This window comes from Massilia solisilvae, from assembly GCF_024753215.1.
GTDB classification, from domain to species: domain Bacteria; phylum Pseudomonadota; class Gammaproteobacteria; order Burkholderiales; family Burkholderiaceae_D; genus Telluria; species Telluria solisilvae.
This window is the reverse complement of record NZ_JANUGV010000008.1, coordinates 57672-113482: the sequence shown is the minus strand read 5'-3', so window position 1 is coordinate 113482 and position 55811 is coordinate 57672. Positions and strand designations below refer to the sequence as shown.

Below are 55811 nucleotides of genomic sequence, written 5' to 3'. Positions count from 1 at the left end.
AATCGCCCACAGGAAGTACTTCTCCAGCGCGTACAGCCGGCGCAGCGGCTGCAGGCGCGCGCTGGTGGTGGCCGGCCGCTCGGTACGGCGCCAGGTGACGGCGCGCGCCGAGGTGTAATGCGGCGGATACAGGTCGGCATTATGGAAAATCGCATCCGGATCGTCGCGTACCTGCGCCTTGAACCAGGCGAGATAGTCCCCAGTCGCCATCTTTCGATTGCTGCGTTCCACGCGCACGTTCTCGACCAGCTCGAGTTCGACCTCCGAGATGATGCCGATCGCGCCGTAGCCCCCGATGGCCGCGTAAAACAGCTGCTGGTTCTCGCTGGGGCTGGCGTGCTTCGCCGTCCCGTCCGCCAGCACCAGCAGGATCGTCCGCACCGACAGCACGACCGGCCCAAGCCCCATGTAGCGCCCGTGCGCGTTCACCGACAATGCGCCGCCGACCGTGAAGTTGGCGTAGGTCTGCATGATCTTCACCGCCAGGCCGTGCGGATCGACCAGCCGCTGGATGTCGCACCACCGGATGCCCGCCTGCACGCGGATCTTGCGAAGATGCGGATCGAAAGCCAGCACGGCATTCATCTGGCGCAGGTCCAGGTGCAAGCTGCCGGGTGACGCGGTATGGCCGCCCATGCTGAAGTGGCCGCCGCCGATCGAAATGGGCAGGCTCGTATTCCTCAACACATCCTGCAATTCGCAGGTCGAGCGCGGCGTGGCAATAGCCAGCACGTCGATGCGGTTGAGCTGTGTGACATCGTTGACGGTTGCCATGGCCGTTACCTCGCGATATCCACCTGGAGGTAATCCTCGCGCACCGCCGGGTTGTCCCCGTATGCGTTGGTGCCAGCCTCGCCCCGGCGCAGGAGCTGCCATGCAAGCCAGGCCGGACCGATCACCGGAAAGAGCAGCGCCAGCAGCCACCAGCCAGACACGCCACAGTCATGCAGGCGCTGGACCGAGACAGCCGCCGCGCACCAGACGAACACGAAGGCGACCAGCGCGGCGCCGGCGCTTGCGAACGCCCATTCGGCAAGCATGCCGAACGCGGTGCAGAACAGCGTCAACGCGAGCAAGCGCGCGAGCCACGTTGCGCGCGAAATCCGGCCGAAGCGAACGGTATAGGCAGTAAGTAGTTGCATAAGTATCAACAGGTTGGCGCGATACTAGCACCTGTTAATACTCAGAAATACCTATCAGTTTTGGTAGTGTCCGGGACCGTCGCTGGCCGCCCCTTGCCGGCACCTGGGCGGGCCGGGCGGCCCGCCATGTCAGTTACCGGCGCGGTCGATCGCCCTGCGGTCGCGCTTGGTCGGGCGGCCCTTGATCGAGCTGCCCGGCTCCGGGAACAGGCGCCGCGCTTCCTTGTCGCGCTCGCGCCGCACGATGCTCTCCTCCGTTTCGCTGTACAGGGCGCGGGCCACCGTGGCCGAGCCGCGCACGCCGGAAACGCGCAGCACCACCACCTCCCATCGGTCCGAGCCGTTGTCCACGAAAATCTTGTCGTTCACCTTGACGGCGCGCGCCGGCTTGACCGGCTCGCCGCCGATCTTGACCCGGCCGCGGTCCACGGCATCGGCCGCCAGCGAGCGGGTCTTGAAAAAACGGGCCGCCCACAGCCATTTGTCGATACGTACGTTGTCTTCCATTTCCTGTTACCTGATCCTTACGCGTAGCCGACCGAGAACAGCCGCATCGCGAGCTTGTACAAGCGGTACGCCAGGCCGTAGCTGGTGCGGCGCAGCCAGCCGAGCTGGCGCATGTCTTCCAGCGCGACCGGCACGCCATCCAGTATGCCGCGCTCCACGTGGCGGCGCACGGTGGCCGCGAACACCGGGTCGCGCACCACCACGTTGGCCTCCTGGTTCACGAACAGCGACAGGCCGTCGCAGTTGCTCGACCCCACCGTGGCCCAGTCCTCGTCCACCACCGCCACCTTGCCGTGCAGCTGCGTCTTGCGATACTCGTAGATCTTCACGCCGGCGGCAAGCAGCTTCGGGTAGTACGAGTGCGCGACCATGTCCTGCAGGCGGAATTCGCCCACGCCGATCAACAGCCGCACGTCCACCCCGCGTCCGGCCGCCTGGGCCAGCGCCTCGCGCAGCTTGCGCCCCGGCGCAAAGTAGGGATTGGCGACCAGCGCGCTGCGCCGCGCACGGCCCAGCGCCTGCAGGTAGGCGCGCTGGATCGTGCGCCGGTTGCGCAGGTTGTCGCGCACCACGAATGCGGCCTGCATCGGCTGATCGCCCAGCCCCGGCGGCTGCCTGCGCATCTCGCGGAACAGTCCCAGCCGGCGCACGATGTTCATGTGGCCAACGCGCGCCCACTGGCCTTGCGCTTCGCGGTGGATCTGCGCCACCAGCGGCCCCCTCACCTCGACCGCGAAATCCCAGCGCGGTGCCGGCAGCGCCTTGTGCGGGTCGTAGTCGCAGACCCAGTCGTCGTTGACGTTGATGCCGCCCACGAATGCCACTTCGCGGTCGACCACCACGATCTTGCGGTGGCTGCGCGTGATCCCGCGGCGGAACCACGGGTTGAAGATCCGGTAGTGCACGCCGCCTTCGTGCAAGGCTTCGCCCAGGCGGTTGGCCACGCGATGCCCGGTGCCAAACCAGTCCACGACCACGCGCACCTTCACGCCGCGTTGGGCGGCCCGGATCAGCGCGGCCTTGACCTCGTCGCCCATCTTGTCCTCGGCCCAGATGTAGGTTTCGAACAGGATGTCGTAGCGCGCCGCGTCCACTGCGGCAAGCAGCGCAGGGAAGAAAGCGGTGCCGCTTTCCAGGAGGGTGACGTCGTTCGCGGCTACATACGTCAGCGAGCGCATGCGCTTACGCCAACTCGAGGTTGGCCAGGATCGGTGCGTGGTCCGACAGGCGCGCCCACAGCGTCCCGTGCATCACTTCGGCGTTCTCCACCTTGAAGCCGCGCACGTAGATGCGGTCGAGGCGGAACCACGGCAGCGCGGCCGGAAAGGTGCGCGCCGGCCGGAGCGGCGCCTGCCGCCCCGCCAGGTTGCGCACCAGGTCGCCCAGCGCGGTGCGCGGGCCGAGCTCGTCGAACACCTCGGTCACGCCAAGCGCGTGGCGCAGCCGGTCCGACAGTGTGTTGCGCCAGTCGTTGAAGTCGCCCGCGATGATCACCGGCTGGCCGTGAGGCGCCGATTCGTTGACCGCATCGATCAGCGCCTCGCTCTGGCGCCCGCGGCTGCCCTCGAACAGGCCCAGGTGCACCACATAGCAATGGACCGTGCCGGACGGGGTGTCCAGGCGGCAGTGCAGGATGCCGCGCTGCTCGTAGGCGTGGTCGGAGATGTCGGTATTGACGCTGTTTTCGATCCGGAACTTGCTCAGCAGCGCGTTGCCGTGGTGACCGTGGTCGTACACGGCGTTCATGCCGTAGGCCGAGTGGTGCGACTCGCCGGCAAAAAATTCGTGCTGCGCGGCCTCGGGCCAGGCGTGGTGGTGGTCCAGGTCTTCACTGCCGTAGCGGGCCTGGTAGCGGTCGTGGCGGCCCTGTACTTCCTGCAGGAAAACGATGTCGGCGTGAAATTGGGCGATCGCCTTCTTCAGCGCCAGCACCCGCGGCCGGCTGCGCAGCGCCGATACGCCCTTGTGGATGTTATAAGTCGCGACACGAATTTTCATGCGAACATTCTAACCCCATCAGTCAGTGTCGGACGGGAACATCGGGCAATCGTGCGTGACTGCGGGGAGTGTCCGCTGAAAGAACCCGCAACCTAAAGACCGTCATCCCGGCGCAGGCGGGGATGACGGTTTTCCGTGTAACGAGATGGTTGGCCGCCCCTCAGCGCGTGGGGTAGTGCCGGGGCAGTTGCAAGATGGCTTCGGCGTTGGACGACGAAAAGCAGCGATCGGCCGCCTCGAGGTACGGCAGCCAGGCGTACTGGAGGTGTTCGCGCGGGCTCAGGATAACGGGGATGTCGCGCGGCACGCATACGGAGAACACGTGCTCAGTGTTGTGGGTGACGCCAGGCGCATAGCGGTGGCGCCAGGTCTGGTAGATCTCGTACACGTTCGACAGGTGCCAGTCGTGCAGCCGGATCGTGTCGCCATCGGCCACGATGCCGGTTTCCTCGAACAGCTCGCGCGTGGCGGTCTCAAGGAGCGGCTCGTCGAGACGGTCCAGAGAGCCGGTCACCGACTGCCAGAAACCGGGCTTGTCGGCACGCTCGATCAGCAGCACTTCGAGGTCCGAAGTGTGGATCACAACGAGGACGGATTCCGGAATCTTGTGCAAGGCTATTTTGCCGCGATGGGCGGCGAAGTGCGATCACCGTGACCGAGCAGCAGGTGTTCGACGCTGATATCCTCGTCGAGCCCGTCCCAGTGCAGGCCGGTACCACCGCCACTGATCACGTGACGGCAGCGCTGCTCTGGCGTGGCAGCGAGCAGGCGCGGGAAGTAGGCAAGAGGAATGCCCAAGGTGCGCCCATCAACCAGGTGGACCCACATCGTGTCCTCATCAAATGTCAATTTCCGGGCAAGCGGCTTACTCATGAAAATGATCCTTCCATGCCTTGGCAAACGCATCCTTGTTGTCGCGTGCGACCCGCACCAACTCGCGCAACTCCTTTGCAGACATCCCAAACGAGTCGGCCACCATCACATCCGGCTCAAGCCAGATCTTTGCGGTGGCCGTGCCCTTGCGAACATGGATATGCAATGGCTCGCGCGGGACACCTTCATTCGAAAAGAAGAAGAACGTGTACCCGCGCTAGCGTAGCACTACCGGCATATCCGGCAGGACTGGTTACGCGACCTTCGGCTCGGCGTTGCGCAGGCGGATGTGCAGCTCGCGCAGCTGCTTCTCGTCCACTTCCGACGGCGCGTTGGTCAGCAGGCACTGGGCGCGCTGGGTTTTCGGGAACGCGATCACGTCGCGGATCGACTCGGAGCCGGTCATCAGCGTGATCAGGCGGTCCAGGCCGAACGCCAGGCCACCGTGCGGCGGCGCGCCGTACTGCAGCGCGTCGAGCAGGAAGCCGAACTTGGCCTGCGCTTCTTCGGCGCCGATCTTCAGCGCGCGGAACACCTTGCTCTGCACTTCCTCGCGGTGGATACGGATCGAGCCGCCACCCAGTTCCCAGCCGTTCAGGACCATGTCGTAGGCCTTGGCGATGCAGGCGCCCGGGTTGGTCTCGAGCATGTCCTCGTGGCCGTCCTTCGGCGCGGTGAACGGGTGGTGGGTCGCGGTCCAGCGATTGTCTTCCTCGTCGTACTCGAACATCGGGAAGTCGATCACCCACAGCGGCGCCCAGATGTCGTCGAACAGGCCGGCCTTCTTGCCGAACTCGGAGTGGCCGATCTTCACGCGCAGCGCGCCGATCGCGTCGTTGACCACCTTGGCCTTGTCCGCGCCGAAGAAGATCAGGTCGCCGTCTGCGGCGCCCGTCAGCTCCAGCACCTTGGCCAGCGCTTCATCGGACAGGTTCTTCACGATCGGCGATTGCAGGCCGTCGCGGCCCTTGGCCTTCTCGTTGACCTTGATATAAGCCAGGCCCTTGGCGCCGTAGATGGCGACGAACTGGGTGTAGGCGTCGATCTCCGAACGCGGCATCGAGCCGCCCTGCGGCACGCGCAGGCCGACCACGCGTCCGCCGGCCATGTTGGCGGCGCTGTTGAAGACCTTGAACTCGACGGTCTTCATCACGTCGGTCAGTTCCGTGAATTCCAGCTTGACGCGCATGTCCGGCTTGTCCGAGCCGTACTTGCCCATCGCGGTGGCGTAGTCCATCACCGGGAACGGGTTCGGCAGGTCGATGCCGCGGGTGGTCTTGAAGACGTGGCGCATCATGTCTTCGAACAGGTCGCGGATCTCCTGCTCGGTCAGGAACGAGGTCTCGCAGTCGATCTGGGTGAATTCCGGCTGGCGGTCGGCGCGCAGGTCTTCGTCGCGGAAGCACTTGGTGATCTGGTAGTAGCGGTCGAAGCCCGACACCATCAGCATCTGCTTGAACAGCTGCGGCGACTGCGGCAGCGCGAAGAAGTGGCCGGCGTTCACGCGCGACGGCACCAGGTAGTCGCGCGCGCCTTCCGGGGTCGACTTGGTCAGCATCGGCGTTTCGATGTCCACGAAACCGAGCGCGTCCAGGTAGTTACGCACGGCCATCGACACCTTGTAGCGCAGGCGCAGGTTGTCCTGCATCTGCTGGCGTCGCAGGTCGAGCACGCGATGGGTCAGGCGGGTGGTCTCGGACAGGTTGTCGTCGTCCAGCTGGAACGGCACCGGCACCGATGCGTTGAGCACTTCCAGCCCGGTTGCCACGACTTCGATCTTGCCCGACTTGAGGTTCGGGTTGACGGTGCCCTCCAGGCGCGGGTTGACGGTACCGGTCACGCGCAGGCAGTACTCGTTGCGGACATGCTCGGCAACCTTGAACACCTCGGCGTTGTCCGGGTGGCAGACCACCTGCACAATGCCTTCACGGTCGCGCAGGTCGATGAAGATCACCCCGCCGTGGTCGCGGCGGCGGTGCACCCAGCCGCACAGGCTGACGGTTTGGCCCAGCAGTTCTTCGGTGACGAGGCCGCAGTAGTTGGTACGCATGGAGGACATATTTTTCTCTATTCCAGGTTGGTATTTCGGTTGCTTATTCGGGGGCCACGACGCCCATGGAGACGATGTACTTGAGCGCCGCGTCCACCGTCATGTCCAGTTCCACGACCTTGCTGCGCTCCATCATCAGGAAGAAGCCCGAGGTCGGGTTGGGGGTGGTCGGCACGTACACGCTGACGTAGTCGCCCTGCAGGTGGTTCTTCACGTCGCCGCCGGGCGCCCCGGTCAGGAACGCGATCGTATGCGAATCGGCGTGCGGGTACGGCACCAGCACCGCCTTGCGGAACGCATTGCCGTTCGACGAGAACAGCGTGTCGGACACCTGCTTGACGCTGCCATACAACGAGCTGATGACCGGGATGCGGCCCAGCAGCCGTTCCCACTGGCGCACCACGAAGTTGCCGACCAGGTTGTTGGTGAACAGGCCGATCAGGAACACGATCGCGATGGTCAGCACCGCGCCCACGCCGGGCAGGTCGAAGCCGATCAGGTGGCGCGGCTGCCAGGCCTCCGGCACGAGCAGCAGCGACTGGTCCAGCGTGCCGATGACGAGGTTGAGCACCCAGGCGGTGATGGCCAGGGGAACCACGACCAACAGGCCCGTGATGAAGTATTTACGCATCGTGTTCTCGTTGTTATCCCGCGGCCTTGCCCGGGAAGGGCGCGGCCAGCGGTGTTAGTTGCTGCCGGTGGACGTCGCGGCTGGCGCGGACTGCTCGGACGAGCCGGAGCTGCCGCCTGACGACGAGGAGCTGCCGCCGCGGAAGTCGGTCACGTACCAACCGGTGCCCTTGAGCTGGAAGCCGGCGGCGGTCACCTGCTTTTGGAACGCAGGCTTGCCGCAGGACAGGCAGGTGGTCAAAGGCGCGTCTGAAATTTTTTGCAGCACATCTTTGGAAAAACCGCATTCGGCGCAGCGGTAGGCGTAAATCGGCATAGCTGTACTCCGCAAAAATCTTCAAAACCCCACATTATAAAGCGTTTATGGGCGCTTTTGCCGATATGGGGGTGATGGGCAGGGTTCTCCAGACCCGCCTGTTTGCCGGCCGGCTGTTGTTTTTCGGTCCCCCGGCCCCGGTTTCGTTTGCCCAGCAATAACTTGCGTGCTTAAATAACACGCTTGTTAGCGGCGAGCAACGGAACCGCCGCCCGGAAGGTTCAAGAAACAGAAGCTATGCGCGATGGCGACATCGCCGCATTTCCGCAAAAAAACGACCGTATTGGGGGCCCGCGCACAGCGGGCTTTTTTTCGTCCTGCTGATCCGGGCTCACCCAGCATCACCGTCGTTCGGCGAAGGCCGGAACCCATGCTGAGCCTTCGGGAACGCGACCCTGGCGAGTCCCGATGCTCAGCATGGCTCCCGGCTTGCGCCGGGACGACGAGCTCAGGTCAACACTTAACGGTCATCTCAGGCCGGCAGGCGGCGCCAGACCATCCAGCGTTCCTTGTTCTGGAAGATGGGGATCGAGTCGGTCACCGCTTCGTCCGCGATGCACTCGAAATACGGCGTCAACAGCTCGTCGAGCTTCGCGCGGCTGGTACCGAACGGCGGCCCCTTGGGCGCGTCATCGAAGTAGAAATACCCGGCCAGCATGCCGCCGGCCGGCAGCAATTGCGCCCAACGCTCCGCCAGCCTGGGCAACATCTCGCGCGGCATCGAGCAAAAGAACGCGCGCTCGTAGATCAGGTCCAGCGGCCGTGGCGGCACGTAGGTGAAGAAGTCGGCCTGCACCACCCGCTCGGCCCATTTGCCGGCCACCGTCATCGCGCTGGCCACGGCCGCCGCCGAAAAGTCGATCGCGATGGCGTCCCAGCCGGCCTCGCTCAGGTACGCCAGCTCGTAAGCGCTGCCACAGCCGGGAATCAGGGTCGCGAGCGGCCTGGGCGACGCGGCCACGAAACGGCGCAGCGCCTCCGGCACCCCGGCCCGGTCCCACGGCGTAAAGCCGCGCGCGAAGCGCTCGTCCCAGAACGCGGCACTCTTTGGGTCGCGCGTATCGAAGGACGGCGTGCTCACGAACGCATCCACCAGTGGCCGTACAGGTAGGTGATCGCCACCGCCGAGAACAGCAGCCCGAGCAAGCCGGCCACCAGCATCAGCACGCGGTTGGTGCGCCGCTGGTGGTGCATCAGCTCGCGCAGCAGGGCCGAGTCGTTCACTTCCAGGTCGGTGGTCTTCTCCAGCGCCTGGTAGATCAGGCGCGGCAGCTGCGGGAAGATGTGGGCGTAGCGTGGCGCCTCGGCTTTCAGGCGATCCACCATGCCGCGCCAGCCGACCTGCTCGTTCATCCAGCGCTCCAGATACGGCTTGGCGGTCTTCCACAGGTCCAGGTCGGGGTCCAGCTGGCGGCCCAGGCCTTCGATGTTGAGCATGGTCTTTTGCAGCAGCACCAGCTGCGGCTGCACCTCGACGTTGAAGCGGCGCGAGGTCTGGAACAGTCGCAGCAGCACCTGGCCGAACGAGATGTCTTTCAGCGGCCGGTCAAAGATCGGCTCGCAGCAGGCGCGCACCGCCGACTCCAGCTCGTCCACGCGGGTGTCGCGCGGGGCCCAGCCTGATTCGATGTGCGCCTCGGCCACGCGCTTGTAGTCGCGGCGGAAGAAGGCGATGAAGTTCTGCGCCAGGTAGTCCTTGTCGAAATCGTTGAGCGTGCCGACGATGCCGAAGTCCAGCGCAATGTAGCGGCCGAAGGTGGCCGGATCGACCGAGACCAGGATGTTGCCAGGGTGCATATCGGCGTGGAAGAAGCCATCACGGAACACCTGGGTGAAGAAGATTTCGACGCCGTCACTGGACAGCTTCTTCAGGTCCACGCCCGCCGCTTCCAGCCGGTCGATCTGCGACACCGGGATGCCGTGCATGCGCTCCATCACGATCACGCTGCTGGAGCAATAGTCCCAGAACATTTCCGGCACCAGCAGCAGCTGCGAGCTGGCAAAGTTGCGGCGCAGCTGGCTGGCGTTGGCGGCCTCGCGCATCAGGTCCAGCTCGTCGTGCAGGTATTTATCGAACTCGGCCACCACCTCGCGCGGCTTCAGGCGCCGGCTGTCGGTCCACAGTTTTTCGACCAGCCCGGCGGCCAGGTGCATCAGCGCCACGTCCTCGTCGATCGACTTCTTCATGCCCGGCCGCAGCACCTTGACCGCGACCTCCCTGCCGTTCTTGAGCGTGGCAAAGTGCACCTGGGCGATCGAGGCCGACGCCACCGGGGTGCGCTCGAAGCTGGCGAACAGCTGGTCCGGGTGGGCGCCCAGCGAGCGCGTGATCTGGGCGATCGCGAGGTCGGAGTCGAACGGCGGCACGCGGTCCTGCAGCAGTGCCAGCTCGTCGGCAATATCGGGCGGCACCAGGTCGCGGCGGGTGGACAGCACCTGGCCAAACTTGACGAAAATCGGGCCCAGTTCCTCCAGCGCCATGCGCAGGCGCACCCCGCGCGGGGCGCTGATCTTGCGCCAGAAAAAAATCTTGTCGAGCAGCTTGGCGGTCCGCGGGACCGGCAATTCGGAGACGATGATCTCGTCGAGCCCGTAACGGGTGGCGACCGAGAGGATTTTCAGCAGGCGCAGGAATTTCAATAGCATCAGCGGTCCGTGGTGGTGTTCCCGCCGGCGGCGGTGATGGCAGTGGCCGCGCTGCGCTGCGCGAGCTTTTGCTCCAGCCGGGCGATGCGTTTGTCCAGGCGCTCGACGTCGTCGCGCGTGCGGACCACGTCCTCGGCGAACTCGGCCACCACGGTGGGCCTGACCAGCACCGGGTTTTCTTCCAGCAGGTACTCGGCCACGTTCTCGGCCAGGCGGCGGCCGGTGGCGCCGGCGCCGGCGATGACGCTCTTCGCGCCGCCCACCAGCCGGGTCGCGCCGATCGGCCCGAACAGGCGCTCCAGGTCATGCTCGGCGTCCCAGCGCAGGCCTTTGGACAGCTGCGAGATCGTGTTGGCGAACTCGGCGTCGCCCTCGATCTTCACGTACGAGAATGCGCGGTCGCGGTTCTGGGCGATCAGCGGCAGGTCGGACAGCTTGACGTGGATGGTGACGTTGGCCGGGTCTTCACTGTTGCTGCCCTCGACCATGCCGTCGCGCGTCACGCGCAGCCGCAGCCGCAGGTGGCCGGTGTCGATGCAGGCTTCCTTGCCGGCATGCAGCGCCAGCGCATCGCGCGCCCACGCTTCCTGGGCCAGCAGGTGGTTAATTGCAGCAATCGCGGGGGCCATCAGCGCGCGCTGGGGCGACAGGAGTGAAGGATTCGGGACCATGGTAAATAACTCACTGGATCCCCGTGTTCGCGGGGACAGGCAAACAAAAACCGCCCGGTTCAAGCGGGCGGTTTTGATCTTACCAGTTTGCTGGACGCAATTCCGTCCGCACGGGTTGTTTAGTTAAAAATATTACTGAACCTGCTGGATACCCGCCAGCACCCATCCGCTCGCGCCGGACAGCGGCTTGGCCAGGTTCCACACCTCGACGAAGGGCTCCGGCGCGGCGCCCGGCGCGGTGCGGATCATGCCGTTGAACTGCACGCTGGCCAGGTAGTCGCGGTCGGACTTCTCGATGCCCAGCAGCTGGGCGTCGATCGAGACCACGTCGGTGAAGTCGTTGGCGTTGCGCTCGAGGATCTGGGTCTTGAGCTCGGCAAACACTTCCGGCGCAGTGAACTCGCGCAGGTCCTGCACGTCGCCCTTGTCCCAGGCCGCCTGCATGCGGATGAACATGGACTTCGCTTCGCGCAGGAACGACGGGGTATCGAAGTCGGTCGGCACACCCCACGGCACGTGGGCGGCAGGCTTGTCCAGCGCGACGCCCTGGTTCAGGCCGGAGCCAATTTCCGGGGTGCTGCTGTAGGAGCTGGGCTGCCACGGCTGCTGGTTCATGCCGGAGCCGATTTCCGGGGTCGCCGACGCCGGCATCGGGTCGCGGTTGAAGCCCTGGAACGGCGTCGGGTTGGCCGGGGTGTCCTTGCGGCGGAACATGCGCACGATGAAGATCACGGCAAAGGCCAGGAGCGCCAGCATCAGCAGCGACGAAATCATGCTGGCGGCGGCGCCGCCAATGCCGAAGTGGCTGAACAGCGCACCCAGGCCCAGGCCGAGCAGCGCGCCGCCCAGCACGCCCTTCCACATGCTCGGGCGCTGCTGCGGCATCGGCTGCGGCATCGGCGCCGGGCGGGCCTGGTTGCCGTACTGCGGCTGCTGCGCCGGCGACGGTGCGGGCGCGGGCGCGGGCCGCTGCATCTGGCGCACCGGCTGCGACTGGCGTCCGAACGAGCGGCCGCCGCCCATCGGGCGCGCGGTGGCTTCCGCGATCATCGACAGCGCGGTGATTGCCAGCATCATGGTGACCAAGAATTTTTTCATGCTCTACGCATCCTAAAATTTGATGCCGGTGTGCAGCGCAGCCACACCAGCAGTCAGGTTAAAGTACTGCACGCGTTCCAGTCCCGCGGCCTCCATCATGCCCTTCAGCGTTTCCTGGTCGGGGTGCATGCGGATCGACTCGGCCAGATAGCGATAGCTTTCGGAATCGTTGGCGATCTGCTGGCCCAGCCACGGCAGCACCGAGAACGAATACACGTCATACGGCTTTTGCAGCGGCGCGGCCACCTTCGAAAACTCCAGCACCAGCAACTTGCCGCCCGGCTTGAGCACGCGGCGCATTTCCGCCAGTGCCTGGTCCTTGTGCGTCATGTTGCGCAGGCCGAAGGCCACGCTGACCCGGTCGAAATAATTGTCCGGGAACGGCAATTTTTCCGCGTCACACAGCAATGTTGGGGTGACAAGCCCTTTGTTCAAGAGGCGATCACGGCCGACGCGCAGCATCGACTCGTTGATGTCGGTGAGCCACACTTCCCCGCTCGGCCCGGCCTGCTTGGCAAAGGCCTTGGCCAGGTCGCCGGTGCCGCCTGCAATGTCGAGCACCTTGAAGCCCGGGCGAATGCCGGCCTGGGCGATGGTGAACGCTTTCCAGATGCGGTGCAGGCCGCCGGACATCAGGTCGTTCATGATGTCGTACTTCGCGGCGACGGAGTGGAAAACCTTGGCGACCTCGTGGACCTTCTCGTCTTCGGAGACGGTCTTGTAGCCGAAATGGGTGGTGTTGGTCATGATGGCAAGACGGATTGATCTTGCCGCATTATACAAGGGGGCACACGGTCCGGCGCCCGCACCAGCGCTGCCGTTGCCCGAACCCTCCGTTGATGCCCCGTAAATGGGGCCGGCCGTGGCTGGCTAACCTGATCTTGGCAAGCTCATCGGCGGCCAGCGCCGAGATGGAGGACAGATCATGGCAACCATTTACGTCGATCCCAGCGCCGCCGCTCCGGGCAACGGCACGCTGTCCAGCCCGTTTCGCTCCTGGACCAGCGTCACCTGGGCGCCCGGCAACACATACCTGCAAAAACGCGGCACCACCTACACCGGCGTCTTCAGGTTGTCGGCCAGCGGCACCAGCCTGCAGCGCATCACGGTCGCCGCCTACGCGCGTGCCGATGGCACCGATGACCCGACCCGGCCAAAGCCGGTCATCATCCTCCCGGGCGCGCCCACCACGCCCGCCAACGGCGCCTCGATTGCCGTGCACAACCAGGAGCGCGACTTCGTCACCTACCGCAACCTGGACATCCGCAACACCGCCCTGCCCGAAGGCAGCGATGTCGCGATCATCTGGCTGGGCAACAACTGCGTGTTCGAAAACATCAACCTGGCGTCGAATTGCGCCGGCGTCTATGCGTTCGGCAAGAATCACGTGACGGTCTCGGCCTGCGTGCTGGACGTGGTCAGCAACGCCGCGGCCTTTGCCAACCACGGCATCCTGGTGGCCGGCGCCGCTTCCATCGACGACATCCGCATCCTCAACAATACGATCCGCCACCACGGCGGCGGCACGCCGTCGTCGCACGGCATTCGCTGCGAGACCTACACGAGCACGGCCTTCTTCACCAACCTGGCCATTCGCGGGAACCGGATCTCGCCCCCGCCGGGCGTGCCGTACAGCCGCAACCGCGGCGCGATCGGCATCTACCTGGTCAACGGCAATGCGGCCCAACTGGAGCGCAACACGGTGAACGGCATGCTGACCGGGATCTTCATCAACGGCGGCAGCCGCGATTATCTGGGCAGCAACAACTGCAGCAACAACATGAACTTTGGCATCCACATCACCGGGCTCGCCACCTCCTTCCTCATCGAATCGAACACCTGCAACGCCAATGGCGGCCCCTTGACCGCCACGTACTATGGGCGCGGCATCGAGCTGTCGTCCAAGGCCGGCGCCGGCGCCGTTTCGGGGCACACCATCCGGCGCAACACCTGCAGGTTCAATTTCAACTTCGGCGGGCCGCTGGATAACGGGTCGGAAGGCGTGGGCATCGGCCTGGACGACGGGACGACCCGGTGCTCGGTCTATGGCAACAATATTTCGAACAACGAGGGGAACGGGATCCAGCTCTACGGCGGTGGCGACCTCGTGAAGTATCCGGATACTGGCGGCAACATGATCATGGCCAACCGGATGGATTCGAACTGCACCTATTCCGTGCTGGGCCGGCGCAGCGGCGGGACCACGCCCAGCCCGTTCTATGCGCACATTGCGCTGGCGTGGATCTATGGCAGCCGGACGACCATCACAAACAATGTGTTCAGCGGCACGACGCGCGGCGGGATTTCCGAGGAAGTCCACTGCTCGAACATCCTTGCAGTGAACAACATCTACATTGGCGTGCCCTACCCGGCCAAGGCCAGCCCGCCTGCGGAACAGGCGTGAGTTGGACGCGTGGGCGGAAAACCGCCCACTCTACGTTTCGTCGGCGTCCTTGCGCGCGCCATCGGGCGGCTGCTGCGAGCGCATCCAGCGGCGCACCCAGGCCATGGCGATGACCGGCACCACGGCGGTGACGACCACGATGACGATGGCGGTCGTATCCATGGGATTCAGTGGTGGTGGCCGCAGCCGTGCTGCACCGGTGCGCCCGGCACCACCGTTCCCGGTTCGCGGCCGCTGTCGCCCGCAAAGCCGGCGTCGTGCAGGCGACCCAGGTAGGCCTGCCACAGCTGCTGCTGTTCGCTGCCCAGCTTGTACAGGTAGTCCCAGGTGTAGATGCCAGTGTTGTGGCCGTCGGTGAACAGCGGGCGCACCGCGTAGTTGCCGACCGGCTCGATGCCGTCGATGCGCACGTCGCGCTTGCCGACCTGCAGCACTTCCTGGCCCGGGCCGTGACCCTTCACTTCCGCCGACGGCGAGTACACGCGCATCAGCTCGAACGGGATCGAAAAAGCGGCGCCGTCGTCGAAGGCAATGTCGAGCAGGCCCGATTTCTGGTGGACGGTGAGGGAGGTGGGGTTAGGCATCTTGTTCTACCCTTCTGCCAGGGCCGCGTGGCCGGTTGGCTCAGCATGGGTCCCGGCCTGCGCCGGGACGTCGGTTCAAACGGTGGCGGTGCGAGCGGGTTTAGCGTTTGTTCAGGCGGTCCTTGATCGCGGCGGCCAGCCGGGGCAGCAGCGCGCGGCGCGCGGCGAGCAGCTTTTCGTCCGGCTTGCGCACTGCATTCGCCCACACCGGGTTCGGGAAGTGCGCGTCGTCCACGTAGCGCGGGATCACGTGCCAGTGCAGGTGCGGCACCACGTTGCCCAGGCTGGCCACGTTGATCTTGTCCGGGTCCATCACCTCGCGCACCGCGGTCTCGACGTGCCAGACGACGTCGTTGATCAGGATGCGGTCGGCGGGCGGCAGGTCGCTCATTTCCTTCACGTGCTCGTTCCAGATGACCCGGCAAAAGCCCGGGTAGTTCGGATCGTCCACCGGGATCACCGACAGCTTTTCATCCCGGTACAGCGGAGGCACCACCAGCTGGCACAACTCGCAACCTGCTACTTTCGTCATACAAGAACCCTCTCGATACCGCCATTGTTGGCGCGCGCAACGTAGTCGGGCATCCAGTCCTCGCCCAGCAAATGCCGCGCGATCTCCACCACGATGTAGTCGGCGTCGGTGCCCGCGTCGTCATTATAGCGGTGCAGGCCCTGCAGGCAGGACGGGCAGCTGGTCAGGATCTTGACGTCGCCCTTGAAGCCGTCGGCGCGCAGCTTGTCCGCGCCCTTGACCATCTCGTCGGCCTTGCGGAACTTGACCTGGGTGGCGATATCCGGGCGCGACACGGCGAAGGTGCCCGACTCGCCGCAGCAGCGGTCGTTCTTCTCGATCTTCACGTTGTCCACGGTGGACACCAGCGCGTTGACGGTCTTGACCGAATCCTGCAGCTTCATCGGGTTGTGGCACGGCTCGTGGTACATGTAGCGGGTGCCGGTCACGCCTTCGAGCTTCACGCCCTTCTCCAGCAGGTACTCGTGGATGTCCATGATGCGGCAGCCCGGGAAGATCTTCTCGAACTCGTAGGTGGCCAGCTGATCGTAGCAAGTGCCGCACGAGACCAGCACGGTCTTGATGTCGAGGTAGTTCAGCGTGTTGGCCATGCGGTGGAACAGCACGCGGTTATCCGTCATCATCTTGTCGGCCTTGTCGTACTGGCCGGCGCCGCGCTGCGGATAGCCGCAGCACAGGTAGCCCGGCGGCAGCACGGTCTGCACGCCCACTTCCCACAGCATCGCCTGCGTGGCCAGTCCCACTTGCGAGAACAGGCGCTCCGAGCCGCAGCCCGGGAAGTAGAACACGGCCTCGGTGTCGGCGGTCGTGGTCTTGGGGTTGCGGATGATCGGGATGATCTTGTCGTCCTCGATGTCCAGCAGCGCGCGCGCCGTCTTCTTGGGCAGGTTGCCCGGCATCTTGCGGTTGACGAAGTGGATCACCTGCTCGCGCACGGGCGCCTTGCCGGTGGTCGGCGGCGGCGCCTTCTTGCTCGGCGCGGCCAGCTTCTTGAGCACGCTCGCGCCCAGGCGCTGGGCCTTGAAGCCCCAGTCGATCATCGCCTTGCGGGTGGCGTTGATGGTGGTCGGGTCGGTCGCGTTCAGGAAGAACATCGAGGCCCGGTTCATCGGCTTGAAGCTGCGCTTGTCCATCTTGCGCAGCAGGTTACGCATGTTCATCGACACGTCGCCGAAGTCGATGTTGACCGGGCACGGCGTGACGCACTTGTGGCACACGGTGCAGTGGTCCGAGACGTCTTCGAACTCTTCCCAGTGGCGGATCGACACGCCGCGGCGGGTCTGCTCTTCGTACAGGAAGGCTTCGATCAGTGCCGAGGTGGCCAGGATCTTGTCGCGCGGCGAGTACAGCAGGTTCGCGCGCGGCACGTGCGTGGTGCACACCGGCTTGCACTTGCCGCAGCGCAGGCAGTCCTTGACGCTGTTGGCGATGGCGCCGATGTCGCTCTGCTGCATGATGAGCGATTCGTGCCCCATCAGCCCGAACGACGGCGTGTAGGCGTTGCGCAGGTCGGCGTAGGCGGTTTCGGAGTTGAGCAGCTTGCCCTTGTTGAAGCGCCCTTCCGGGTCGATGCGGCGTTTGTAGTCGCGGAAGTCGCGGATCTCGTCGTCCGTCAGGAATTCGAGCTTGGTGATGCCGATGCCGTGCTCGCCCGAGATCACGCCGTCGAGCGAACGCGCCAGCTTCATGATGCGCTCGACCGCGCGGTGCGCGTCCTGCAGCATCTCGTAGTCGTCCGAGTTCACCGGGATGTTGGTGTGCACGTTGCCGTCGCCCGCGTGCATGTGCAGCGCGACGAACACGCGCGAGCGCAGCACCGTCTTGTGGATTTCGGTGCAGTCGTCCAGGATCGGCTTGAAGGCCGCGCCGTAGAACAGCTGGCGCAGCGGTGCGCGCAGCTCCTGCTTCCACGACACGCGCACCGTGTGGTCCTGCACCACGTCGAACAAGCGGGCATGCGGCTGCTGCGCCAGGCGCGCCGCAAACACCGGGTCCAGCTGCTCCAGGCCGAATTCGGCCAGCCGTGCGCGGGCCTCGGTGAGCGGCAGGTCCAGGCTGTCGCGGATCCAGCGCCAGCGCGCCGCCACGCGCGCCAGCAGGTCGTCGGCCTGCTGCGGGCGGTCGCCCAGGATCTCGTTCGCGTCCACGCCCTCGCCGGTGGCGTCGTCGCTCTTCTCGATCGGCAGGCCGCCGGCGGTGAAGTAGGCGTGCAGCTCTTCGACCAGCGCCAGCTTGTTCTTGATCGACAGCTCGATGTTGATGCGCTCGATGCCGTCGGTGTACTCGCCCATGCGGGTCAAAGGAATGACCACGTCCTCGTTGATCTTGAAGGCGTTGGTATGCTTGGCGATGGCGGCGGTACGGGCGCGGTCGAGCCAGAACTTCTTGCGCGCCTCGGCCGAGACGGCGATGAAGCCCTCGCCCACGCGCGTGTTCGCAAGGCGCACCACTTCGGACGCGGCCTGCGCCACGGCGTTCTCGTCGTCGCCCACGATGTCGCCGAACAGCGCCATCTTGGGCAGCGTGCCGCGCTTGGACTTGGTGGCGTAGCCGACCGCACGCAGGTAGCGCTCGTCCAGGTGCTCCAGGCCCGCCAGGCGCACGCTCGCGAACTCGGGTTTGCCGGTCCTGGGCAGGTTGTCGAGGTAGTCCTTGATCTCGACGATCGAAGGGATCGCGTCGCGCGCCTGGCCAAAGAACTCCAGCGCCACGGTGCGGGTGTGCTTGGGCATCTTGTGCAGGATCCAGCGCGCGGACGTGATCAGGCCGTCCGTGCCCTCTTTCTGGATGCCCGGCAGGCCGGCCAGGAACTTGTCGGTCACGTCCTTGCCCAGGCCCTCCTTGCGGAAGCGCCGGCCTTCGATGGTCAAGGTCTCGGTGCGGAACGGTGCGTCCTTCGCTTCGCCCTTCGCGCTCGGGTGGGTCCATTCGAGCTTGAAGACGGCGGTTGGCGCGTCGTGGATCTTGGACAGGTTGTGGCCGACGCGGGTCACTTCGAGCCAGTCGCCGTTCGGATCCACCATGCGCCACGAGGCCAGGTTGTCGAGCGCGGTGCCCCACAACACGGCCTTCTTGCCGCCGGCGTTCATGGCGATATTCCCGCCGATGCAGGACGCGTGGGCCGAGGTCGGGTCCACCGCGAACACGAAGCCGGCTTTTTCCGCGGCCTGCGACACGCGCTGCGTTACCACGCCGGCGCCGGTGTAGATGGTCGCGTAATCGCGGTCCACGCCCGGCAGGCGCGACATCTCCACGTCGCCCAGGTCGATCAGCTTTTCGGTGTTGATCACGGCCGACATCGGCGTGAGCGGGATCGCGCCGCCGGTGTAGCCGGTGCCGCCGCCGCGCGGGATGATGGTCAGTCCCAGCTCGATGCAGCCCTTGACCAGGCCCGCCATCTCTTCCTCGGTGTCCGGCAGCAGGACCAGGAACGGGTACTCGACGCGCCAGTCGGTGGCGTCGGTCACGTGCGAGACGCGGTGCATGCCGTCGAAGTGGATGTTGCGCTTGTCGGTGTAACGGCCCAGCACCTTCACGGCGCGCTTACGCAGGTCGTACATCTGCTGGAACTCGCGCGCGAAGTCGTCGACCGCCTTGCGGGCGGCGGCCAGCAGCTGCGCGACCGCGGTGCTGCGCGCACTCGCCGCTTCCACGTCGGCCTCGCCGGCATCGACCATCACGCGGCGCTTGTCCACTTCGGCCAGGCGGTGATGCAGCGCATCGATCAGGCCCTGGCGGCGCTTGGGGTTGTCCAGCATGTCGTCCTGCAGGTACGGATTGCGCCGCACCACCCAGATGTCGCCGAGCACCTCGTACAGCATGCGGGCGGAGCGGCCGGTCTGGCGCGCGCCGCGCAGCTCGTCCAGCAGGCGCCAGGCCGGTTCGCCGAGCAGGCGGATCACGATCTCGCGGTCGGAGAACGAGGTGTAGTTGTAGGGAATCTCACGCAGGCGCGCCGGGTTGGCGGTGTCTTCGAGCAGGGCTTGGATGTTTGCTGGGGCGTTCATGAATGGAATCGACTTTCGGACTGGCCCGTTTTCAGACCAGCCATTCTAGCTTATTGCGCTGCACCACGCTGGAGCAGCCCTGATCTGCCGAGGGCCTTTCCGCAACAAAATTGCAAAAATCAGGGCTTTGTGCAAACGGTATTCGCCCCACGAAGGCGAGTTGCATTTTTTATATTGCACAAAACGTGGGCAGGCAAACACCGTAAGGCAAGCATTTCCGCCGCTACGATCAACGTCGTCCAGGCGAAGGCGGGGACCCATAGAACGTTTCCATTGTCGTGCCAGCCGCGTGACCGCAAGCTCAGCATGGGTCCCCGCCTCCGCGGGGACGACGTGCTGGCTGGGCGGTCTAGCCCGTAATTTGGATCAGCAACTCCCCCAACCGGTGCCAGATCCCGTCCGGCACATATAGCAGGGCCGCAGTCATCGTGACATAGCGCGCGAACTTGCCTATTGCCATATAGATAATGCTCGGCCAGAACGGCAGGTGCAGCCAGCCCGCCAAGGTGCACAGCGGGTCGCCAATGCCCGGCAGCCACGACAGCAGCATGGTCTTGGGACCGTAATGCTCCAGCCACTTGAACCAGCGCGTCTTGCGCTCCTTGGCAAAGGTGGTCTTGGCCCGGTGCCCCAGCACGTAGTCGAGCGCCCCGCCGAGCGTGTTGCCGAGCGTGCCGACCAGAATCGCCGGCCAGAACATGGCCGGGTTGGCCTTGACCACCGCAAACACGGCCGGCTCCGAGCCCAGCGGAAGCAGGGTCGCGGAAACGAAGCTGACGAGGAATACGGAAGTAAGGCCAACGGCGGGCGCGGCGAGGACTTTGAGCAGCCAGACAATGGCAGTTTCGATCATGAGAAGCTGAGGCGGGCAGGTACGACGAGCGTCCATTATAATGACGAAACCCATCGGCCTCGACACGGTACCTCCGCGCTGCAACCCGGCCCTGTACCGAACTGCACACGACTCGGCCACCAGCCAAGCAGGACAGTCTCCGTCGTCACCGCACTCCTGGACTGCTGTCCAGCATACCTTGCTTGCAGACTATGACTACCGACTACCTCAAAAAAATCCTGACTGCCCGCGTCTACGACGTGGCGCAGGAAACCCCGCTCGAACTGGCCCCCACGCTGTCCCAACGGATGAACAACCGCATCTACTTCAAGCGCGAGGACATGCAAAGCGTCTTCAGCTTCAAGCTGCGCGGCGCCTACAACAAGATGGCGAACCTGACGCCCGAACAGCTGCAGCGCGGCGTCATTTGCGCCTCGGCCGGCAACCACGCTCAGGGCGTTGCCCTCTCGGCCAGCCGCCTGGGCTGCCGCGCGCTGATCGTGATGCCGACCACCACGCCGCAGGTGAAGATCGATGCGGTCAAGGCGCGCGGGGGCGCGAGCGTGGAGGTGGTACTGCATGGCGAGTCGTACACCGACGCCTACAACCACGCGCTCACGCTCGAAAGGGAGCAGCGCCTGACCTTCGTGCACCCGTTCGACGACCCGGACGTGATCGCCGGCCAGGGCACCATCGCGATGGAGATCCTGCACCAGCATTCCGGCCCGATCCACGCGATTTTTGTCGCGATCGGCGGCGGCGGGCTGGTGGCGGGCATCGGCGCCTACGTCAAGGCGGTGCGGCCGGACATCAAGGTGATCGGCGTGCAGACTGTCGATTCGGACGCGATGGCCAAGAGCCTGAAGGCGGGCCATCGCATCACCCTGCCGGACGTGGGCCTGTTCTCGGACGGCACCGCGGTCAAGCTGGTGGGCGAAGAGACCTTCCGCCTGGCCAAGGAAGTGGTCGATGAAATCGTGATCGTGGACACGGACGCGATCTGCGCCGCGATCCAGGACGTGTTCCAGGATACCCGCAGCATCCTCGAGCCGGCCGGCGCGCTGGCGGTGGCGGGCGCGAAGGCCTATGTCGAGCGCTCGCAGATGACGCGCAGCCCGGTCAAGGACGAGACGCTGGTGGCGGTGGCCTGCGGCGCCAACATGAACTTCGACCGCCTGCGCTTCGTGGCCGAGCGCGCCGAGGTGGGCGAATCGCGCGAGGCCGTGTTCGCGGTGACGATCCCCGAGCAGCGCGGCAGCTTCAAGCGCTTCTGCGCGCTGGTCGGCCCGCGCAACGTGACCGAGTTTAACTACCGCGTCAGCGACGAACAGCAGGCCCACGTGTTCGTGGGCATACAGGTTGGCAACCGCGAAGAGCCGGCCCGGCTGGTGCGCGCGTTCGCCGAGAACGGCTTTGCCACCCTCGACCTGACCCACGACGAGCTGGCCAAGCTGCACATCCGCCACCTGGTCGGCGGCAAAAGCTCGCTGGCGCACGACGAATTGCTGTACCGTTTCGAGTTCCCCGAGCGTCCGGGCGCGCTGATGCGCTTTTTGGACAGCATGGCGCCAAACTGGAATATCTCACTGTTCCACTACCGCAACCAGGGCGGCGACGTGGGCCGCATCCTGGTGGGCCTGCAGGTGCCGCGCGAGGAAATGGACGAGTTCCGCAGCTTCCTCGACGGCCTGGGCTACCGCCACTGGGACGAGAGCGCGAACCCGGTGTACAAACTGTTTTTGGGGTAGAGTTCGGGCAGCGGTTTAGCGGTCAAGGACCAGTAACCTCGATACGTCGTCCCCGGATCCGGGGACGACGTTTTGGTGCCGCCGATTTTATTGACGACAACTATGACCAACACGCCTGATCAATCGCCCCTCGGCAAAACCTCCGCCTACCAGACCGAATACGCGCCCGAGCTGCTGTTCCCGATCCCGCGCCAGCAAAAACGCGACGAGCTCGGCATCTCCGGCACGCTGCCATTCTTCGGCGTGGACATCTGGAATGCCTACGAGATCTCGTGGCTGAACATGCGCGGCAAGCCGCAGGTGGCGATCGCGACGATCACCGTGCCGGCCGATTCGCCCAACATCATCGAGTCGAAATCGTTCAAGCTGTACCTGAACTCGTTCAACCAGACCCGCCTGGCCAACACCGACGCCCTGCTCACGCTGCTGCGCGCCGACCTGTCGGCTGCCGTGGGTTCGCCGGTGCACATTGCGCTGTCCACGCCCGAGGCATTCTCCAGCGTAAAAATGGGAGAACTCGATGGTGTGTTGCTGGACCGCCTCGATATCGAGATCGACCAGTACACGCCCGCCCCGGCGCTACTGAGCGCCAACTTCGCCGAGGCCATGGTCGAGGAAACCCTGACCTCGCACCTGCTCAAGTCGAATTGCCTGGTGACCGGGCAACCCGACTGGGCCAGCGTGCAGATCCATTACGTGGGCCCGCAAATCGACCAGGAGGGCCTGCTGCGCTACCTGATCGGCTTTCGGGAGCACAACGAATTCCACGAGCAGTGCGTCGAGCGCATCTTCATCGACATCATGCGCCAGTGCAAGCCGACCAAGCTCGCAGTCTATGCCCGCTACACCCGCCGCGGCGGCCTGGACATCAACCCGTGGCGGACCAACTTCAGCACTGCACGCCCGCTGAACCTGCGCACAGCCCGGCAGTAGGCGCATTGACGACGAGCAACCTTTGCTGCGATGACGCTTGACCGTATTTCCGCACGGGAATACTGTGGGCGCGGCGACAGAAAGGTGTGCGTTTTCAGCGACATGGCGCCAAGGCCGGTGCGGACATGAAAACAACACGGCGCGGCTACTGCCACTGTGATTAAAATTTATGCAGGCCGGCCCGAAAACGTGGAAAAAGCCTGCGCCTGACGGGCTTTCGTGCGCCACTTCGGCATTTTCATCGAGGAAATTGCGCACTCGGCAGTGGAGGGAAATGATGAACGCGAAAGACAGTTTCGCCCGCCGCGCACGGCACTTTTACCAGCGCCCGTGGACGGCCACGAAATCGTATTACACGGCCGAAAAACCAGCCTATAATTCTGGCTCGCAAGCACCATTGTGCACCGCACCATAACGTGTTATGACTAACCTAAGCAAAATCCTGCCGCTCGAGAACATCCTGCTGGACATCGAAGTGTCGAGCAAGAAGCGCGCCTTTGAACAGGCCGGGCTGCTGTTCGAGAACAACTACGGCATCGCGCGTTCGACCGTGTCGGACAATCTGTTCGCGCGCGAGCGTCTCGGTTCGACGGGCCTGGGCAAGGGCGTGGCGCTGCCGCACGGCCGCATCAAGGGCAACAAGAACCTGAAGGCGCCGCTGGCCGCCTTCATGCGCCTGAAGGACCCGATCCCGTTCGAGTCGCCGGACGGCCAGCCGGTCAGCCTGCTGCTGTTCCTGCTCATTCCCGACCACGTGACCCAGCAACACCTGGAGATCCTGTCCGAGATCGCGGAACTGTTCTCGGACGAAGCGATCCGCCAGGCGCTGGCCACCGATCCCGACCCGGCCTCGGTCCACGAGCGCATCATCAACTGGCAACCCAGCCTGCAAGCCTTGGGTTAAACTTGTTGCACCCGCCGGCTTTGCGGCGCCCTCTTTCAGAAGACGTCCATGCTGCAAACCCCGCTCACCATCCAACGCCTGTTCGACGACAACCGCGAAAGCCTGCAACTGGGCTGGTTTGCGGGCTTTCCGGGCGGTGAGCGCCTGATCTCGGGCGACGCCGTCTCGGCCGCCGACCAGGTGGGTCACCTGAACCTGATCCACCCGGGCCGCATCCAGGTGTTCGGACACCAGGAGCTGAACTACTACCACCGCCTCAAATCCAGCTCGCGCAGCCACATGGTCGCCGAGCTGATCGCGGGCGGGCCGCCGGCGCTGATCATCGCACAGGGGCTGGAAACGCCGCCGGACATCCTGGCCATCTGCGACGAGCAGAACATTCCGCTGTTTTCGACCCCGCTGCCGGCCGCGCAGGTGATCGACTTCCTGCGCGTGTACCTGTCCAAGAAGCTGGCGCAGCGCGTCATCATGCATGGCGTGTTCATGGACGTGCTGGGGGTCGGCGTGCTCATCACCGGCGACTCGGGCCTGGGCAAGAGCGAGCTGGGCCTGGAACTGATCTCGCGCTCGCACGGCCTGGTCGCCGACGACGCGGTCGAGTTCTCGCGCATCGCGCCCAACATGGTCGAGGGCCGCTGCCCGCCGCTGCTGCAAAATCTGCTGGAAGTGCGCGGCCTGGGCCTCCTGGACATCAAGGCGATCTTCGGCGAGACCGCCGTGCGCCGCAAGATGCGCCTGAAACTCATCGTGCACCTGGTGCGCCGCGGCGCACTGGAAGAGGAAGTGGAGCGCCTGCCGTTCCACGTGCCGACCCAGGAAGTGCTGGGCCTGCCGATCCGCAAGGTCGTCATCCCCGTCGCCGCCGGCCGCAACATCGCGGTGCTGCTGGAAGCGGCGGTGCGCAACACCATCCTCCAGTTGCGCGGCATCGATACCTTGCAGGAGTTCACGGAGCGTCAGCGCCAGGCAATGAGTGGCGACTGACCGTAGGGTGGGCAGATTCTGCCCACGCGTCCAGCTACACGGTGCCACACCTGCTGCGGCCGCTCGCACTCCGCGTATCACCGCGTGGGCAGGAAACCTGCCCACCCTACGGCGACAAAACGCTTGTTGTTGCGGTATCATCGCCGCATGCACATCGTTCTGATCACAGGCATCTCCGGCTCTGGCAAATCCGTGGCGCTCAACGTGCTGGAAGACGCCGGCTACTATTGCGTCGACAATCTGCCGCCGCCGCTGTTGCCGGCGCTGGTCGAAACGGTGAACCACGAAAGCAAGCTGGCCGTGGCCGTCGATGCGCGCAGCGCGGAGTCGCTGGTGGAACTGCCGGCCAATGTGCGCAAGCTGAAGGACGACGGGCACGATGTGCGGGTGATGTTCCTGACCGCGAGCACCCATTCGCTGGTCGCGCGCTTCTCGGAGACGCGCCGCAGCCACCCGCTGTCGCACGAATTGCGGCCCGGTGAAAATCCCGCCTCGCGCCGCACCCTGATCGAATGCATCGCCGAGGAGCGCGAACGCCTGTCCGCCATCGAGCAGCTCGGGCATGTGATCGACACCTCCGAGCTGTCGGCCAACAAGCTGCGCATCTGGGTGCGCGAGCTGGCGCAGATCGAGCGCGCCCCGCTGACGCTATTTTTCGAGTCTTTCGCGTTCAAGGTGGGCGTGCCGCTGGATGCGGACTTCGTGTTCGACGTGCGCGCCATCCCGAACCCCTACTACGACCTGACCCTGCGTCCGCTCACCGGCAAGGACGCGCCGGTGATCGCCTTCCTCGAAGCACAGCCAAGCGCCAACGAAATGCTGGAGGACATCCGCAAGTTCATCGAGAAGTGGCTGCCGTCGTTCAAGACCGACAACCGCAGTTACCTGACCGTGGCGGTCGGCTGCACCGGCGGGCAGCACCGTTCGGTGTACATGGCCGAACGGCTCGGCGCCTACTTCAGCGCGACCGAGCGGGTCGTGGTGCGGCACCGCGAGCAGTCGTAAGACCTTGACCACTGGCCCAAAACGTCGTTCCCGCCTGCGCGCGAACGACGGCTTGGGGCTGACGGGTTAAAGATGCCGCAGCGGGTGCGCGTAGTCCGGCCACACCGGCTCGAAGAACTTCGCCACCATCGCCTCCGTCACCTCCGAAAGCGTCGCCGGGTTCCACTTCGGCTGGTTATCCTTGTCGATCACGAGCGCGCGCACACCCTCGATCACCTCGCCATTTTCGAAGTTGCGGCGCACTACCGAACGCTCCATGCGCAGGCAATCGGCCACGCCCATCTGCGCCCCGCGTTCGAGCAGCTCGTTGGTCACGCACATCATCAACGGCGAGCGCTGGCGCATCGCGGCCAGCGCCTTTTCGCAGAACGCGCCTTTGGCGCCAGCGAGCGACTGCATGGTCGCCGCCACCGACGACGGGCCGAAGTGCCAGTCGATGTTTGACCGCTCGGCCGCCAGCTCGCTCGCACCGGCCTCGCTTGCGAATGGCTCGGCAAACCGACGGATCGCCGCCGGCAGCTCGGCGCCCGGCACCGACTCGATCATCTGCGCCAGTTCGCCCAGCCTGGCCGACGGCACGAACACGTCCGCCAGCCCCACGTACAGGGCGTCGGCCGCGCCGATCGTCAGGCCGGTGAGGCCCAGATAGCGCCCCAGCCGCCCCGGAGCATGCGACAGGAAGTAGCTGCCGCCCACATCCGGGAACAGGCCGATGTTCACCTCGGGCATGGCCATCCTGGTGCGCTCGGTGACCACGCGCAGGCCGCAGTCCGGGCCGCCCTGCGCAATGCCCATGCCGCCCCCCATCACCACGCCGTCCATCAGCGCGATATAGGGCTTCGGATAGAAGTGGATCAGGTGATTGAGCGCATATTCCTCGGTGAAGAAGTCCTCCAGCAGCGCGCTGCCGCCCATGGGCGTGGCGCGGCCCACGTCATAGAAGAAGCGGATGTCGCCGCCGGCGCACAGCGCCTTTTCGCTGGTGCTCTTGATGACCACGGCGTCCACGTTGGCGTCCGTGCGCCATGCCAGCAGCGCCTGGGTGAGCGCGCGCACCATGTCCAGCGACAGGGAATTGAGGGCTTTCGGGCGGTCGAGAGTGATGATGCCGGTACGGTTGGCAACCCGGGTCTGGACGTATTCGCTCATGGTGATCGATGTGGTTGAAAAGACATCCATTTTACCGCGCTCGGGAAAGCAAAAGGGCGCCGCAGCGCCCCAGAATGGTCAGGCCTTGAAGGCCTTTTATGCGGTGGCTTCCGCGCCGCCTTCCGGCATGCGCTTGGGCGCCTCGTGAGCGTGATTCTGAAGAATCGTTTTGTGCTTCACAACCTGGCGATCCAGACGGTCCATCAGCAGGTCGATGGCCGCGTACAGGTCTTGCGCAACGCTTTCCACGTGAACCGTCTTGCCCGACAGGCGCATGTTGATCTCAGCCTTTTGGCGCTTTTCTTTTTCGGTGAGATTGTCGATGGCGAGGATGACGTGGGTGTCGATCACTTGATCGAAATGGCGGGTAATGCGCTCGAGTTTGTTCTGTACGTAGTCACGGATGGCGGGAGTCACATCGAGATGGTGTCCACTGATTGTGAGATTCATACACACTCCTTTGATCAATTGCGAGCCGTTCGCACGCAGCGCGGAGGGGAACGGTGCTGTTACAAGGATTTGCGGAGGCTTACGGGCGGGATTTTCAGTGCTTCGCGGTATTTGGCTACCGTACGTCGCGCAACAACCATCCCTTGTTCCCCTAGCATTTCCGCGATCTTGCTGTCGGATAATGGATTCTTAGGGTCTTCTGCTCCTGTCAGTTGCGCTATCAGTGCCCTGATCGCCGTCGACGAGGCCTCACCTCCCGCTTCCGTCGCGACGTGGCTACCGAAAAAGTACTTCAGCTCGAACATGCCGTGCGGGGTCAGCATGAACTTCTGCGTTGTGACACGAGAAATTGTGCTCTCGTGTAGTCCTAGTGTATCAGCAATCTCGCGCAAAACAAGGGGCCGCATGGCAACAGCGCCATGTGAAAAAAAATTGCGCTGGCGTTCCACAATTGCCTGCGATACGCGCAGGATCGTGTCGAAGCGCTGGCGCATGTTTTTGATCAGCCATTTCGCTTCCTGCAGCTGGCTGGCCATGCCGGCCTCGCCCTTCGATTGCTTGAGCATGGAAGCGTATAAACTGTTTACACGAAGTCGCGGCATGACCTCCTGATTCAGGCTCACGGTCCAGCCGTTCTTGGAGCGGCGCACGATCACGTCGGGCACCACGTAGTCCGATGCCGGGGACGCGAACGCGGCGCCCGGATGCGGGTTGCAGCGGCGGATCACGGCCTGCGCCTCGCGCAGGTCCTCGTCGTCGCAGTCGAGCGCTTTCTTGAGCTTGTTGAATTCGCGCTGCGCGAACCATGCCAGGTGGTGCTCGACGATGGTCAGCGCCAGGCGACGCGCCACCAGCGGCACGCGCGGCAGGCGCCGGATCTGCAGCGCCAGGCATTCGGACGCGTTGCGCGCGCCCACGCCGGCCGGATCCAGGCTCTGCACCAGCGCCAGCGCGCAGCGCAGTTCGTCCGGGTCCACTTCCAGTTCTTCCGGCAGGCGCGCCGCTATGTCTTCCAGCGGCTCCTCCAGGTAGCCGTTGTCGTCGAGCGCATCGATCACCAGCTCGGCCAGCGCGCGGTCGCGCTCGGACAAAGCGGTCAGGTGCACCTGCTCGCTCAGGTGCTCGCGCAGCGTGGGGCCGCCGGCTTCCAGCTGCGGGCGGCCATCCTCGCCTTCGTCGGATGTGCGCGCCGGGCCGCCTTCGCCCCAGTCGGAATCGGCCTCCACTGCCGAGGGTTCCTCTCCGCCCGCCTCGAACGCTTCGGCCTCGCCGCCCTCGCCCGGCGCGGCCGGCGCTTCCTGCTGCGCGGGCGCGTTGTTGATGGCGCCGTCGGCGAGCAGGCGCACCGAGTGGTCAAGCGGATCGTCCAGGCGTTCCAGCAGCGGGTTGTCGGACAGGATCTGCTCGAGCTCCTGGTGCAGCTCGAGCGTGGACAGCTGCAGCAAGCGGATGGACTGCTGGAGCTGCGGCGTGAGCGCGAGGTGCTGCGAGGTCCTCAGTTGCAGTGATTGCTTCATGGGCCGCTACATGCGGAAGTGTTCACCCAGGTACACGCGCCGCACCGATTCGTTGGCGATGATGTCGTCGGGCCGGCCGGACGCAAGCACCGCGCCCTGGTTGATGATGTAGGCGCGGTCGCAGATGCCGAGCGTCTCGCGCACGTTGTGGTCGGTGATCAAGACGCCGATGCCGCGCTCCTTGAGGAAGCGCACGATGCGCTGGATCTCGATCACGGCGATCGGGTCCACGCCGGCGAACGGCTCGTCCAGCAGCACGAAGCGCGGGTTGGTGGCCAGCGCGCGCGCGATCTCCACGCGCCGCCGCTCGCCGCCGGACAGCGACAGCGCCGGGTTCTCGCGCAGCTTCTCGATCTGCAGCTCGGCCAGCAGCGTGTCCAGGCGCTGGTTGATTTCGTCCTTGGACAGCGGCTTGCCCTTGGCGTCGTGCTGCAGCTCTAGCACGGCGCGGATGTTCTCTTCCACCGTCAGCTTGCGAAACACCGACGCTTCCTGCGGCAGGTAGGACAGGCCCAGCACCGCGCGCCGGTGGATCGGCAGGCTCGAAATATCCACGCCGTCGATGTCGATCTCGCCGGCGTCGGACGGCACCAGGCCCACGATCATGTAGAACGAGGTGGTCTTGCCGGCGCCGTTGGGGCCGAGCAGGCCGACCACCTCGCCGCAGTCCACCTGCAGCGACACGTCGCGCACCACCAGGCGCTTGCCGTAGCTTTTCTGCAGGCCCTTGACGATCAGGGTGCTGCCGTTCGTGCATGCATCCATCGTCATTTCCCTGCCGCCGGTGCCGGCGCGGCCGGCGCGCCCTGCGCATTGCGGCGCGGCGCCAGGATCAGCGTGCCGCGGCCCTTGCCAGGCTTGGTCTCGCCGCTCACGTCGTTGCGCACGGCGACGATCTCCTTGCGGTTGTCGTAGGAGATGAAGGGGCCGTCCACCTCGTTGGTCAGCTTGCTGTTTTCCAGCTGCTTGACCACCGCGTTCGAGAACAGCTTGACCAGTTCGGTGCGCTCGTCGTACTCGATGCGCTCGGCCTGGCCCTCGACCCACAGGTCGGGCCCGCCGTCGCGCTTCTGGCGGAAGGTGGCCACATGGCCGGGCGCGGAGGTCAGGGTCAGGCTCATGTAGCCCTCCGGCGACTCCTTCAGCACCGCCTTGTCCGACTTGAGCACCAGCGTGCCGCGCGTGAGCACCACGTTCCCGGTCAGGATGCGCGTGCCGTTGACCTCGTCCACGTCGAGCGAGTCGTAATTGATCACCGCCTGCTTGAGCGAGTCCGCGCGCTCGGCCGAGGCGCACAGCGTCACCAGCGAAAGCATGGCGGCAGCGATAAGTTTGTTCATGGGAGCTCGTCCTGTCATGGGTTAGCGGTTGGCGCGCGGCGGGTAAATGATCTGGCCCTGTTTGGCCAGGTGCACCTGCTGGGTCGCGTTATTGGCCAGCATGCCGGTGCCGCGCACGATCGCGCCGCCCAGCTTCATCTCGACCGGCTTGTCGGTCTTGAGCAGTTCCTCGTCCGGCAGCACGGTCATCTGCTCGGTCTTGATCGACAGCGGCTGCGAGGTCGCGTTGCCGGGCCGCTCGACGTCCACGTTGCCGATCAAATCGACCTGGTTCTGGCCGTGCAGGATGCGCGCGCGGTCGGCGGTCATGGTCATGCGTGGATGCTCGACCGTCATGCCCTGCACCACCGGCTTGTCCACGAACGACACGTCGTCCACCGGGCGGTGCGTCAGGCGATTGCCCGACACCACGTAGCGCGGCTTGCCATTGGGCCCCATGCGCACGAAGCTGAAGTTGTCGACGATGTAGTCCGGTTCGTTGCCGCGCGCGCCCAGCTGGGCGCCCTGGTTCGATTGCGTGACCAGCTGCAGCAGCCAGAAGCTGCCGAAGGCGCAGAACACCCCCAGCAGCATCACCGCCAGCAGGCGCCAGCGGTGTGCGGTGCGCTTGTTCACGTAGGTGGCCATCGTATCAGGCAAAGTAAGGCGCAAGCGCCTGTTCGTAGGTGCCCTGCGCGCGCATCACGAGGTCGCACACCTCGCGCACCGCGCCGCGCCCGCCCGGGGCCTTCGTCACGTAATGGGCGCGGTGCTGCACCTCGGGGTGGCCGCTGGGCACGGTCACGGCAAAGCCCACCCGCATGAGCAGCGGCAGGTCGATCACGTCGTCACCGATGTAGCCGCACTGCTCCACCGTCGCGCCGGTCGCCTCCAGCAGCTTGGAAAATGCCACGCGCTTGTCGTGGATGCCCTGGTACACGTGATTGATGCCCAGGTCGCGCGCGCGCGTGACCACGATCGGCGACTGGCGCGCGCTGATGATCGCGGTCTGCACGCCGGTGCGCTGCAGCAGCTGGATGCCCAGGCCATCGAGCACGTAGAAGGTCTTGGTGGCCTCGCCGTCGGCGTTGTAAGTCAGGCTGCCGTCGGTCAGCACGCCGTCGACGTCGAAGATCATCACTTTGACGCGCGCGGCGCGCTGCATGTGTTCCAGTGGCGTCATCAAATCACCTTTGCGCGAGTCAGGTCGTGGATATGCAGGGCGCCAACGAGCTTGCCGTCTTCGTCCACCACCAGCATCTGGTTGATGCGGAATTCTTCCATCACCGCGACAGCGTCCACCGCCAGCTGGTCGGGATGCACGCTGCGCGGGTTGGGATGCATCACGTCGCGGATGGTCAGTTTGGAAAAGTCCTGCACGCGCTCGATCAGGCGGCGCAGGTCGCCGTCGGTGAACACGCCGATCGGGCGCCGCTGTTCGTCCACCACGGCGGTCATCGCCATGCCCTTCCTCGACACCTCCACCAGCGCCTGCGCCAGCGGCACGTCGGGCGCCACGGCGGGAATCGCGTCCCCGGTGCGCATCACGTCGCGCACATGGGTCAACAGACGCCGGCCGAGCGCGCCGCCGGGGTGCGAACGCGCGAAGTCCTCTTCCTTGAAGCCGCGCGCATCCAGCAGCGCCACCGCCAGCGCGTCGCCCAGCGCCAGCGTCACCGTGGTGCTGGCGGTGGGCGCCAGGTTCAGCGGGCAGGCCTCCTTGGCCACCGAAATATCGAGATGCACGTCGGCCAGCTGGGCCAGGCGCGATTGCGGGCGGCCGGTCATGGCGATCAGCGGCGTGCCCATGCGCTTGACCACCGGCAGGATTTCCATCAGCTCGGACGACTCGCCCGAGTTCGAAATTGCAATGAACACGTCTTGCGCGGTCACCATGCCCAGGTCGCCGTGCGCGGCCTCGCCCGGGTGGACGAACATGGCCGGCGTGCCGGTGGACGCCAGGGTGGCGGCGATCTTGCGGCCGATGTGGCCGGACTTGCCCATGCCCGACACCACCACGCGGCCCGTGCAGGCGAACAGGACGGCGACGGCGCGCGCGACGCTGTCGTCGTGTTCGAGCCGGGCATGCAGGGCGCGGATCGCGTCCGCCTCGATCTCGAGGGTTTCGCGGGCCAGTTGCATGACGCGCCGAGCCTGGATGTTGTCGAAAACTTTCAGCATTGTTTTTTCATGGGTTACACTCATGCCGAAAGTATAGCCGAATTGCGAAAGCAAGAAACTTGCCAGACATAAGAAACCAACTCTTCCCTATGAGGTGACCTCCCCGCATGGAATCAGGACTCCAGCTGACCCTCCTTCTCCTTGGAAGTGCCGTGCTGGGCGTGGTTGCCTTCCGCATGCTGCACCTGCCGCCCATGCTGGGCTACCTCGCCGTCGGCGTGCTGATCGGCCCGCACGCGCTTGGCCTGGCCGAAAACAGCCCCACGACCCACGGGCTGGCCGAATTCGGCGTAGTGTTCCTGATGTTCTCGATCGGGCTGGAGTTTTCCCTGGCCCAGCTCAAGGCCATGCGCCGGCTGGTGTTCGGGCTGGGGCTGGCGCAGGTGGTGCTGACCATCGTGGCCACCGTGCTGGCCGGCTTCGTCGCCGCGCGCTTTGCGCCGCACCTGCGTATCGGCTGGCAGGCCGCGTTCGCCCTCGGCGGCGCGCTGGCGATGTCGTCCACCGCCATTGTCGTCAAGCTGCTCACCGAGCGGCTGGAGCTGGAAAGTCCGCACGGGCGCCTGATCATCGGCATCCTGCTGTTCCAGGACCTGGCGGTGGTGCCGCTGCTGATCCTGATTCCCTCGCTCGCCAATCCCGAACACCTGGCCGCCAACCTGGCCTGGGCCGGCGTGAAGGCCGCCGCGGTGCTCGCGCTGCTGCTGTTCTTCGGCCAGAAATGGATGCGCAAGTGGTTCACCGTCGTGGTCAAGCGCCGCTCGCAGGAGCTGTTCATGCTCAACCTGCTGCTGGTGACGCTGGGCGCGGCCTGGATCACCGAGCGCGCCGGGCTGTCGATGGCGCTGGGCGCGTTCGTGGCCGGCATGCTGATCTCCGAGACCCAGTACAAGCACCAGGTGGAAGAAGACATCAAGCCGTTCCGCGACGTGTTGCTGGGCCTGTTCTTCATCACCATCGGCATGCTGCTCAACGTGCAGCTGGTGCTGCAGAACTGGTGGCTGGTGCTGATCCTGCTGGCGGTGCCGGTGCTGCTCAAGTTCGCGCTGATCGCCTTGCTCGCCAAGGCGTTCGGCTCCTCCGACGGGGTGGCGATGCGCACCGGCCTGGCGCTGGCGCAGGCCGGCGAATTCGGTTTCGTGCTGCTGAACCTGGCCTCCGGCTCGAACCTGATCGACCCGTTCCTGATCCAGCTGGTGCTGGCCTCGATGGTGCTGTCGATGCTGGTGGCGCCGTTCGTGATCGCCAAGTCGGACCAGCTGGTGATGAAGATCGCTTCCAACGAATGGATGCTGCAGTCGCTGCAGCTGACCCAGCTGGCCAGCCGCACCATGGCCGCGCAAAAGCACGTGATCGTGGCCGGATTCGGCCGCAGCGGCCAGAGCCTGGCCACGCTGCTGACCGAGGAAAAGCTGCCGTGGTACGCGCTCGACCTGGACCCGGAGCGGGTGCAGGAAGCGCAGGCCGCGGGCTCGAACGTGTCGTACGGCGACGCCGGGCGGCGCGAAGCGCTGATCGCGGCCGGCATCAAGCGCGCCAGCGCGCTGGTGATCACCTTTGCCGACACGCGCGCGGCGCTGCGGGTGCTCGACCTGGTGCACGAGCTGGCCCCAAGCGTGCCGGTGATCGTGCGCAGCCACGACGACAGCGACCTGGACGCGCTCAAGAAAGCCGGCGCGGCCGAGGTGGTGCCGGAAGCGCTGGAGAGCAGCCTGATGCTCGCTTCGCACGCGCTGGTGGTGATGGGCGTGCCGCTGCGGCGCGTGGTGCACCGGGTGCAGACCGCGCGCGACGAGCGCTACGCGGCGCTGCGCGGCTACTTCCATGGCGCCAGCGACGTGGTGGACGATCCGGAACACAACTACGTGCGCCTGCACTCGGTGCTGCTGCCCGACAATGCGGCCGCGGCCGGGCGCGCGCTGGGCGAACTGGCGCTGGACGAGGTCAAGGCCGAAGTCACGATCGTCCGGCGCGGGCGCGACCGGCTCGAGGCCAGAGCGGACACGGTCCTGCAGGCGGGCGACGTGGTGGTGCTGCGCGGCTCGGCCGATGCGGTGGAGCGCGCCGAGGCGAGGCTGTTGTAGGGTGGGCGGGTTTCCCGCCGACGCGTTCAAGCAGAGCTTGCTTTGGCTGAACGCATGGGCAGGAAGACCTGCCCACCCTACCGATCAAGGGCAGGCGATGACGCGGTTCCTGCCCGCCTGCTTGGCGCGGTACAGCGCCGCATCGGCCTGCGCCAGCAGCTGCTGCGCGACCGTCTCCAGCGGCAGGCTGCGCTCGTCCGGGCCCAGGGTCGCCACGCCGATCGATACCGTTACCGGCACGGCCTGCCCGCCTGCCAGCTCCACCGGGGTATCAGCCACGCCGGCGCGGATCCGGCCCGCCACCACCGCCGCGCTGGGACCGTCGGCATCGACCAGCAGCACCACGAATTCCTCGCCGCCGAAGCGCGCCAGCGCGTCCGAAATGCGCAGCTCGGCCTTGATGCGGCTGGCCACCTCGCGCAGCACGTCGTCGCCGCCCTGGTGCCCGACGCTGTCGTTGATCTGCTTGAAGTGGTCGATGTCGATGTACATCACCGACAGCCGGCTTTCGTTGCGCCGCGCCCGCGAGATCTCCTCCAGCAGCCGCCGGTCCACGTAGCGCCGGTTGTACACGCCCGTCAGCGCATCGGTCAGCCCGATGTACTTGAGCATCTCGTTACTGATCACGTTCTCCAGGCAGATCGCGATGATCGACGCCATGTGTTCGATGAAGTCGGTGCCCATCTCCGGCGCAAAGCGGGTGGCATCCAGGCTGCCCAGGTTCAGGCAGCCGATCAGCCGCTTGTTGCGCAAGAGCGGCACCAGCGCCACGCTGCGCGGCTCGCCGCACGCGGCCGGGAACATCGGCGCATGGCGCTGCCGGTCGAACGGCCCCAGCTGCGGGCGCGGTGGCTCGCCGGTCGAGAAATCGAAACCGAGCTCGTCGCCCGCTTCGCTGAACATGAGGTTGGGGAACTCTTCGAAGTCCACCCCGAGCTTGAGCATGACGGTGTAGATGTCCGCGTCCGGGTCAATCAGCGTGAGCGTGACCACGTCGAGCTCGGAAATGTCAGGCAGCGTGCGAAAGATCGTACCCACCAGTTGCGGAAAGCTGGACGCGCCGACGATCTCCAGATCGAAGGCCTGGTGCCGGCACATGATTTCATGGTTGCGCTCGGCTTGCCGGATCAGGTCCGCCATGCGCGCACGCAGGGCTTCGTTCTCGGCAATCAGTTCGCGCGACGCGGCGCCATCGTGCATATCCAAGGTTCCGTTTAAGCAATGGGCATTACATTACGCCATGTTTCCCGGCTTGCATACGGAGAAGAAGGGGGTAACTTTTAGTTAATTCGTTAAGTTGCCTGCTCTATTTTTAACGCACTAAGCGCTGAACACCCGCTCGAATTCGTCCATTGCCAGCGGCTGGCCGAACAGGAAGCCCTGGAAGCGGTCGCAGCCGCCGGCCTCCAGGAACTGGCGCTGCTCCTCCTGCTCCACGCCTTCGGCCGTCACTTTCAGGCCCAGCTTGCGCGCCAGCGTGATGATGACTTCGACGATGGCGGCCGCGTCCGGGTCGGTGTGGATGTCGTGGACGAACGAACGGTCGATCTTGAGCGTTTCGAGCGGAAAGCGCTTCAGGTAGCTGAGCGAGGAATAGCCGGTGCCGAAGTCGTCGATCGAGAACCGCACGCCGTCGCGCTCCAGGCGCTCCATCTTGGCGATCGCGTCGTCGAGGTTTTCGGCCAGCACGCTCTCGGTCAGCTCCAGGCCCAGCCGGGCCGGATCGGCGCCGGTCTCGCGCAGCGTGGCCAGCACCTGCGAGGGGAAATCGGGCATGTGCAACTGTTGCGCGCTCACGTTCACGGCCAGCGTCACCGTGCCCAGCCGCGGATGGCCGGACCACGCCGCCAGGCGCGCGCAGGTTTCGCGCAGCACCCACTGGCCCAGCGAGCGCACCAGACCGGTGGTTTCGGCCAGGCCGATGAACTCCGAGGGGCCGACCAGCCCGTGCCCGGCCCGCTGCCAGCGCAGCAGCACCTCGCCGCCGGCCAGCTCGCCGGCAGCGTCGAACTGCGGCTGGCAATAGAGCCTGAACTCGTTGCGTTGAATGCCCTGGCGCAGGTCGTGCTCCATGCTGTAGCGGCGGTCGATGCTGGACTGCATGGCCGGGTCGAAGAAGCGCAGCGTGTTGCGCCCGGCCGCCTTGGCCTGGTACATCGCCAGGTCGGCCTGGCGCAGCACCACGTCGGCGCTGGCGCTGCGCGCGTCGAACATCGCAATGCCGATGCTGGGCGTGCTGCGGTAGGCGCCCGCCGGCAGCGCATACGCCTCGTCGCAGGCCGCCAGCACCTTGCCGGCCACCATGCCAGCCTCGTTGGCGGCCGCCTGCCGGTTTTTTCCCAGGCAGTCCAGCAGCAGCACGAACTCATCGCCGCCCAGGCGGGCCACGCAGTCCGAATCGCGCACCGCGTGGCGCAGCCGGTACGCAACCTGGCGCAGCAACAGGTCGCCGGTTTCGTGGCCGAGCGTGTCGTTGAGCATCTTGAAGTTGTCCAGGTCGAGGAACAGCAGCGCGCCCAGCTGGCCGCTGCGCGCGCTGCGGCTGAGCAGGCGCTGCAGTTCGTCCATCAGGAAGCGCCGGTTCGGCAACCCGGTCAGAAAGTCGAAATATGCCAGCTGGTGGATGTTGTGCTCGGCCTGCTTGCGCTCGGTGAGGTCGGTGTTGGTGCCCGACACCCGGAGCGGCCGGCCCTGCTGATCGCGCAGGATCACGGCGCGCGAGAGCACCGGCACGTGGTGGCCGTCCTTGTGCTGCAGGCGGAACTCGATCTCGTACGAGCTACCGGTACTGGCCAGCGCCTGGTCGAACTCGGCGCGCACCCGCGGCGCATCGTCCGGATGGGCCAGGCGCAGCCACAGCGCCGCGTCTTCCGGCAACTCGCCGGGCACGCGCCCGACCATCTCCCACCAGCGCGGCGAGTAGTACAGCTCGCCGGTGCGCAGGTTCCAGTCCCACGGCGCGTCGGTGGATCCCTGCAGCACCAGGCGCAGCCGCTCTTCCGACTTGTGCAGCGCCTGCTCGGTTCGCTTTAATTTGGTGCAATCGGTAAAGCACGCCACGACCTCGGACAGCTCGCTGCCGTCCTCGCACACGAGGTAGGTATTGCACAGCAACCATCCCGGTTCGGCACCGCCCCCACGGTCGATGCCCACCACCAGGTCGGACAGGTTGCGGCGCTCTTCCAGCGTGCGGCAGACCGGGTATTCGTGCGGCGCCATCCGGGTGCCGTCTTCGCGCAGCAGGTACCAGTCGTCGCAGGCGCTGCGTTTGACCAGGTCGCTCTGGCTGGCGCCCAGCAGCGCGGCGCCGCGCGCATTGACCGCCAGGATGCGCGAATCGTTGCCGTGCACGACCACGCCGGCCGGCAGGTGCTCGAGCAGGCCCTGGAAACGCCGGCTGGTCGCGTCCAGCAGCGCCTGCGCTTCGTCCGTGTCGTGCAGGTCGCGCAGGACCGTGACGTAGTGCTGCAGCTGCCCCCCCTCGCACACCGGGATGATCGACAGCTCGGCCGAAAAGTCGGCGCCCTCCGGTCCCTTGAAGCGAACCTTGCCCGAACACTCGCGCCGGCAATGGACCGCCTCGTTCAGTTCGTGCACGCAGGCCGGATCGGTATCGGTACCGAAGAACGACGCCAGCGGCATGCCGGTCACCTGCTCGGCGCTGACCCCGGCGCGGGCCAGGAACGCCTGATTGGCGGAACGGATCTTCAGGTCGCCGTCCATCACGGCCAGGCCGAACGAGGCCGGCCCGACGATCGGCGCCAGGCGCGCCTGGCTGGTGGATGCTTCGGTTTGCTCGCTGCTCATATGCCTGCCCCGCGAGAGGTCGAGACGGGGCTTGTACCCCGCTCAGGGCCCGGCTGTCAAACTGAGCCTTGCGCGGCGGTCAGAAGTCGAGCTCGGCTTCCAGGTGCTGGCCGACCCGCAGCACGCCCTGGGCGCCGGCGACCACGATGCAGTTCATGCCAAGGCAGACCGCACCTTCCATGCGCGGGTTGGCGCGGTAGGTGAGCAGGATATCGAGCGGGTCCGGCCCGGCGATGCCGGTGGCCTGGTCGATCGACGGGATCGGGCAGCGCGCGCAGGGCTTGACCGGCTTGATGACGAGGCCGCCGGCGTCGAGCGACGCGAGGAAGTCCTCGTCGTACGGCTCGATGCCATCGACCACGAGATTGGGACGAAAGCGGTTCATCGGCAACGGCGCGCGCCCCGCCGCCGCCATGCGCGCGTTCAGGTCCGCCAGCGATGCGGCGCCGATCAGGAGCAGCGGGTAGCCGTCGGCGAAACGGGTTTGCGCCGGCACGCCGCCGGTCCATTTGGTGCTGGTGGGGCGCACCACGTCGCGCCGGAAGCGCACCAGCCGGCAGGGGCTGCCCAGCACCTGCGAGAACCAGGCCGCGGCCGCGTCGCCGCAGTCGGCGGCCGTGACCGCGTCGTCCCAGATCCGCACCGGCACCGGCGCGCCGTCCGGATCGTCCAGGCCAAGCACCAGCCGGGGTGCGCCCGGCGCGCTCACGTAGAGCTGCCTGCCGTCCGGCCGCGGCGTCACCAGCGCCATGCGCGGATGCTCGCGCTGGGTCATGAACTGGCCATCGGCAGACACCACCATCCACTCGCGGTCGTGCACGCCGTTCGCGAACAGGCCGGCATCGGTGACCACGGCCTCCCGCACCGGCATGCCGGCGCAAGACTTGATCGGATACAGGGTCAGTTCGGAAAGGATCGCCATCGCAGGTCTCTCGGATTTGAGGCCGACAGTATGGCACCAAACCAGCGGCCCTGCTGAAAGCTTTGCCAATCCCACAAAAGGCGCGTACACTCCGGCCCGATCACCGCAAGGTGACACAACGCTAGGGGTCCTGCGCGCCGTGACAGCGGCACGCGGGTGAGAAATACCCTCCGAACCTGATCTGGATAATGCCAGCGAAGGGAAGCTACTGGGCACCAGGGCCGTCTGCGCACGCCTGTGTTCCCGCACTCCCCCGTTGGCCCGTGCAGTTCAGCCACCAAACCGGGAGTGAACATTGAACGCCGAGCCTCAATTCCTGTCCGCCACCGCCGCCGTCGATGCCGCGGCCGTGGCGCCCCTGCCCAATTCGCGCAAGGTCTACATCGAAGGCAGCCGCCCCGACCTGCGGGTGCCGATGCGCGAGATCCGCCAGGCCGACACCGCCGCGGCCTTCGGCGGCGAGCCCAATCCGCCGATCTACGTGTACGACACCTCCGGCCCGTACACCGACCCGGCGGCCAGCATCGACATCCGCCGCGGCCTTGGCTGCCCGCGCACGCCGTGGATCGCCGAGCGCGGCGACACCGAGGAGCTGCCCGGTCCCAGTTCCGCCTACGGCATCGGGCGCCTGAACGACCCGAAGCTGGCCGCGCTGCGCTTCGACCTGCAGCGCAAGCCGCGCCGCGCCCGGGCCGGGCGCAACGTCACGCAAATGCACTACGCGCGCCAGGGCATCATCACGCCTGAGATGGAATTCGTCGCGCTGCGTGAAAACCTGCGCCGCAAGCAATACCTGGCCAGCCTGGAAGCGGCCGGCCCGACCGGCAAGCGCATGGCGCAGATGTTGGGGCGCCAGCACCCTGGGCAGTCGTTCGGCGCCGCGATCCCGGCCGAGATCACGCCCGAATTCGTGCGCTCGGAGGTCGCGCGCGGGCGCGCGATCATCCCCGCCAACATCAACCACCCCGAGAGCGAGCCGATGATCATCGGCCGCAATTTCCTGGTCAAGGTGAACGCGAACATCGGCAATTCGGCGGTCACCTCGTCGATCGGCGAGGAGGTCGAGAAAATGACCTGGGCCATCCGCTGGGGCGGCGACACCGTGATGGACCTGTCCACCGGCAAGCACATCCACGAAACGCGCGAGTGGATCATCCGCAACAGCCCGGTCCCGATCGGCACCGTGCCGCTGTACCAGGCGCTGGAAAAGGTCAACGGCAAGGCCGAAGACCTGACCTGGGAGATCTACCGCGACACGCTGATCGAGCAGGCCGAACAGGGCGTCGACTACTTCACCATCCACGCCGGCGTGCTGCTGCGCTACGTTCCCATGACGGCCAGCCGCCTGACCGGCATCGTCTCGCGCGGCGGCTCGATCATGGCCAAGTGGTGCCTGGCGCACCACAAGGAGTCGTTCCTGTACACGCGCTTTGAAGAGATCTGCGAGATCATGAAGGCCTACGACGTGGCGTTCAGCCTGGGCGACGGGCTGCGCCCGGGCTCGATCTACGACGCCAACGACGAGGCCCAGCTGGCCGAGCTCAGGACGCTGGGCGAGCTGACCCAGGTCGCGTGGAAGCACGACGTGCAGGTGATGATCGAGGGCCCGGGACACGTGCCGCTGCACATGATCAAGGAGAACATGGACCTGCAGCTGGAGCAGTGCCACGAAGCGCCGTTCTATACGCTCGGACCGCTGACCACCGACATCGCGCCCGGCTACGACCACATCACCTCGGGCATTGGCGCGGCCACCATCGGCTGGTACGGCACCGCCATGCTGTGCTACGTGACGCCGAAAGAGCACCTGGGCCTGCCGGACAAGAGCGACGTCAAGGACGGCATCATCACCTACAAGCTGGCTGCGCACGCGGCCGACCTGGCCAAGGGCCACCCTGGCGCGCAGATCCGCGACAACGCGCTGTCCAAGGCGCGCTTCGAGTTCCGCTGGGAGGACCAGTTCAACCTGGGCCTGGACCCGGACAAGGCGCGCGAATTCCACGACGAGACGCTGCCCAAGGAGTCGGCCAAGGTGGCCCACTTCTGCTCGATGTGCGGCCCGCACTTCTGCTCCATGAAGATCACCCAGGAGGTGCGCGACTTCGCGGCCAGCCAGGGCATTGCCGAGGACGCGGCGCTGGCGCAGGGAATGGAAGTGAAGGCCGTGGAATTCGTCAAGCGCGGCGCCGAGCTCTATCACAAGCAGTAGGCCGCCCATGCCCGACATCGAACTCAATGGCGCGCCACACCGGCTTGCCGGCGCCACCCTGCTCGACCTGGCCGAATCGCTCGGCGTGGCCGACCAGATGGTGGCGCTGGCCGTGAACCGCAACGTGGTGCCGCGCAGCCGCTGGCACGCATGCACGCTCGAGGACCGCGACAAAGTGGAGCTGGTGCGCGCCATCGGCGGCGGCTGATCGCAGGGTGGGCAGCTCGTCTGCCCACCCTGCCAATTCGAAACTGGAGAGATCACATGAAACACGAAGACAAACCCCTCATCATCGCCGGCAAACAGTATGCATCGCGCCTCCTGGTCGGCAGCGGCAAGTACCGCGACCTGGAACAGACGCGCGAAGCCACCGAGGCCGCCGGCGCCGAGATCATCACGGTGGCGATCCGCCGCGTGAACATCGGCCAGGACCCGAACGAGCCAAGCCTGCTCGACGTGGTGCCGCCAAGCCGCTACACGATCCTGCCCAACACCGCCGGCTGCTACACCGCCAAGGACGCCGTCTACACGCTGCAACTGGCGCGCGAACTGCTGGGCGGGCACAAGCTCGTCAAGCTCGAGGTGCTGGGCGACGAGAAGACGCTGTTCCCCAACATGCCCGAGACCATCGCCGCCGCCGAAACATTGGTGCGCGACGGCTTCGACGTGATGGTGTACTGCAGCGACGACCCGATCCAGGCGCGCATCCTCGCACAGATCGGCTGCGTGGCCGTGATGCCGCTGGCCTCCCTGATCGGCTCGGGCATGGGCATCCTGAACCCATGGAACCTGTCCCTGATCATCGAGCAGGCCACGGTGCCGGTGCTGGTTGACGCCGGCGTGGGCACCGCCTCGGATGCCGCAATCGCCATGGAACTGGGCTGCGACGGCGTGCTGATGAATAGTGCGATCGCGCTGGCGCGGGACCCGGTGCGCATGGCGCGGGCCATGCGCCTTGCCGTCGAGGCCGGGCGCGAGGCCTTCCTGGCCGGCCGCATGGCGCGCCGCTTCGCCGCCTCGCCATCTTCGCCGATGGCCGGGCGCGTGGCATGACGGCCACGGCGCGGCCGTCGGTGCTGGTATTTGCCGGGCTCGATCCGTCCGGCGGCGCGGGCATCGCGGCCGACATAGAGGCCATCGCGGCCCAGGGCGCGCACGCGCTGCCGGTAGTGACCGCGCTCACCGTGCAGGATAACAACCGCGTGCACGGCGTCGAGCCGATCGACCCCGCCCTGCTGCTGCGCCAGGCGCAGGCGCTGGCGCAGGCGGTGCAAATCCGGGCCGTCAAGCTCGGCATTCCGGGCAGCGGCGCCAATGCCGCGGCGATCGCGCAAGTGATCACGCGGCTGCGCGCCGCGGACCCGTTGCTGCCGGTGGTGCTGGACCCGGTGCTGGCCAGTGGCCACGGGGACGCGCTGGCCCGCGGCGACGCCGTGGCCGCGCTGCGCCCGCTGCTGGCACTGGCGACGCTGGTCGTGCCCAACCTGCCGGAAGCGCAGGCGCTCGGGCCGGTCGCGTGGCCGCGTCGCCTCGTCACCGGGGGCCATGCCGACGGCGCACGCGTCGTCAACCGCTGGCACGGCCCGCATGGCACACGCGAATGGTCTTGGCCGCGCCTGCCGGGACAGTTTCACGGCAGCGGCTGCACGCTGGCCGCAGCGATCGCCGGCCAGCTGGCACTGGGCCGGCCGATGGAAATGGCGCTCGACCTGGCGCAGCGCTACTGCCACCGGGCGCTCGAACAGGCCTATGCCATCGCGCCCGGCCAGCTCATCCCCAACCGACACCCATGGACTGAAAGGACCGCATGATGCGAGGCCTGTATCTCGTCACCCCGAACTGGGACGATACCGCGCGGCTGCTGGACTGCACCGGCCGTGCCCTGCAGGGCGGCGCCGCGCTGGTGCAGTACCGTCACAAACACGCGAACGCGCCGCTGCGGCTGGAACAGGCTGCGGCACTGCTGGAACTGTGCCGCAGCCATGGCGTGCCGCTCGTGATCAATGACCACGCGGCGCTGTGCCGCCAGATCGGCGCCGACGGCGTGCACGTGGGCGGCACCGACGACAAGGTCGAGCACGTGCGCGCGCTGCTGGGGCCGGGCAAGATCGTCGGCGCCTCCTGCTACGGCGAGCTTGGCCTGGCGCGGGCGGCACGGCAGGCGGGCGCGAGCTACGTTGCCTTCGGCGGCTTCTATCCGTCGGCGGTCAAGAAGTATCCGGTGACCACCGAACCGTCGATCGTCGAGCAGGCGAGGGCGGCGCTGGACCTGCCGGTCGTCGTCATCGGCGGCATGACTGCCGAGAACGCGGCGCCGCTGGTGCAGCGCGGCGCGGACATGGTGGCCGCCATCAGCAGCGTCTACCTTGCAGATGATCCCGCCGCCGCGGCAAGGGCATTGCAGGCGCTGTTCTAACGTCCCTCTGCTTGCGCGCGTTCGGCCGCCACGCGCTTGTCGAAAGCGCGTGCCGACGCTTCCGCCAGCGCCTTGCAGCCGCCCGCTTGCACGAAGGTGTTGTGGCCGAGCGTGCGCGCGGCCAGCTTCTCGAAGGTGTCGGTAAAGCCTGGATGCGTGGAGACGACCACGTCGCACGGCAGCGCGCCGAGCTTGGCGATACTGGCGCGGAACGATGCCGAGATGTCCGGGTGGTCAGCGTCGCCGGTGAAGTGGAAACCGTCGGTGGAGACGGCGGTCAGGCTGTCGGCGTACACCATGTTGCGGCACACCTTGTCCTCGCACGACTGCCAGGTCCAGGCCGTGGAACCGGGCGTGTGGCCCGGGGTCAGGTGCGCGGTCAGCGTGAGCGGTCCCACTGTCACCTTTTCTCCGTCCGCCACCACCTTGATGTGGTCGATCTTCGGCACGCGCACCGTTTCCCGCGGGTCGTACTGCGGATCGCCGGGCACGTTGTCCCCGGCGGCCAATTCCTTCGCGCTCCAGGCGCTGGCCGCCACCTGGGCCCCGCTGGCACGCTGCAGCGCCGCGATGCCGCCGGAGTGGTCCCAGTGCGAATGCGAATTGAGGATCAGCTTGACGTCCTCGATGCGAAAGCCGAGCGACTCGATGTTCTTGCGGATCTGCGCGGCCGACTGCGGCAGCGCGCCGTCGAGCAGCACGTGGCCCTGCGGGCCGGTCACCAGCAGCGACGACAGCCCGGCCGTGCCGACGTACCAGGTATTGCCGTACACCTTGAACGGCGCCACCGGCTTGTTCCATTCCTCGCACGAGCCGCAGTGCACCTCGTCCTGCGCCCATGCCGCTCCGGCCGCCAGCAGCCCCAACACCAGCACACTCCATGCTTTCATCGATCGTCTCCGGGTTTTCACGTTGTAAGGCGCACATCATAATTCAACAATGTGCGCTTGGCGTCGCGCTCGTTGATTCAGGTCAGACGGATCAAGACGCCGAGTGGAACGATATGGGAATGCGCTACTTCGTCACCGGCGGCACCGGCTTCATCGGCAAGCGCCTGATCCGCACCCTGCTCGCCTCGCCCGGCAACCAGGTCTGGTTCCTGGTGCGCGCGCAAAGCCGCGAGCGGCTGCCTGCGCTGTTCGCGTTCTGGAACGCCGATGCGTCACGCGCGGTGCCGGTGTTCGGCGACATTCTCCAGCCCGGGCTGGGCATCGAGCCGGCGCAGCGCGAGGCGCTGGTGGGCCACCTCGACCACTTCTTTCACCTGGCCGCCATCTACGACTTGCGGGCCGGCGCGGCGGAGCAGGTGGCGGCCAACGTGGGCGGCACGCGCAATGCCGTGGCGCTGGCCAACGCGCTGCGGCCCGGCTGCTTTCATCACATGAGCTCCATCGCCGTGGCCGGCATGTTCGAAGGCGTCTTTCGCGAAGACATGTTCGACGAGGCGGAAAACCTGTGGCATCCCTACTTCGCCACCAAGCACGAATCCGAACAGGTCGTGCGCGCCGAATGCAAGGTACCGTGGCGCGTGTACCGGCCGGGCCTGGTGGTGGGCGACTCGCGCACCGGCGAAACCGACAAGATCGACGGTCCGTACTACTTCTTCAAGCTGATCCAGCGCGTGCGCGCGCTGCTGCCGCCGTGGATGCCGGTGGTCGGCATCGAAGGCGGTCGGATCAACATCGTGCCGGTCGATTTCGTGGTGCAGGCCATGCTCCACATCGCGCATCAGAGCGGGCTGGACGGCAAGGCCTTCCACCTCACCGATCCCGCACCGCGCCGGGTCGGCGACGCGCTCAACGTGTTCGCACGCGCCGCGCATGCGCCGCAAATGGGGCTGCGCGTGAACACGGCCCTGCTCGCGCTGCTGCCCGAGTGGCTGCGCAAGGGGCTCGCGTCGCTCAGCCCGGTCAAGCGCGCGCACGACGCGATCATGCAAGACCTTGGCCTGCCCGACGGCATCACCCAGCTGCTCAACTGGCCCACGCGCTTTGACAACCGCCAGGCGCAGGCGGCATTGGCCGGGAGCAGCATCGCCTGCCCGCCGCTGGAACAGTATGCCAATGCCGTCTGGGACTACTGGGAACGCCACCTCGACCCCGATCTGTTCATCGACCGCAGCCTGCGTGGCGCGGTGCAGGGCAAGGTGGTGCTGGTCACCGGCGGCACCTCCGGCATTGGCCTGGCCACCCTGCACCAGCTCGCGGACGCGGGCGCGGTCGGTCTCACCTGCGCGCGCGACGCGGCCGAGCTGGCCGCAACCGCCCAGGCCTTCGCCGCCAAAGGCTGGCAGCTGCACACCTACCAGGCCGACCTGTCGGACATCGCCGACTGCGAGCGTTTCGTGCAGGCGGTGCTGGCCGACCACGGCCACGTGGACATCCTCGTCAACAACGCCGGCCGTTCGATCCGGCGCCCGGTCGAGGCCAGCTACGAGCGCTTCCACGACCTGCAGCGCACCATGCAGCTGAACTACTTCGGCGCGGTGCGCGTGACCATGGGCCTGCTGCCGAGCATGGTGGCCCAGGGCGCGGGGCAGGTGATCAACATCTCCTCGATCGGGGTGCTGACCAACGCGCCGCGCTTTTCCGCCTACGTGGCCTCCAAGGCGGCGCTGGAAGCGTGGTCCGACTGCGCCGCCGCCGAGTACGCCGACCTCGGCATCAAGTTCACGACCATCAACATGCCGCTGGTGCGCACGCCGATGATCGCCCCCACCAGCGTCTACCGCGACGCGCCCGCGCTCACGCCCGACGAGGCGGCGCAGTTCGTGGTGCGCGCCATCGTCAGCAAGCCGGTGCGCATCACCACCGAGGTGGGCACGCTGGGCATGGCCATGCAGCTGGCCACGCCGCAGCTGTCGCGCATCGTGCTCAACACCGCGTACCGCCTGTCGCCCGACGGCGCGCCCGCGGCGGCGCAGGAGGCCTCGCCCGAGCTGCGCGCGATGCAGCACCTGCTGCGCGGCGTCCACCTGTAGCCCCATGGCGGCGCCCGGCGAAGCGCTGACGGCCGTCGATGCCGCGTGGCTGCGCATGGACCGGCCGACCAATCGGATGATGATCTGCGGCGTCATGCTGCTGGACGAGCGCATCGAGCTGTCCGCCTTCAGGCAACTCGTGCGCGAACGCATGCTGTGCTTCCACCGCCTGCGCCAGCGCGTGGCCGGTGCGCGTGCCACTCCGCGCTGGGAGCTCGACCCGCACTTCGACCTTGGCTGGCACGTACGCCACATGGCGCTGCCGGGCGCGGCGGGCGACGGATTGCAGGACGCGATGAGCGAACTGGTGAGCCGGCCGCTCGACCCCGGCAAGCCCATGTGGCAGTTCCACCTGGTCGACCTGCCGCATGGGAGCGCGATCGTGCTGCGCATCCACCACTGCTATGCGGACGGCTTCGCGCTGCTGCACGTGATCGATGCCATGCTCGACCCCGATCCCGCGCATCCGCGCGCGCCGCCGCGGGACGTGTCCGCGCCAGCGCCACAGCGCAGCGCGCTGGAACGCCTGCTCGGCCCGGTAACGTCGGCGGCGGGCGACGCCGTGCGCGCCTCTCTCGCGCTGGCCAGCGACGGCGCCTTTCTACTCGCGCACCCGCTGCGTGCGCTCGACCACGCGCGCTCCGGCGCCGACCTGTTGTACCAGGCGGGCCTGATCGCCGCCATGGCGCCGGACGCGGCCACGCGGCTCAAGGGGACGGTCGGCGTGGCCAAGCGCGTGGCATGGGCGCCGCCGCTGGCGCTGAGGGAAGTGAAGGCGGTGGCGGTGGCGCTTGGCTGCTCGGTGAACGACGTGCTGGTGTCGTGCGTGGCGGGGGCGCTGCGCGGCTACCTGCTGGACGCGGGCGACACGCTGGGCGGCGGCGGCATCCGCGCGCTGGTGCCGGTGAACCTGCGCCCGCCCGGCCCGCTGGTGGAACTGGGCAACCGCTTCGGCCTCGTGTTCCTCGACCTGCCGGTGGATGTGGACGATCCGGTGGCGCGCGTGCTCGAGGTGCACCGGCGCATGGACGCACTGAAGCAGTCGCGCCAGCCATGGGTTGCGCTGGGCATCCTGGCCGCGATGGGCGTCGCCCCCGAGCCGGTGCGCGAGCGCGTGCTCGACGTGCTGGCGGCCAACGCCAGCCTGGTGCTGACCAACGTGCACGGCCAGGACGAAGCGCGCTACCTGGCCGGCAAGCGCGTCGCGCGGCAGATGTTCTGGGTGCCGCAGGCGGGCGGCATCGGGGTCGGCGCGAGCATCCTGAGCTACAACGGGCAGGTCGGTTTCGGCCTGGTCGCGGACGCGCTGCGCGTGCCCGACCCGGCCGCGCTCGCGCAGCGCTTCGCCGGCGAATTCGAGCGCCTGGTGCTGGCCGCGCTACTGATGCCGTGGCCCGCGGAATCGTAGGGTGGGCAGGTTTCCTGCCCACGCGTTCAGACGGAGCATGCCTGGCCTGAACTGTCGCGCGGGAGCGGGTTCTGGTCGAAGCGTGGGCAGGAGAACCTGCCCACGCAACATAGCTGTTCGTACCAGCACGGCTCAGTTCGCACGCTCAATGGTGCCTTGGTTTTGCCGCGTGCTCCTGCGTTCCGGCCGGCTGGTGCATGGGCATGGCCGCCTCCATCGTTTGCCCCACGCTGCCGGCGATCCCGATCAGCACATCGCGCACCGTGCGCACCGCCAGGTTGCCGATTTCGCCGGCCGACTCGATCGCGCCCTCGATGCCGCGCTTGCCCACCTGCGCCGCGTTGCCGCCCGTTTCCTGCGCCGCCTCGACCGCCGCGTCGATCGCCTGCCGCGCCACCGTGCCCACGTCCGCGCCCAGCGAGGCGGCCACGCGGATCAGCGAGCGCAGCATTTCGAACGAGGCCGCCAGCACGTCGCCACCCACGTCATGCACGCCGGCGATCACGCCCTTGGCCACACTGCGCACGGCGATCGTCAACCCGGTGCCGACCTGCTCGCTGGCGCGGATCGTGCCCTCCACCACGTCGTGCACCACCTGCACCAGCTCGCCGCCGGCCGCGCCGCCGGTGCCCAGCGCGTCCGACACCGCCTTGCGCACCAGCGCAGTGATGTCGCCCTCGATGGAGTTCAGCGCCGACAGGCTCACCACCACGCCCTGCTGCACCTCGCGCGCGGTGGCGCCGCCATCGCGCTTCTTGTGCGCCGGCGCCTGCACGGCACTGTCTTGCGTCTCTGCTTTCGTATGCCTCGTTGCCATCGTCATCTCCTCGTGTCATGTCGGACTGCCTGTGCATAAGACAGCGCCCGCGCTTGCCCCTCCCGCCAGCGGCAAGGGAGAGACACTGATCCAGATCAAAGCCGCCCACGGGGCTGCGGCGCATCGTTCTCGACGAGCCGCCCGCTGCACGCGGCTTGCGCGCGCCGCCACCGCGCCTGGCCGCGCACCGGCACCCATCGAGAGGCTCGCATGCACAAGTTCTGGCTCGACAGCTACCCGCCCGGGATTCCCGCCGACGTGCAGGCGGACCGCTTCGGTTCCCTCAACGACATGTTCAGTTGGGTCTGCGCGCGCTACCGGCACCTGCCGGCCTTCACCAACCAGGGCACCACCATCCGCTGGGACCACGTGGACACCCTGTCGCGCAATTTCGCCGCCTTCCTGCAGGGGCTGGGCCTGGGCCGCGGCGAGCGCGTCGCGCTCATGATGCCCAACTTGTTGCAGTACCCGATCGCACTGCTGGGCGTGCTGCGTGCCGGCTGCGTGGTCGTCAACACCAACCCCATGTACACGCCGCGCGAGCTGCAATACCAGCTGGTGGACTCGGGCGCGAGCGCAATCGTGGTGCTCGACAATTTCGCGCACACGGTCGAGGATGTCATCGAGAACACCGACGTGCGCCACGTGGTCACCACCCGCGTCGGCGACATGCTGCCGTTCCCGAAGGCGCAGATCGTCAATCTGGTGGTCAAGCACGTGCGCCACATGGTGCCGCCGTGGCACATCAACGGCTCGGTGCCGTTCACCGCGGCGCTCGAACGCGGCGCCGGGCTGAAGCTCGAAGAGGCGGCGCCGCGCCTGCACGACCTGGCCTTCCTGCAGTACACCGGCGGCACCACCGGGGTGCCCAAGGGCGCCATGCTCACCCACGGCAACATGGTGGCCAACGTCGAGCAGACCGCGGCCTGGGTCGGGCCCGTGCTGGCCGAGGGCAAGGAAGTAGGCGTCATCCCGCTGCCGCTGTACCACGTGTTCGCGCTGACAGTGATGCTGGCCTGGTGCCGCATCGGCGCCCACATCGTGCTGGTCACCAACCCGCGCGACCTGCACAGTTTCATGCGCGAGCTGCGCCACGTGCGCTTCACCGCCCTGATCGGCGTGAACACGCTGTTCAACGCGCTGCTCAACGCGCCCGCGTTCGCGCATGTGGACACCAGCTCGCTGCGGCTGGCGGTGGCCGGCGGCATGGCGCTGCAGCGCTCCGTGGCCGAACGCTGGCAGCAGCGCTTCGGCATTCCGCTCATCGAAGGCTACGGGCTCACCGAAGCCTCGCCCATCGTGTGCGCCAACCCGCTCGACCTGAAGCACTACAGCGGAACTATCGGACTGCCGATCCCGTCAACCGAATGCGCGATCCTGGACGACGAGGGCCGCGCGCTGGCGCTGGGCGAACTGGGCGAGCTGGCCGTGCGCGGTCCGCAGGTCATGAAGGGCTACTGGAACATGCCCGAGGAAACGGCCCACGTGTTCGCGCCGGGCGGCTGGCTGCGCACCGGCGACATGGGCGTGATGAACCCGGACGGCACCATCAAGCTGGTGGACCGCAAGAAGGACATGATCATCGTTTCCGGCTTCAAGGTGTTCCCGAGCGAGGTGGAGGACGTGGTGGCACTGCATCCGGGCGTGTACGAGGTGGCGGCGATCAAGGCGGCGGACGAGCACTCCGACGAGGTGGTCAAGATCGTGGTGGTGCCCAAGGACGCCAGCCTCACCGCCGAGCAGCTGGTCGAGCATTGCAGGGCCAACCTGGCGCCCTACAAGGTGCCCAAGTACGTGGTGTTTCGCAGCGAACCGCTGCCCAAGTCGAACATCGGCAAGATCCTGCGGCGCGTCGTGGCCGAGGAGGAACGGGCCCGCATGGCGCCGGCGGCAACACCGGTGGCATGAGGCGGACATCATCCACGCAGCATTGGACTTTTGGGGGGAACGACATGGTCAGGAAAGCGAAGGAACCGGCAAACCCGGAACAGAACGCGCTGGTGGACGCGGTGTTCACCTCGGCCCAGCAAATCTGGGTGGCCGGGCTTGGCGCGTTTGCGCGCGCCCAGAAAGAAGGCAGCGAACTGTTCGACAAGCTGGTGCAGGAAGGCGGCGAGCTGCAAAAGCTGACCGAACGGCTCAAGCCCGACAAGGGCTATTCCCCGGGCGGCACCATCTCCAAGCTGGCCGAGAACGTGAGCCGCCAGGCGAGCGGCTCGTGGGACAAGCTTGAGAAGATCTTCGAGGACCGGGTGGCGCGCGCGCTGCGCAGCCTGGGCGTGCCATCGCACGATGACGTGGAAGCGCTGCAGCGCCAGGTGGAGGAGCTCAAGCAAATGGTGGCAACGCAGATGCAGGCGCCCAAGCCGGCCGCGCGCAAGACCGCCGCCAAAAGCGCCGCCAAGCCGCCCGGCAAGCCCGCGGCCAAGCTGGCGGCCAAGGGCGCGGCCCTGAAAGGCGGGGCGCGCGCGGCGGCCAAGCGCCAGGCACGGCCGGCCTCGCACTGACAGGCTGGCGCCGGCCGGCTCGACAAAGGCAAGCGATGGCCTGGGCCAAGTTTCCCTATCCCGACCCGGCGTACGTGTACACGCCCGCCAGGTTGAAACGGGCGTGGCCGCAACTGCACCTTGGCGACGCCGAGCCGTTTCCGCAGCTGCCGCAAGTGCTCGAGGCGTGGATCGCGTTTCACGCCGGCCAGTTCGAAGAGGCGGCGCACAAGGGGCTGGCCGCCGGTGTCGAGGGCTACGCGGCGGCGCACAAGGCGTCCTGCATCCATGCCGTGTACCTCGAAGGCGGCGTGCAGAAGCGGCGCGCCCGCTTGCTGGAAGTGGCGGAGCGCTGCGAGGAACAGCAGGAGCAGGAGCCGCGCAACCCGGCCGGCTTCTACTGGCACGCGGTCGCGCTGGGGCGCTACGCGCAGGACATCTCGGTGGCGGCCGCACTGGCGCAGGGTATTGCCGGCCGCGTGCGCCACAGCCTGGAGCGCACGCTCGAACTGGCGCCGCGCCATGCGGACGCCCACATCGCACTCGGCGTCTACCATGCCGAGATCATCGACAAGATCGGCGCGCTGGTCGCCAAACTGACCTACGGCGCCAGCCGCGACGCGGCCTTGCGCCACTTCCGCGCGGCGCTTGAGATCAATGTTCGCTCGGCAATCGCGCGCATCGAATACGCGAATGCCCTCATCATGCTCGATGGCGGCGACAAGGAGAACGAAGCTGCGCTGCTATGCCAGCAGGCCGCTTCGCTCGAGCCGCACGACGCGATGGAGAAGCTGGACATTGAACGCGCAAGAAAGAAACTCGAGCCATAGCGGCGGCTGGCGGCGTCACCTGCACGGATCGGACCTGCACGGCATCGGCCGCATCGGCCTGTCGGCCTTTGGCGCCGCGCTCGACCTGGTGGAAGACACGCACAAGGCGCTGGCCGGCAGGTGGCTGGCGCGCGGCCGGATCGGCAGCTTCGGCGCCGGCGCCTACGCGCGGGCGCGCCTGGCGCACGCGGTAGCCGGGCGCTGGGTGGACCGCTTGCTTGCGCCTGCCGTGCTGCCGGGACACCGGCCCTCCTCGCCCGAGCGCGAATCGGTACTGGCCGCGCTGAACGGCTTTTTTGGCGACCGGCTGGCCGACGGCGACAATCCGCTCGCCATTCCCATGCGCCTGCGCCGGCACGGCCAGGCGCTCGATTTGCAACGGCCAGCGCTGGCGCGTGAGATCCCGGGCGCCACCGGCAAGCTGCTGGTGCTGGTGCATGGCCTGTGCCGCTGCGACCTGCAATGGCGCCGCAACCACCACGACCACGGCGCGGCGCTCGAACGCGACCTCGGCTACACTGCGCTCTACCTGAGCTACAACACCGGCCGGCATATCTCGGTCAACGGGCGCGAGTTCGCCCAGGTGCTGGAACAGCTCGTGGCCAACTGGCCGGTCGAGGTCGAGGAAATCGCGCTCATCGGCCACAGCATGGGCGGGCTGGTCGCGCGCAGCGCCTGCCACTACGGCAAGAAGGCGCGCCACAGGTGGACCCGCAAGCTCAGGCACCTGGTGTTCCTCGGCACCCCGCACCACGGCGCCCCGCTGGAACGCAACGGCAACTGGCTCGTCGAAATGATTGGCCGGGCAGCCTTTGCCGCCCCGGTGACACAGGTGGCGCGCCTGCGCAGCGCCGGCATCACCGACCTACGCTACGGCAACCTGGTGGACGAGGACTGGCATGGCCGCGACCGCTTCGAGCAGGCCGACGACCGGCGCCCGGTGCCGCTGCCGCGCGGCGTGAAGTGCTACACCATCGCCGGCACCACCGGGCGGCGGCTGGGCGACATCCGCGACCGCTTCCTCGGCGACGGCGTGATCCCGCTCGACACCGCGCTCGGCCGCCACACCGACGCCCTGCGCACCCTGCGCTTTCCGGCCGCCCGGCAGTGGATCGCGTTCGGCATCCACCACCTCGACCTGCTCAGCCGCAGCGAGGTGTACGACAAGCTGAAGGAATGGCTGGCGCCGCGCGCAGCGGACACCTGACCGCTGCCGGCGCCCGTGTGCGTGATGCGGCCCGCGCGTTCAGTGGTGCGCCAGGTCGCGCAGCCGCTCCACGCCGACCGGCTCTTCCTTCAAGAGCGGCACGACAGCGAAACGCCGGGCATGCTGCCTTGCCACCGCATCGATCTCGCGCAGCTCATTATGCGCGCGCTGGCGCAGCAGCGGCGAGTCCGGATGCGCGGCGGCCACGCTGTTGTTGACGATCCACGCCCACGGCTCGATCCCCGCGCGCCGCAGATCCGATTGCAGGTTCGCCGCTTCGAGCACGGGCGTGGTTTCGGCAAGGGTGACGATGAGCACCTTGGTTTGCCTGGGGTCTTGCAGCTGCATCATCGGCGTCGTGTAGTGCACCCCGGTGTTGCCCATCTGGCGTGTCACTTCGCGGTGATAGGCGCCGGTGGCGTCCAGCAGCAACAGCGTGTGGCCGGTGGGCGCCGTATCCATCACCACGAACTTCCTGCCCGCCTCGCGGATGACGCGGGAGAACGCCTGGAACACGGCGATCTCTTCAGTGCACGGGGAGCGCAAGTCTTCCTCCAGCAGGGCACGTCCCTGGGCGTCGAGCCTGGCCCCCTTGGTTTCCATCACATGCTGGCGATAGCGCTGCGTCGCTGCATGCGGATCAATGCGACTGACGGTGAGGTTGGGCAGTGACCCGTCCAGGGTTTCCGCCAGATGCGCGGCCGGATCGGAAGTCGTCAGGTGCACGGGCAGCCCGCGCTGCGCCAGTTCCACCGCGACGGCGGCCGCCAGCGTGGTCTTGCCCACGCCGCCCTTCCCCATGAGCATGACCAGGCCATGTCCATCGCCGGCAATGTCATCGACCAGGGACGACAGGTTGGGCGCGTCGAGTTGGGGTGGCAGTGCCACGGCGGCCGGCGCGCTGGCGGGGGCAGTGTCCACCAGCAGGTGGCGCAGGGCGTCCAGGCCTACCAGGTTAAACGGCTTCAGGGCAATCTGGTCCCGGGGGAGCGGCTTGAGCACATCCGGCATGGCCGCAAGGGCTGTCTGCTCCAATCGGTGAATCGCGGCGGCCAGCGCATCGCGCTCGGCCTCGCTGGCGGGAAGAACGCCATTGATGACGAGGTACTGTTGCGAAATGCCGATGGCGGCCAGCTCTTCATGCGTCCGGGCCACCTCCCGCAGCGCCGCGCGCTGGGCACGCGCAACCAGCACCAGGCGGGTGCTCGACGGATCGGCCAGGGCGTCAACGGCCGCCTTGTATTGGACGCGCTGCTTTTCCAGCCCCGCCAGGGGGCCCAGGCACGAGGCATCGCCCTTGCCTTCCTCGAGGAACCCGCTCCACGCGCCGGGCAGTTGCAGCAGGCGGATCGTGTGGCCGGTGGGTGCGGTATCGAAGATGATGTGTTGGTAGCCTTCGGTCAGGGCCGAGTCGATCAGCAGCGCAGTGAACTCGTCGAAGGCGGCGATCTCGGTGGTGCAGGCGCCGGAAAGCTGTTCCTCGATGCCCTTGACCACCGGCTCCGGCAGCACGCCGCGCACCGGGCCGACGATGCGATCGCGATAGGCCTGCGCCGCCGCCTCCGGATCGATTTCAAGTGCGAACAAATTCGGTACGGCGGGGATCGCGGTGATCTTGTTGCCGATATCTTGCCCAAACACTTGGCCCACGTTCGAGGCCGGGTCCGTACTCACCAGCAGGACACGCTTGCCCTCGGCAGCCAGTTGCACGGCCGTCGCACAGGCGATCGAGGTCTTGCCGACGCCGCCCTTGCCAGTGAAGAAGAGATGGCGCGGCGCTTGATGCATGAAATGCATGGGTGCCAGCTCGCCAGAGGCCCGAATAGTCATCGTCAATCCTTCCCAAGTGATGCATTGGCCGCGCGGCCGTGTCGTTTACATGGTTCAATAGTACAACCGACCGTACCGCGGCAACCAGGAATATGCGGCACGGATTGGGGTGAGCGCCAGCCTTGGGCTCGCGCAAACCGATCAGCGGGACACAGGGATAACCTTGCTTCGTCTTGTCGCTCCGAGAGTGTCACGCACCGTTCATGAAGACCTGGCCCGCCTGGACGAAGCTGGCGCTTCCCGCCTACCTGCTGGCGTGGCTGTCGCCCTCGCTTTGCTTCCTGCTGTCCGACTTCAGGCTCGTCAGTGTCGAAAAGGTGCTGCTGACGCTGGCC

The 55811-nt window shown here is 66.7% G+C and carries 53 protein-coding genes, 1 pseudogene and 1 riboswitch (2 of these 55 cut by a window edge); of the genes and pseudogenes, 19 read left to right on the top strand and 35 right to left on the bottom strand.

What is annotated here, in order from left to right:
- The 16 genes and pseudogenes from NX773_RS21385 to ubiE form a co-directional block, all read right to left on the bottom strand.
- Positions 1-774 carry the 5' end (the start) of an FAD-binding protein gene (locus NX773_RS21385; protein WP_258858286.1) on the bottom strand. 1431 nt of this gene lie to the left of the window's left edge, so only the first 774 of its 2205 coding nucleotides appear in the window; it begins with the start codon at positions 772-774; its stop codon lies beyond the left edge, outside the window.
- A 5-nt stretch (positions 775-779) separates the two neighbouring features.
- Complete coding sequence (locus tag NX773_RS21380) at positions 780-1142, bottom strand: DUF805 domain-containing protein (RefSeq protein WP_258858285.1); 363 nt, start codon at positions 1140-1142, stop codon at positions 780-782.
- Positions 1143-1271: 129 nt separating this feature from the next.
- The gene (locus NX773_RS21375) at positions 1272-1649 is read right to left on the bottom strand and encodes an RNA-binding S4 domain-containing protein (RefSeq protein WP_258858284.1); all 378 of its coding nucleotides are present in this window, start codon (positions 1647-1649) and stop codon (positions 1272-1274) included.
- A 17-nt stretch (positions 1650-1666) separates the two neighbouring features.
- Positions 1667-2827, bottom strand: coding sequence for a cardiolipin synthase ClsB (clsB, locus tag NX773_RS21370; protein WP_258858283.1), 1161 nt, complete (start codon positions 2825-2827; stop codon positions 1667-1669).
- Positions 2828-2831: 4 nt separating this feature from the next.
- Positions 2832-3647: an endonuclease/exonuclease/phosphatase family protein gene (locus tag NX773_RS21365; RefSeq protein ID WP_258858282.1), complete on the bottom strand. Its 816-nt coding sequence runs from the start codon at positions 3645-3647 to the stop codon at positions 2832-2834.
- A gap of 160 nt (positions 3648-3807) precedes the next feature.
- Positions 3808-4260, bottom strand: coding sequence for a dihydroneopterin triphosphate diphosphatase (nudB, locus tag NX773_RS21360; RefSeq protein ID WP_307728742.1), 453 nt, complete (start codon positions 4258-4260; stop codon positions 3808-3810).
- Between the two features lie 2 nt (positions 4261-4262).
- A complete protein-coding gene (locus NX773_RS21355; protein ID WP_258858281.1) occupies positions 4263-4520 on the bottom strand; it encodes a DUF2442 domain-containing protein in 258 nt (85 codons plus the stop codon).
- Positions 4513-4722: pseudogene (locus NX773_RS21350) on the bottom strand (DUF4160 domain-containing protein); the annotation flags it as partial. The gene NX773_RS21355 and the pseudogene NX773_RS21350, both read right to left, overlap by 8 nt.
- 51 nt (positions 4723-4773) lie before the next feature.
- Positions 4774-6570, bottom strand: coding sequence for an aspartate--tRNA ligase (gene aspS, locus NX773_RS21345; RefSeq protein ID WP_258858333.1), 1797 nt, complete (start codon positions 6568-6570; stop codon positions 4774-4776).
- A 43-nt stretch (positions 6571-6613) separates the two neighbouring features.
- On the bottom strand, positions 6614-7201 hold the full coding sequence (locus NX773_RS21340) for a DUF502 domain-containing protein (protein ID WP_258823258.1): 588 nt from the start codon (positions 7199-7201) through the stop codon (positions 6614-6616).
- 54 nt (positions 7202-7255) lie between these two features.
- The gene (locus NX773_RS21335) at positions 7256-7516 is read right to left on the bottom strand and encodes an FmdB family zinc ribbon protein (protein ID WP_258858280.1); all 261 of its coding nucleotides are present in this window, start codon (positions 7514-7516) and stop codon (positions 7256-7258) included.
- Between the two features lie 472 nt (positions 7517-7988).
- Positions 7989-8597, bottom strand: coding sequence for a methyltransferase domain-containing protein (locus NX773_RS21330; RefSeq protein WP_258858279.1), 609 nt, complete (start codon positions 8595-8597; stop codon positions 7989-7991).
- Entirely contained in the window at positions 8594-10162 is a 1569-nt protein-coding gene (gene ubiB / locus NX773_RS21325) for a ubiquinone biosynthesis regulatory protein kinase UbiB (protein ID WP_258858278.1), read from the bottom strand. Before ubiB ends, NX773_RS21330 begins: the two co-directional genes overlap by 4 nt.
- The gene (locus NX773_RS21320) at positions 10162-10833 is read right to left on the bottom strand and encodes a ubiquinone biosynthesis accessory factor UbiJ (RefSeq protein WP_258858277.1); all 672 of its coding nucleotides are present in this window, start codon (positions 10831-10833) and stop codon (positions 10162-10164) included. Before NX773_RS21320 ends, ubiB begins: the two co-directional genes overlap by 1 nt.
- A gap of 132 nt (positions 10834-10965) precedes the next feature.
- Positions 10966-11931, bottom strand: coding sequence for a Tim44 domain-containing protein (locus NX773_RS21315; protein ID WP_258858276.1), 966 nt, complete (start codon positions 11929-11931; stop codon positions 10966-10968).
- A gap of 12 nt (positions 11932-11943) precedes the next feature.
- Entirely contained in the window at positions 11944-12678 is a 735-nt protein-coding gene (gene ubiE / locus NX773_RS21310; protein ID WP_258858275.1) for a bifunctional demethylmenaquinone methyltransferase/2-methoxy-6-polyprenyl-1,4-benzoquinol methylase UbiE, read from the bottom strand.
- Positions 12679-12856: 178 nt separating this feature from the next.
- Between ubiE and NX773_RS21305 the strand changes: the two genes are divergently transcribed.
- Entirely contained in the window at positions 12857-14335 is a 1479-nt protein-coding gene (locus NX773_RS21305; protein ID WP_258858274.1) for a right-handed parallel beta-helix repeat-containing protein, read from the top strand.
- 30 nt (positions 14336-14365) lie between these two features.
- Here the strand turns inward: NX773_RS21305 and NX773_RS21300 are convergent, their stop codons facing one another.
- The 5 genes from NX773_RS21300 to NX773_RS21280 form a co-directional block, all read right to left on the bottom strand.
- Complete coding sequence (locus NX773_RS21300; RefSeq protein ID WP_258858273.1) at positions 14366-14497, bottom strand: hypothetical protein; 132 nt, start codon at positions 14495-14497, stop codon at positions 14366-14368.
- Positions 14498-14502: 5 nt separating this feature from the next.
- Positions 14503-14919: a gamma-butyrobetaine hydroxylase family protein gene (locus NX773_RS21295; RefSeq protein ID WP_258858272.1), complete on the bottom strand. Its 417-nt coding sequence runs from the start codon at positions 14917-14919 to the stop codon at positions 14503-14505.
- A 100-nt stretch (positions 14920-15019) separates the two neighbouring features.
- Entirely contained in the window at positions 15020-15451 is a 432-nt protein-coding gene (locus NX773_RS21290; RefSeq protein ID WP_258858271.1) for an HIT family protein, read from the bottom strand.
- On the bottom strand, positions 15448-19458 hold the full coding sequence (locus tag NX773_RS21285) for a DUF3683 domain-containing protein (RefSeq protein WP_258858270.1): 4011 nt from the start codon (positions 19456-19458) through the stop codon (positions 15448-15450). Before NX773_RS21285 ends, NX773_RS21290 begins: the two co-directional genes overlap by 4 nt.
- 349 nt (positions 19459-19807) lie before the next feature.
- The gene (locus NX773_RS21280) at positions 19808-20311 is read right to left on the bottom strand and encodes a YqaA family protein (RefSeq protein ID WP_258858269.1); all 504 of its coding nucleotides are present in this window, start codon (positions 20309-20311) and stop codon (positions 19808-19810) included.
- Between the two features lie 191 nt (positions 20312-20502).
- On the opposite strand from NX773_RS21280, the gene ilvA reads away from it, so the two are divergent.
- The 5 genes from ilvA to rapZ all read left to right on the top strand — a co-directional run bounded on the left by ilvA (position 20503) and on the right by rapZ (position 25864).
- Positions 20503-22038, top strand: coding sequence for a threonine ammonia-lyase, biosynthetic (gene ilvA, locus NX773_RS21275; RefSeq protein ID WP_258858268.1), 1536 nt, complete (start codon positions 20503-20505; stop codon positions 22036-22038).
- Positions 22039-22140: 102 nt separating this feature from the next.
- Positions 22141-22971: an NADPH-dependent 7-cyano-7-deazaguanine reductase QueF gene (queF, locus tag NX773_RS21270; RefSeq protein ID WP_258858267.1), complete on the top strand. Its 831-nt coding sequence runs from the start codon at positions 22141-22143 to the stop codon at positions 22969-22971.
- Between the two features lie 421 nt (positions 22972-23392).
- On the top strand, positions 23393-23875 hold the full coding sequence (locus NX773_RS21265; RefSeq protein WP_258823243.1) for a PTS sugar transporter subunit IIA: 483 nt from the start codon (positions 23393-23395) through the stop codon (positions 23873-23875).
- A gap of 48 nt (positions 23876-23923) precedes the next feature.
- Positions 23924-24859, top strand: a complete 936-nt coding sequence (gene hprK / locus NX773_RS21260; RefSeq protein ID WP_258823242.1) for an HPr(Ser) kinase/phosphatase — start codon at positions 23924-23926, stop codon at positions 24857-24859.
- Positions 24860-25006: 147 nt separating this feature from the next.
- Positions 25007-25864, top strand: coding sequence for an RNase adapter RapZ (gene rapZ / locus NX773_RS21255; RefSeq protein WP_258858266.1), 858 nt, complete (start codon positions 25007-25009; stop codon positions 25862-25864).
- A gap of 66 nt (positions 25865-25930) precedes the next feature.
- Here the strand turns inward: rapZ and NX773_RS21250 are convergent, their stop codons facing one another.
- From NX773_RS21250 to NX773_RS21215, 8 genes are all read right to left on the bottom strand, one after another.
- Positions 25931-27013 carry an enoyl-CoA hydratase/isomerase family protein gene (locus tag NX773_RS21250; RefSeq protein ID WP_258858265.1) on the bottom strand — a complete coding sequence of 361 codons (1083 nt, stop codon included), beginning with the start codon at positions 27011-27013 and terminating at the stop codon, positions 25931-25933.
- Between the two features lie 96 nt (positions 27014-27109).
- On the bottom strand, positions 27110-27463 hold the full coding sequence (hpf, locus tag NX773_RS21245) for a ribosome hibernation-promoting factor, HPF/YfiA family (protein ID WP_258823239.1): 354 nt from the start codon (positions 27461-27463) through the stop codon (positions 27110-27112).
- Positions 27464-27522: 59 nt separating this feature from the next.
- Complete coding sequence (locus NX773_RS21240; RefSeq protein WP_258858264.1) at positions 27523-28980, bottom strand: RNA polymerase factor sigma-54; 1458 nt, start codon at positions 28978-28980, stop codon at positions 27523-27525.
- A gap of 6 nt (positions 28981-28986) precedes the next feature.
- Positions 28987-29745 carry an LPS export ABC transporter ATP-binding protein gene (gene lptB / locus NX773_RS21235; RefSeq protein ID WP_258858263.1) on the bottom strand — a complete coding sequence of 253 codons (759 nt, stop codon included), beginning with the start codon at positions 29743-29745 and terminating at the stop codon, positions 28987-28989.
- Positions 29746-29747: 2 nt separating this feature from the next.
- A complete protein-coding gene (gene lptA, locus NX773_RS21230) occupies positions 29748-30320 on the bottom strand; it encodes a lipopolysaccharide transport periplasmic protein LptA (protein ID WP_258858262.1) in 573 nt (190 codons plus the stop codon).
- A gap of 21 nt (positions 30321-30341) precedes the next feature.
- Positions 30342-30971 (bottom strand): LPS export ABC transporter periplasmic protein LptC, encoded by a 630-nt coding sequence (lptC, locus tag NX773_RS21225; RefSeq protein WP_258858261.1) that lies wholly within the window; start codon positions 30969-30971, stop codon positions 30342-30344.
- Positions 30952-31482: a KdsC family phosphatase gene (locus NX773_RS21220; protein WP_258858260.1), complete on the bottom strand. Its 531-nt coding sequence runs from the start codon at positions 31480-31482 to the stop codon at positions 30952-30954. The genes lptC and NX773_RS21220 overlap by 20 nt, the downstream gene beginning before the upstream one ends.
- Positions 31482-32504: a KpsF/GutQ family sugar-phosphate isomerase gene (locus NX773_RS21215; protein ID WP_370662274.1), complete on the bottom strand. Its 1023-nt coding sequence runs from the start codon at positions 32502-32504 to the stop codon at positions 31482-31484. The genes NX773_RS21220 and NX773_RS21215 overlap by 1 nt, the downstream gene beginning before the upstream one ends.
- A gap of 83 nt (positions 32505-32587) precedes the next feature.
- On the opposite strand from NX773_RS21215, the gene NX773_RS21210 reads away from it, so the two are divergent.
- A complete protein-coding gene (locus NX773_RS21210; RefSeq protein WP_258858258.1) occupies positions 32588-34564 on the top strand; it encodes a monovalent cation:proton antiporter family protein in 1977 nt (658 codons plus the stop codon).
- Between the two features lie 84 nt (positions 34565-34648).
- Here NX773_RS21210 and NX773_RS21205 read toward each other — a convergent pair whose 3' ends face one another.
- From NX773_RS21205 to NX773_RS21195, 3 genes are all read right to left on the bottom strand, one after another.
- Positions 34649-35764, bottom strand: a complete 1116-nt coding sequence (locus NX773_RS21205; RefSeq protein WP_258858257.1) for a sensor domain-containing diguanylate cyclase — start codon at positions 35762-35764, stop codon at positions 34649-34651.
- A gap of 120 nt (positions 35765-35884) precedes the next feature.
- Positions 35885-38371, bottom strand: coding sequence for a sensor domain-containing protein (locus NX773_RS21200; protein ID WP_258858256.1), 2487 nt, complete (start codon positions 38369-38371; stop codon positions 35885-35887).
- A 79-nt stretch (positions 38372-38450) separates the two neighbouring features.
- Positions 38451-39293 carry an MOSC domain-containing protein gene (locus NX773_RS21195; RefSeq protein WP_258858255.1) on the bottom strand — a complete coding sequence of 281 codons (843 nt, stop codon included), beginning with the start codon at positions 39291-39293 and terminating at the stop codon, positions 38451-38453.
- Between the two features lie 113 nt (positions 39294-39406).
- A riboswitch (TPP riboswitch) is annotated at positions 39407-39513 on the top strand.
- A 75-nt stretch (positions 39514-39588) separates the two neighbouring features.
- Here NX773_RS21195 and thiC point away from each other — a divergent pair.
- Genes thiC through thiE form a run of 5 tightly spaced genes read left to right on the top strand, consistent with a single transcriptional unit; the run spans position 39589 to position 43918 of the window.
- Positions 39589-41502, top strand: coding sequence for a phosphomethylpyrimidine synthase ThiC (thiC, locus tag NX773_RS21190; protein ID WP_258858254.1), 1914 nt, complete (start codon positions 39589-39591; stop codon positions 41500-41502).
- 7 nt (positions 41503-41509) lie between these two features.
- Entirely contained in the window at positions 41510-41710 is a 201-nt protein-coding gene (gene thiS, locus NX773_RS21185; RefSeq protein WP_258858253.1) for a sulfur carrier protein ThiS, read from the top strand.
- Positions 41711-41766: 56 nt separating this feature from the next.
- The gene (locus NX773_RS21180) at positions 41767-42555 is read left to right on the top strand and encodes a thiazole synthase (RefSeq protein WP_258858252.1); all 789 of its coding nucleotides are present in this window, start codon (positions 41767-41769) and stop codon (positions 42553-42555) included.
- Positions 42552-43313 carry a bifunctional hydroxymethylpyrimidine kinase/phosphomethylpyrimidine kinase gene (gene thiD / locus NX773_RS21175; protein WP_258858251.1) on the top strand — a complete coding sequence of 254 codons (762 nt, stop codon included), beginning with the start codon at positions 42552-42554 and terminating at the stop codon, positions 43311-43313. Before NX773_RS21180 ends, thiD begins: the two co-directional genes overlap by 4 nt.
- Positions 43313-43918 carry a thiamine phosphate synthase gene (gene thiE, locus NX773_RS21170; RefSeq protein ID WP_258858332.1) on the top strand — a complete coding sequence of 202 codons (606 nt, stop codon included), beginning with the start codon at positions 43313-43315 and terminating at the stop codon, positions 43916-43918. The genes thiD and thiE overlap by 1 nt, the downstream gene beginning before the upstream one ends.
- Here thiE and bla read toward each other — a convergent pair.
- Positions 43915-44808: a subclass B3 metallo-beta-lactamase gene (gene bla / locus NX773_RS21165; RefSeq protein WP_258858250.1), complete on the bottom strand. Its 894-nt coding sequence runs from the start codon at positions 44806-44808 to the stop codon at positions 43915-43917. The genes thiE and bla overlap by 4 nt on opposite strands.
- A gap of 119 nt (positions 44809-44927) precedes the next feature.
- Here bla and NX773_RS21160 point away from each other — a divergent pair, with 119 nt between their 5' ends.
- On the top strand, positions 44928-46898 hold the full coding sequence (locus NX773_RS21160) for an SDR family oxidoreductase (RefSeq protein ID WP_258858249.1): 1971 nt from the start codon (positions 44928-44930) through the stop codon (positions 46896-46898).
- Positions 46899-46902: 4 nt separating this feature from the next.
- Complete coding sequence (locus NX773_RS21155) at positions 46903-48306, top strand: wax ester/triacylglycerol synthase family O-acyltransferase (protein WP_258858248.1); 1404 nt, start codon at positions 46903-46905, stop codon at positions 48304-48306.
- Positions 48307-48451: 145 nt separating this feature from the next.
- Here NX773_RS21155 and NX773_RS21150 read toward each other — a convergent pair whose 3' ends face one another.
- Positions 48452-49123, bottom strand: a complete 672-nt coding sequence (locus tag NX773_RS21150; protein ID WP_258858247.1) for a hypothetical protein — start codon at positions 49121-49123, stop codon at positions 48452-48454.
- A gap of 210 nt (positions 49124-49333) precedes the next feature.
- Between NX773_RS21150 and NX773_RS21145 the strand changes: the two genes are divergently transcribed.
- From NX773_RS21145 to NX773_RS21130, 4 genes are read left to right on the top strand one after another with little or no spacing between them, the layout of a single operon-like run.
- On the top strand, positions 49334-51031 hold the full coding sequence (locus NX773_RS21145) for an AMP-binding protein (protein WP_258858246.1): 1698 nt from the start codon (positions 49334-49336) through the stop codon (positions 51029-51031).
- A 44-nt stretch (positions 51032-51075) separates the two neighbouring features.
- On the top strand, positions 51076-51630 hold the full coding sequence (locus tag NX773_RS21140) for a phasin family protein (protein WP_258858245.1): 555 nt from the start codon (positions 51076-51078) through the stop codon (positions 51628-51630).
- A gap of 35 nt (positions 51631-51665) precedes the next feature.
- Entirely contained in the window at positions 51666-52439 is a 774-nt protein-coding gene (locus NX773_RS21135) for a tetratricopeptide repeat protein (RefSeq protein WP_258858244.1), read from the top strand.
- Positions 52408-53646, top strand: a complete 1239-nt coding sequence (locus NX773_RS21130; RefSeq protein ID WP_258858243.1) for a PGAP1-like alpha/beta domain-containing protein — start codon at positions 52408-52410, stop codon at positions 53644-53646. The genes NX773_RS21135 and NX773_RS21130 overlap by 32 nt, the downstream gene beginning before the upstream one ends.
- 39 nt (positions 53647-53685) lie before the next feature.
- Here NX773_RS21130 and arsA read toward each other — a convergent pair whose 3' ends face one another.
- Positions 53686-55443, bottom strand: a complete 1758-nt coding sequence (gene arsA / locus NX773_RS21125) for an arsenical pump-driving ATPase (protein WP_258858331.1) — start codon at positions 55441-55443, stop codon at positions 53686-53688.
- A gap of 236 nt (positions 55444-55679) precedes the next feature.
- On the opposite strand from arsA, the gene NX773_RS21120 reads away from it, so the two are divergent.
- On the top strand, positions 55680-55811 hold the beginning of the coding sequence (locus tag NX773_RS21120; RefSeq protein ID WP_258858242.1) for a phosphoethanolamine transferase. It continues 1689 nt past the right edge of the window; 132 of the gene's 1821 nt are visible here — the first part of the coding sequence; the start codon lies at positions 55680-55682; its stop codon lies off the right edge, out of view.

What these genes read in the sequence shown, in the direction of transcription:
- NX773_RS21380 (WP_258858285.1), bottom strand. Translation starts at nt 1,142, where the DNA reads ATGCAACTACTTACTGCCTATACCGTTCGCTTCGGCCGGATTTCGCGC.
- NX773_RS21375 (WP_258858284.1), bottom strand. Translation starts at nt 1,649, where the DNA reads ATGGAAGACAACGTACGTATCGACAAATGGCTGTGGGCGGCCCGTTTT.
- clsB (WP_258858283.1), bottom strand. Translation starts at nt 2,827, where the DNA reads ATGCGCTCGCTGACGTATGTAGCCGCGAACGACGTCACCCTCCTGGAA.
- NX773_RS21365 (WP_258858282.1), bottom strand. Translation starts at nt 3,647, where the DNA reads ATGAAAATTCGTGTCGCGACTTATAACATCCACAAGGGCGTATCGGCG.
- NX773_RS21355 (WP_258858281.1), bottom strand. Translation starts at nt 4,520, where the DNA reads ATGAGTAAGCCGCTTGCCCGGAAATTGACATTTGATGAGGACACGATG.
- aspS (WP_258858333.1), bottom strand. Translation starts at nt 6,570, where the DNA reads ATGCGTACCAACTACTGCGGCCTCGTCACCGAAGAACTGCTGGGCCAA.
- NX773_RS21340 (WP_258823258.1), bottom strand. Translation starts at nt 7,201, where the DNA reads ATGCGTAAATACTTCATCACGGGCCTGTTGGTCGTGGTTCCCCTGGCC.
- NX773_RS21335 (WP_258858280.1), bottom strand. Translation starts at nt 7,516, where the DNA reads ATGCCGATTTACGCCTACCGCTGCGCCGAATGCGGTTTTTCCAAAGAT.
- ubiB (WP_258858278.1), bottom strand. Translation starts at nt 10,162, where the DNA reads ATGCTATTGAAATTCCTGCGCCTGCTGAAAATCCTCTCGGTCGCCACC.
- NX773_RS21320 (WP_258858277.1), bottom strand. Translation starts at nt 10,833, where the DNA reads ATGGTCCCGAATCCTTCACTCCTGTCGCCCCAGCGCGCGCTGATGGCC.
- NX773_RS21315 (WP_258858276.1), bottom strand. Translation starts at nt 11,931, where the DNA reads ATGAAAAAATTCTTGGTCACCATGATGCTGGCAATCACCGCGCTGTCG.
- ubiE (WP_258858275.1), bottom strand. Translation starts at nt 12,678, where the DNA reads ATGACCAACACCACCCATTTCGGCTACAAGACCGTCTCCGAAGACGAG.
- NX773_RS21305 (WP_258858274.1), top strand. Translation starts at nt 12,857, where the DNA reads ATGGCAACCATTTACGTCGATCCCAGCGCCGCCGCTCCGGGCAACGGC.
- NX773_RS21300 (WP_258858273.1), bottom strand. Translation starts at nt 14,497, where the DNA reads ATGGATACGACCGCCATCGTCATCGTGGTCGTCACCGCCGTGGTGCCG.
- NX773_RS21295 (WP_258858272.1), bottom strand. Translation starts at nt 14,919, where the DNA reads ATGCCTAACCCCACCTCCCTCACCGTCCACCAGAAATCGGGCCTGCTC.
- NX773_RS21290 (WP_258858271.1), bottom strand. Translation starts at nt 15,451, where the DNA reads ATGACGAAAGTAGCAGGTTGCGAGTTGTGCCAGCTGGTGGTGCCTCCG.
- NX773_RS21285 (WP_258858270.1), bottom strand. Translation starts at nt 19,458, where the DNA reads ATGAACGCCCCAGCAAACATCCAAGCCCTGCTCGAAGACACCGCCAAC.
- NX773_RS21280 (WP_258858269.1), bottom strand. Translation starts at nt 20,311, where the DNA reads ATGATCGAAACTGCCATTGTCTGGCTGCTCAAAGTCCTCGCCGCGCCC.
- ilvA (WP_258858268.1), top strand. Translation starts at nt 20,503, where the DNA reads ATGACTACCGACTACCTCAAAAAAATCCTGACTGCCCGCGTCTACGAC.
- queF (WP_258858267.1), top strand. Translation starts at nt 22,141, where the DNA reads ATGACCAACACGCCTGATCAATCGCCCCTCGGCAAAACCTCCGCCTAC.
- NX773_RS21265 (WP_258823243.1), top strand. Translation starts at nt 23,393, where the DNA reads ATGACTAACCTAAGCAAAATCCTGCCGCTCGAGAACATCCTGCTGGAC.
- hprK (WP_258823242.1), top strand. Translation starts at nt 23,924, where the DNA reads ATGCTGCAAACCCCGCTCACCATCCAACGCCTGTTCGACGACAACCGC.
- rapZ (WP_258858266.1), top strand. Translation starts at nt 25,007, where the DNA reads ATGCACATCGTTCTGATCACAGGCATCTCCGGCTCTGGCAAATCCGTG.
- NX773_RS21250 (WP_258858265.1), bottom strand. Translation starts at nt 27,013, where the DNA reads ATGAGCGAATACGTCCAGACCCGGGTTGCCAACCGTACCGGCATCATC.
- hpf (WP_258823239.1), bottom strand. Translation starts at nt 27,463, where the DNA reads ATGAATCTCACAATCAGTGGACACCATCTCGATGTGACTCCCGCCATC.
- NX773_RS21240 (WP_258858264.1), bottom strand. Translation starts at nt 28,980, where the DNA reads ATGAAGCAATCACTGCAACTGAGGACCTCGCAGCACCTCGCGCTCACG.
- lptB (WP_258858263.1), bottom strand. Translation starts at nt 29,745, where the DNA reads ATGGATGCATGCACGAACGGCAGCACCCTGATCGTCAAGGGCCTGCAG.
- lptA (WP_258858262.1), bottom strand. Translation starts at nt 30,320, where the DNA reads ATGAACAAACTTATCGCTGCCGCCATGCTTTCGCTGGTGACGCTGTGC.
- NX773_RS21220 (WP_258858260.1), bottom strand. Translation starts at nt 31,482, where the DNA reads ATGACGCCACTGGAACACATGCAGCGCGCCGCGCGCGTCAAAGTGATG.
- NX773_RS21215 (WP_370662274.1), bottom strand. Translation starts at nt 32,504, where the DNA reads ATGAGTGTAACCCATGAAAAAACAATGCTGAAAGTTTTCGACAACATC.
- NX773_RS21210 (WP_258858258.1), top strand. Translation starts at nt 32,588, where the DNA reads ATGGAATCAGGACTCCAGCTGACCCTCCTTCTCCTTGGAAGTGCCGTG.
- NX773_RS21205 (WP_258858257.1), bottom strand. Translation starts at nt 35,764, where the DNA reads ATGCACGATGGCGCCGCGTCGCGCGAACTGATTGCCGAGAACGAAGCC.
- NX773_RS21200 (WP_258858256.1), bottom strand. Translation starts at nt 38,371, where the DNA reads ATGAGCAGCGAGCAAACCGAAGCATCCACCAGCCAGGCGCGCCTGGCG.
- NX773_RS21195 (WP_258858255.1), bottom strand. Translation starts at nt 39,293, where the DNA reads ATGGCGATCCTTTCCGAACTGACCCTGTATCCGATCAAGTCTTGCGCC.
- thiS (WP_258858253.1), top strand. Translation starts at nt 41,510, where the DNA reads ATGCCCGACATCGAACTCAATGGCGCGCCACACCGGCTTGCCGGCGCC.
- NX773_RS21180 (WP_258858252.1), top strand. Translation starts at nt 41,767, where the DNA reads ATGAAACACGAAGACAAACCCCTCATCATCGCCGGCAAACAGTATGCA.
- thiD (WP_258858251.1), top strand. Translation starts at nt 42,552, where the DNA reads ATGACGGCCACGGCGCGGCCGTCGGTGCTGGTATTTGCCGGGCTCGAT.
- thiE (WP_258858332.1), top strand. Translation starts at nt 43,313, where the DNA reads ATGCGAGGCCTGTATCTCGTCACCCCGAACTGGGACGATACCGCGCGG.
- bla (WP_258858250.1), bottom strand. Translation starts at nt 44,808, where the DNA reads ATGAAAGCATGGAGTGTGCTGGTGTTGGGGCTGCTGGCGGCCGGAGCG.
- NX773_RS21160 (WP_258858249.1), top strand. Translation starts at nt 44,928, where the DNA reads ATGCGCTACTTCGTCACCGGCGGCACCGGCTTCATCGGCAAGCGCCTG.
- NX773_RS21155 (WP_258858248.1), top strand. Translation starts at nt 46,903, where the DNA reads ATGGCGGCGCCCGGCGAAGCGCTGACGGCCGTCGATGCCGCGTGGCTG.
- NX773_RS21150 (WP_258858247.1), bottom strand. Translation starts at nt 49,123, where the DNA reads ATGGCAACGAGGCATACGAAAGCAGAGACGCAAGACAGTGCCGTGCAG.
- NX773_RS21145 (WP_258858246.1), top strand. Translation starts at nt 49,334, where the DNA reads ATGCACAAGTTCTGGCTCGACAGCTACCCGCCCGGGATTCCCGCCGAC.
- NX773_RS21140 (WP_258858245.1), top strand. Translation starts at nt 51,076, where the DNA reads ATGGTCAGGAAAGCGAAGGAACCGGCAAACCCGGAACAGAACGCGCTG.
- NX773_RS21135 (WP_258858244.1), top strand. Translation starts at nt 51,666, where the DNA reads ATGGCCTGGGCCAAGTTTCCCTATCCCGACCCGGCGTACGTGTACACG.
- arsA (WP_258858331.1), bottom strand. Translation starts at nt 55,443, where the DNA reads ATGCATTTCATGCATCAAGCGCCGCGCCATCTCTTCTTCACTGGCAAG.